Annotated in this window: 52 protein-coding genes, 1 pseudogene and 1 riboswitch (1 of these 54 only partly in view); of the genes and pseudogenes, 17 read left to right on the top strand and 36 right to left on the bottom strand. The window is 71.1% G+C overall.

Translation table 11 applies throughout. The features are described 5' to 3' along the window. Positions 1-86: the final stretch of an ImmA/IrrE family metallo-endopeptidase gene (locus ACFQPS_RS14310; protein ID WP_377359899.1), read on the top strand. 1,228 nt of this gene lie to the left of the window's left edge; 86 of the gene's 1,314 nt are visible here — the last part of the coding sequence; its start codon lies beyond the left edge, outside the window; it ends in the stop codon at positions 84-86. A gap of 252 nt (positions 87-338) precedes the next feature. Here ACFQPS_RS14310 and ACFQPS_RS14305 read toward each other — a convergent pair whose 3' ends face one another. Further along, positions 339-2,045: a long-chain-fatty-acid--CoA ligase gene (locus tag ACFQPS_RS14305; protein ID WP_377359898.1), complete on the bottom strand. Its 1,707-nt coding sequence runs from the start codon at positions 2,043-2,045 to the stop codon at positions 339-341. Between the two features lie 350 nt (positions 2,046-2,395). Between ACFQPS_RS14305 and ACFQPS_RS14300 the strand changes: the two genes are divergently transcribed. Continuing rightward, positions 2,396-2,914, top strand: a complete 519-nt coding sequence (locus ACFQPS_RS14300; protein ID WP_377359897.1) for a cold-shock protein — start codon at positions 2,396-2,398, stop codon at positions 2,912-2,914. Positions 2,915-3,006: 92 nt separating this feature from the next. On the opposite strand, the gene mnhG is transcribed toward ACFQPS_RS14300, so the two are convergent. The 9 genes from mnhG to ACFQPS_RS14255 all read right to left on the bottom strand — a co-directional run bounded on the left by mnhG (position 3,007) and on the right by ACFQPS_RS14255 (position 15,508). Continuing rightward, the gene (mnhG, locus tag ACFQPS_RS14295) at positions 3,007-3,507 is read right to left on the bottom strand and encodes a monovalent cation/H(+) antiporter subunit G (RefSeq protein WP_377359896.1); all 501 of its coding nucleotides are present in this window, start codon (positions 3,505-3,507) and stop codon (positions 3,007-3,009) included. Further along, positions 3,494-3,880, bottom strand: coding sequence for an MrpF/PhaF family protein (locus ACFQPS_RS14290; RefSeq protein ID WP_377359895.1), 387 nt, complete (start codon positions 3,878-3,880; stop codon positions 3,494-3,496). Before ACFQPS_RS14290 ends, mnhG begins: the two co-directional genes overlap by 14 nt. Beyond that, positions 3,877-4,350: a Na+/H+ antiporter subunit E gene (locus tag ACFQPS_RS14285; RefSeq protein ID WP_377359894.1), complete on the bottom strand. Its 474-nt coding sequence runs from the start codon at positions 4,348-4,350 to the stop codon at positions 3,877-3,879. Before ACFQPS_RS14285 ends, ACFQPS_RS14290 begins: the two co-directional genes overlap by 4 nt. Continuing rightward, positions 4,347-5,876: a Na+/H+ antiporter subunit D gene (locus tag ACFQPS_RS14280; RefSeq protein WP_377359893.1), complete on the bottom strand. Its 1,530-nt coding sequence runs from the start codon at positions 5,874-5,876 to the stop codon at positions 4,347-4,349. Before ACFQPS_RS14280 ends, ACFQPS_RS14285 begins: the two co-directional genes overlap by 4 nt. Beyond that, positions 5,876-6,286: a Na+/H+ antiporter subunit C gene (locus tag ACFQPS_RS14275; RefSeq protein WP_377359892.1), complete on the bottom strand. Its 411-nt coding sequence runs from the start codon at positions 6,284-6,286 to the stop codon at positions 5,876-5,878. The genes ACFQPS_RS14280 and ACFQPS_RS14275 overlap by 1 nt, the downstream gene beginning before the upstream one ends. Before the next feature lie 3 nt (positions 6,287-6,289). Then, positions 6,290-6,721 (bottom strand): Na+/H+ antiporter subunit B, encoded by a 432-nt coding sequence (locus ACFQPS_RS14270; protein WP_377359891.1) that lies wholly within the window; start codon positions 6,719-6,721, stop codon positions 6,290-6,292. Further along, entirely contained in the window at positions 6,718-9,135 is a 2,418-nt protein-coding gene (locus tag ACFQPS_RS14265) for a putative monovalent cation/H+ antiporter subunit A (protein ID WP_377359890.1), read from the bottom strand. The genes ACFQPS_RS14270 and ACFQPS_RS14265 overlap by 4 nt, the downstream gene beginning before the upstream one ends. Before the next feature lie 389 nt (positions 9,136-9,524). Further along, a complete protein-coding gene (locus ACFQPS_RS14260; RefSeq protein ID WP_377359889.1) occupies positions 9,525-10,514 on the bottom strand; it encodes a calcium/sodium antiporter in 990 nt (329 codons plus the stop codon). 152 nt (positions 10,515-10,666) lie between these two features. Next, complete coding sequence (locus ACFQPS_RS14255; RefSeq protein ID WP_377359888.1) at positions 10,667-15,508, bottom strand: alpha-2-macroglobulin family protein; 4,842 nt, start codon at positions 15,506-15,508, stop codon at positions 10,667-10,669. Between the two features lie 275 nt (positions 15,509-15,783). On the opposite strand from ACFQPS_RS14255, the gene ACFQPS_RS14250 reads away from it, so the two are divergent. After that, positions 15,784-17,214, top strand: a complete 1,431-nt coding sequence (locus ACFQPS_RS14250; RefSeq protein ID WP_377359887.1) for a hypothetical protein — start codon at positions 15,784-15,786, stop codon at positions 17,212-17,214. On the opposite strand, the gene ACFQPS_RS14245 is transcribed toward ACFQPS_RS14250, so the two are convergent. After that, positions 17,189-18,352, bottom strand: a complete 1,164-nt coding sequence (locus tag ACFQPS_RS14245; RefSeq protein WP_377359886.1) for an aminotransferase — start codon at positions 18,350-18,352, stop codon at positions 17,189-17,191. The two genes, ACFQPS_RS14250 and ACFQPS_RS14245, sit on opposite strands and share 26 nt — an antisense overlap. 257 nt (positions 18,353-18,609) lie before the next feature. Between ACFQPS_RS14245 and ACFQPS_RS14240 the strand changes: the two genes are divergently transcribed. After that, positions 18,610-19,143, top strand: coding sequence for a MarR family winged helix-turn-helix transcriptional regulator (locus ACFQPS_RS14240; protein WP_377359885.1), 534 nt, complete (start codon positions 18,610-18,612; stop codon positions 19,141-19,143). Continuing rightward, positions 19,140-20,138 (top strand): DMT family transporter, encoded by a 999-nt coding sequence (locus ACFQPS_RS14235; RefSeq protein ID WP_377359884.1) that lies wholly within the window; start codon positions 19,140-19,142, stop codon positions 20,136-20,138. The genes ACFQPS_RS14240 and ACFQPS_RS14235 overlap by 4 nt, the downstream gene beginning before the upstream one ends. A gap of 189 nt (positions 20,139-20,327) precedes the next feature. Here ACFQPS_RS14235 and gcvPB read toward each other — a convergent pair whose 3' ends face one another. From gcvPB to ACFQPS_RS14210, 5 genes are all read right to left on the bottom strand, one after another. Continuing rightward, positions 20,328-21,893: an aminomethyl-transferring glycine dehydrogenase subunit GcvPB gene (gcvPB, locus tag ACFQPS_RS14230; protein ID WP_377359986.1), complete on the bottom strand. Its 1,566-nt coding sequence runs from the start codon at positions 21,891-21,893 to the stop codon at positions 20,328-20,330. A 2-nt stretch (positions 21,894-21,895) separates the two neighbouring features. Then, on the bottom strand, positions 21,896-23,245 hold the full coding sequence (gcvPA, locus tag ACFQPS_RS14225; RefSeq protein ID WP_377359883.1) for an aminomethyl-transferring glycine dehydrogenase subunit GcvPA: 1,350 nt from the start codon (positions 23,243-23,245) through the stop codon (positions 21,896-21,898). After that, on the bottom strand, positions 23,245-23,613 hold the full coding sequence (gcvH, locus tag ACFQPS_RS14220) for a glycine cleavage system protein GcvH (protein WP_377359882.1): 369 nt from the start codon (positions 23,611-23,613) through the stop codon (positions 23,245-23,247). Before gcvH ends, gcvPA begins: the two co-directional genes overlap by 1 nt. Before the next feature lie 118 nt (positions 23,614-23,731). Continuing rightward, complete coding sequence (gene gcvT, locus ACFQPS_RS14215; protein WP_377359881.1) at positions 23,732-24,886, bottom strand: glycine cleavage system aminomethyltransferase GcvT; 1,155 nt, start codon at positions 24,884-24,886, stop codon at positions 23,732-23,734. Between the two features lie 170 nt (positions 24,887-25,056). Continuing rightward, positions 25,057-25,163: riboswitch (glycine riboswitch) on the bottom strand. A gap of 184 nt (positions 25,164-25,347) precedes the next feature. After that, the gene (locus tag ACFQPS_RS14210) at positions 25,348-25,917 is read right to left on the bottom strand and encodes a hypothetical protein (protein ID WP_377359880.1); all 570 of its coding nucleotides are present in this window, start codon (positions 25,915-25,917) and stop codon (positions 25,348-25,350) included. 177 nt (positions 25,918-26,094) lie between these two features. On the opposite strand from ACFQPS_RS14210, the gene ispH reads away from it, so the two are divergent. Beyond that, positions 26,095-27,063, top strand: a complete 969-nt coding sequence (ispH, locus tag ACFQPS_RS14205) for a 4-hydroxy-3-methylbut-2-enyl diphosphate reductase (RefSeq protein ID WP_377359879.1) — start codon at positions 26,095-26,097, stop codon at positions 27,061-27,063. Between the two features lie 110 nt (positions 27,064-27,173). Here ispH and ACFQPS_RS14200 read toward each other — a convergent pair whose 3' ends face one another. Genes ACFQPS_RS14200 through ACFQPS_RS14190 form a run of 3 tightly spaced genes read right to left on the bottom strand, consistent with a single transcriptional unit; the run spans position 27,174 to position 28,406 of the window. Beyond that, complete coding sequence (locus ACFQPS_RS14200; RefSeq protein WP_377359878.1) at positions 27,174-27,482, bottom strand: PspC domain-containing protein; 309 nt, start codon at positions 27,480-27,482, stop codon at positions 27,174-27,176. Positions 27,483-27,522: 40 nt separating this feature from the next. Beyond that, positions 27,523-28,188 (bottom strand): PspA/IM30 family protein, encoded by a 666-nt coding sequence (locus tag ACFQPS_RS14195; RefSeq protein ID WP_377359877.1) that lies wholly within the window; start codon positions 28,186-28,188, stop codon positions 27,523-27,525. Positions 28,189-28,238: 50 nt separating this feature from the next. After that, positions 28,239-28,406, bottom strand: a complete 168-nt coding sequence (locus tag ACFQPS_RS14190; RefSeq protein WP_377359876.1) for a hypothetical protein — start codon at positions 28,404-28,406, stop codon at positions 28,239-28,241. 321 nt (positions 28,407-28,727) lie between these two features. Here ACFQPS_RS14190 and ACFQPS_RS14185 point away from each other — a divergent pair, with 321 nt between their 5' ends. Continuing rightward, the gene (locus tag ACFQPS_RS14185) at positions 28,728-29,708 is read left to right on the top strand and encodes a homoserine kinase (RefSeq protein WP_377359985.1); all 981 of its coding nucleotides are present in this window, start codon (positions 28,728-28,730) and stop codon (positions 29,706-29,708) included. Beyond that, a complete protein-coding gene (gene rnhA / locus ACFQPS_RS14180; protein ID WP_377359875.1) occupies positions 29,705-30,166 on the top strand; it encodes a ribonuclease HI in 462 nt (153 codons plus the stop codon). Before ACFQPS_RS14185 ends, rnhA begins: the two co-directional genes overlap by 4 nt. Positions 30,167-30,229: 63 nt before the next feature. Here rnhA and ACFQPS_RS14175 read toward each other — a convergent pair whose 3' ends face one another. Next, on the bottom strand, positions 30,230-30,712 hold the full coding sequence (locus ACFQPS_RS14175; protein WP_377359874.1) for a peroxiredoxin: 483 nt from the start codon (positions 30,710-30,712) through the stop codon (positions 30,230-30,232). Between the two features lie 319 nt (positions 30,713-31,031). On the opposite strand from ACFQPS_RS14175, the gene ACFQPS_RS14170 reads away from it, so the two are divergent. Next, on the top strand, positions 31,032-31,604 hold the full coding sequence (locus ACFQPS_RS14170; RefSeq protein ID WP_377359873.1) for a YqgE/AlgH family protein: 573 nt from the start codon (positions 31,032-31,034) through the stop codon (positions 31,602-31,604). Between the two features lie 19 nt (positions 31,605-31,623). On the opposite strand, the gene ACFQPS_RS14165 is transcribed toward ACFQPS_RS14170, so the two are convergent. The 3 genes from ACFQPS_RS14165 to thrC all read right to left on the bottom strand — a co-directional run bounded on the left by ACFQPS_RS14165 (position 31,624) and on the right by thrC (position 34,990). Next, a complete protein-coding gene (locus tag ACFQPS_RS14165) occupies positions 31,624-32,238 on the bottom strand; it encodes a GNAT family N-acetyltransferase (RefSeq protein WP_377359872.1) in 615 nt (204 codons plus the stop codon). Further along, entirely contained in the window at positions 32,235-33,494 is a 1,260-nt protein-coding gene (locus ACFQPS_RS14160) for a M16 family metallopeptidase (RefSeq protein ID WP_377359871.1), read from the bottom strand. Before ACFQPS_RS14160 ends, ACFQPS_RS14165 begins: the two co-directional genes overlap by 4 nt. Before the next feature lie 80 nt (positions 33,495-33,574). Next, positions 33,575-34,990: a threonine synthase gene (gene thrC / locus ACFQPS_RS14155; RefSeq protein ID WP_377359870.1), complete on the bottom strand. Its 1,416-nt coding sequence runs from the start codon at positions 34,988-34,990 to the stop codon at positions 33,575-33,577. 213 nt (positions 34,991-35,203) lie between these two features. On the opposite strand from thrC, the gene ACFQPS_RS14150 reads away from it, so the two are divergent. The 3 genes from ACFQPS_RS14150 (at position 35,204) to ACFQPS_RS14140 (ending at position 37,152) form a co-directional block, all read left to right on the top strand. Next, a complete protein-coding gene (locus tag ACFQPS_RS14150) occupies positions 35,204-35,782 on the top strand; it encodes a hypothetical protein (protein ID WP_377359869.1) in 579 nt (192 codons plus the stop codon). A 241-nt stretch (positions 35,783-36,023) separates the two neighbouring features. Then, positions 36,024-36,626 (top strand): hypothetical protein, encoded by a 603-nt coding sequence (locus tag ACFQPS_RS14145; RefSeq protein ID WP_377359868.1) that lies wholly within the window; start codon positions 36,024-36,026, stop codon positions 36,624-36,626. After that, positions 36,613-37,152 (top strand): hypothetical protein, encoded by a 540-nt coding sequence (locus ACFQPS_RS14140; RefSeq protein WP_377359867.1) that lies wholly within the window; start codon positions 36,613-36,615, stop codon positions 37,150-37,152. The genes ACFQPS_RS14145 and ACFQPS_RS14140 overlap by 14 nt, the downstream gene beginning before the upstream one ends. Before the next feature lie 24 nt (positions 37,153-37,176). Here the strand turns inward: ACFQPS_RS14140 and ACFQPS_RS14135 are convergent, their stop codons facing one another. The 8 genes from ACFQPS_RS14135 to coxB form a co-directional block, all read right to left on the bottom strand. Further along, positions 37,177-37,941, bottom strand: a complete 765-nt coding sequence (locus ACFQPS_RS14135; protein ID WP_377359866.1) for an SURF1 family protein — start codon at positions 37,939-37,941, stop codon at positions 37,177-37,179. Positions 37,942-37,964: 23 nt separating this feature from the next. After that, positions 37,965-38,366 carry a DUF983 domain-containing protein gene (locus tag ACFQPS_RS14130; RefSeq protein ID WP_377359865.1) on the bottom strand — a complete coding sequence of 134 codons (402 nt, stop codon included), beginning with the start codon at positions 38,364-38,366 and terminating at the stop codon, positions 37,965-37,967. Further along, on the bottom strand, positions 38,344-39,216 hold the full coding sequence (locus ACFQPS_RS14125) for a cytochrome c oxidase subunit 3 (RefSeq protein ID WP_377359864.1): 873 nt from the start codon (positions 39,214-39,216) through the stop codon (positions 38,344-38,346). Before ACFQPS_RS14125 ends, ACFQPS_RS14130 begins: the two co-directional genes overlap by 23 nt. After that, entirely contained in the window at positions 39,209-39,856 is a 648-nt protein-coding gene (locus ACFQPS_RS14120) for a cytochrome c oxidase assembly protein (protein WP_377359863.1), read from the bottom strand. Before ACFQPS_RS14120 ends, ACFQPS_RS14125 begins: the two co-directional genes overlap by 8 nt. Continuing rightward, the gene (locus ACFQPS_RS14115) at positions 39,853-40,041 is read right to left on the bottom strand and encodes a hypothetical protein (protein WP_377359862.1); all 189 of its coding nucleotides are present in this window, start codon (positions 40,039-40,041) and stop codon (positions 39,853-39,855) included. The genes ACFQPS_RS14120 and ACFQPS_RS14115 overlap by 4 nt, the downstream gene beginning before the upstream one ends. 14 nt (positions 40,042-40,055) lie before the next feature. Then, the gene (cyoE, locus tag ACFQPS_RS14110) at positions 40,056-40,964 is read right to left on the bottom strand and encodes a heme o synthase (RefSeq protein ID WP_377359861.1); all 909 of its coding nucleotides are present in this window, start codon (positions 40,962-40,964) and stop codon (positions 40,056-40,058) included. Between the two features lie 108 nt (positions 40,965-41,072). Beyond that, a complete protein-coding gene (gene ctaD / locus ACFQPS_RS14105; RefSeq protein WP_377359860.1) occupies positions 41,073-42,680 on the bottom strand; it encodes a cytochrome c oxidase subunit I in 1,608 nt (535 codons plus the stop codon). A gap of 27 nt (positions 42,681-42,707) precedes the next feature. Beyond that, positions 42,708-43,568 carry a cytochrome c oxidase subunit II gene (coxB, locus tag ACFQPS_RS14100; protein ID WP_377359859.1) on the bottom strand — a complete coding sequence of 287 codons (861 nt, stop codon included), beginning with the start codon at positions 43,566-43,568 and terminating at the stop codon, positions 42,708-42,710. 429 nt (positions 43,569-43,997) lie between these two features. On the opposite strand from coxB, the gene tldD reads away from it, so the two are divergent. After that, on the top strand, positions 43,998-45,434 hold the full coding sequence (gene tldD, locus ACFQPS_RS14095) for a metalloprotease TldD (protein WP_377359858.1): 1,437 nt from the start codon (positions 43,998-44,000) through the stop codon (positions 45,432-45,434). A 20-nt stretch (positions 45,435-45,454) separates the two neighbouring features. On the opposite strand, the gene ACFQPS_RS14090 is transcribed toward tldD, so the two are convergent. From ACFQPS_RS14090 to ACFQPS_RS14080, 3 genes are all read right to left on the bottom strand, one after another. Further along, positions 45,455-46,822: a glutamate--cysteine ligase gene (locus tag ACFQPS_RS14090; protein WP_377359857.1), complete on the bottom strand. Its 1,368-nt coding sequence runs from the start codon at positions 46,820-46,822 to the stop codon at positions 45,455-45,457. 85 nt (positions 46,823-46,907) lie between these two features. Further along, positions 46,908-47,690 carry a 16S rRNA (uracil(1498)-N(3))-methyltransferase gene (locus ACFQPS_RS14085; protein WP_377359856.1) on the bottom strand — a complete coding sequence of 261 codons (783 nt, stop codon included), beginning with the start codon at positions 47,688-47,690 and terminating at the stop codon, positions 46,908-46,910. Continuing rightward, on the bottom strand, positions 47,687-48,850 hold the full coding sequence (locus tag ACFQPS_RS14080) for an MFS transporter (protein WP_377359855.1): 1,164 nt from the start codon (positions 48,848-48,850) through the stop codon (positions 47,687-47,689). The genes ACFQPS_RS14085 and ACFQPS_RS14080 overlap by 4 nt, the downstream gene beginning before the upstream one ends. Positions 48,851-49,092: 242 nt before the next feature. Here ACFQPS_RS14080 and ubiA point away from each other — a divergent pair, with 242 nt between their 5' ends. Beyond that, on the top strand, positions 49,093-50,157 hold the full coding sequence (gene ubiA / locus ACFQPS_RS14075) for a 4-hydroxybenzoate octaprenyltransferase (protein WP_377359854.1): 1,065 nt from the start codon (positions 49,093-49,095) through the stop codon (positions 50,155-50,157). Positions 50,158-50,232: 75 nt separating this feature from the next. On the opposite strand, the gene ACFQPS_RS14070 is transcribed toward ubiA, so the two are convergent. Beyond that, the gene (locus ACFQPS_RS14070) at positions 50,233-50,673 is read right to left on the bottom strand and encodes a VOC family protein (RefSeq protein ID WP_377359853.1); all 441 of its coding nucleotides are present in this window, start codon (positions 50,671-50,673) and stop codon (positions 50,233-50,235) included. A gap of 152 nt (positions 50,674-50,825) precedes the next feature. Here ACFQPS_RS14070 and ACFQPS_RS14065 point away from each other — a divergent pair, with 152 nt between their 5' ends. The 3 genes from ACFQPS_RS14065 (at position 50,826) to ACFQPS_RS14055 (ending at position 54,284) form a co-directional block, all read left to right on the top strand. Continuing rightward, the gene (locus ACFQPS_RS14065) at positions 50,826-51,485 is read left to right on the top strand and encodes a class I SAM-dependent methyltransferase (RefSeq protein WP_377359852.1); all 660 of its coding nucleotides are present in this window, start codon (positions 50,826-50,828) and stop codon (positions 51,483-51,485) included. Between the two features lie 79 nt (positions 51,486-51,564). Beyond that, entirely contained in the window at positions 51,565-53,076 is a 1,512-nt protein-coding gene (locus tag ACFQPS_RS14060) for a UbiD family decarboxylase (RefSeq protein WP_377359851.1), read from the top strand. Between the two features lie 95 nt (positions 53,077-53,171). Continuing rightward, a complete protein-coding gene (locus ACFQPS_RS14055; RefSeq protein WP_377359850.1) occupies positions 53,172-54,284 on the top strand; it encodes an AAA family ATPase in 1,113 nt (370 codons plus the stop codon). Positions 54,285-54,293: 9 nt separating this feature from the next. Here ACFQPS_RS14055 and ACFQPS_RS14050 read toward each other — a convergent pair. Beyond that, positions 54,294-54,399, bottom strand: a pseudogene (locus tag ACFQPS_RS14050) (IS5/IS1182 family transposase); the annotation flags it as partial.

Here is a 54,399-nt window from a genome sequence, read left to right as displayed (position 1 = left end):
GCGTGTCCCCCATGGTCATTAACCGGTTGCTGAAGAATAACCGCGTGATCGACCGTGATCCCTTTGATTATCTTGACGTTGCCTGATGACCATCCCCCGCAAGAAGCTGATTGAAGTGTCCATCCCGCTGGAGGCGATTAACGCCGCGCCGGCGCGGGAGAAGTCGATACGGCATGTGACGTGCTCCCCAGCGTGTGTCCGGTCAGAACTGGAATCCTCTGTTTTCATGCTCCGTGGTTGATGGGATCGCAACTGGGCCGCTCCCCCCTCATCCCCAACAAAAAACCCGCGGGAGGGCTTCTCCCGCGGGTTCTCGTCGTCCGGCAGGGGCGCCGGCGTCAGCCGGCGGCCTTGCCCTGGGCTTCCAGTTCGTCCAGCAGCGCCTTGCGGGAGAGCTTGCCGATCATGGTCTTGGGCAGTTCCTCGCGGAATTCCACCTGCTTCGGCATCTCGATGGGGCTGAGCTTGTCCTTGAGGAACGCCTTCAGCTCCTCCGGCGTCATCTTCTGCCCCTCGCCCAGGCGGATATAGGCCTTCACGGTCTGGCCGCGGTAGGGGTCGGGCACGCCCAGGACGATGCACTCGTGCACCGCCGGGTGCAGATAGATCGCCTCCTCCACGTTGCGCGGATAGACGTTGTAGCCGCCGGCCAGGATCATGTCCTTGATGCGGTCCACGATGTAGGTGTAGCCGCGCTCGTCCATGTAGCCGACATCGCCGGTGTGCAGGCGGCCGTCGACGATGGTGTTCGCCGTCTCATCCGGGCGCTTCCAGTAGCCCTTCATCACCTGCGGGCCGCGGATGCAGACCTCGCCCCGCTCGCCAAGGGCCACGGGCCGGGAGCGGTCCTCCAGGCTCATGATCTCGATGATGGTGCCGGGCAGCGGCATGCCGATGGAGCCGGGGACGCTGGCGTCGGGCGGGTTGATGGTGGCGACGGGCGAGCTTTCGGAGAGGCCGTAGCCCTCCACCAGCTTGCAGCCCGCGATCTCCTCGAACTTCGCCTTCACCTCCACGGGCAGCGGCGCGCCGCCGGAGTTGCACAGCTTGATCGAGGAGAGGTCGTACTTCTCGCGGTGCTTGTGGTTGTTGATCGCCGTGTAGATCGTCGGCACCGCGGGGAACAGGGTGGGCTTCTTCCTGTCGATCGTCTCCAGCACCTGGTCCAGATCGAAGCGCGGCAGCAGGATGATCTCCCCCCCCTTGTAGATGGTGAGGTTCATCACGCAGGTCATGGCGAAGACATGGAACAGCGGCAGCACGCCCAGCATGCGCTCCGCCCCGTCCACGGCCTCCGGGAACCACAGCGCCGCCTGCACCGTGTTGGCGTAGATGTTGGCGTGCGTCAGCATCGCCCCCTTCGGCACGCCGGTGGTGCCGCCGGTGTACTGGAGGACGGCCACGTCCTCCACCGGGTCGATGGCGACGGGGGTGAAGCGCCCGTCGTTGGCCGTCAGCGCGCGGAAGCGGACATGGTGCGCATCGTGCGGGATCAGGGCCAGATCCTGGCGGCGGACGACGGGGAACAGCCAGTTCTTCGGGAACGGCAGGACATCCGCCATGGGGCAGACGACGATCGTCTCCAGCCGCGTCTCCACCAGCATGCGCGCCAGCTTGGTGTAGGTCGCCTTGACGTCCAGCGTCACCATGATGGTGGTTTCGCTGTCGTCGATCTGCTTGGCGATCTCGCGCTCGGCATAGAGCGGGTTGAAGTTGACGACCGTGCCCCCGGCCTTCAGCACGCCGAAATAGGCGATCACGAAATAGGGGGTGTTGGGCAGGAACAGGCCGACGCTGCGGCCCTTGCGCACGCCCAGGCCCTGGAGCCCCTTGGCGAAGCGGTCGACCAGCGCGGAAACCTGACGGTAGGTGTAGCGCTTGCCCAGGAATTCGAGGAAGGGCTTGTCGCCGAAGCGGGCGACGGCGGTGTCGAACAGCTCGATCAGCGACCGCTTGGGGATGTCGGCATGCCAGTCGACCCCCTGGGGATAGTGGCGTTCCCACACATGTTCGGTCTGCTGCACGCTGGCGGCCGCGTCGGCCATCTTGGTCACTCCCGCTCCCGGAACTGCCGCTTCCTTCAGGACGGCGGCTTGGTTCCTATATCTGCAAGTCCGCTAACCATCTCAAGAAAATACTGCCCCCCCTCACCGGATGGACAGTTCCGTCCGCAGGATGGTGCAGCGCACAATCCGACCCCCGCAGGGGGTAGAGAAGGCCAAGGGATGCGCAGTCCAGCCCGGAACGGGCCAAGGTGCCGCGCGGGGTAGCCCCCCGCGCCCTGCTGCAAAAACGTAGTGGCGGCGGAAGCTCCTCTGTGCAACTATTTGGTCCAGGCAACCGGAACCGCACCCTGCGGGGCGGCGGTCCGCAGGACTGGCAAGGGTCGACTCGCTTGTCGCACTACGACTATCCCTCCCCCTCCGGACTGGACGGTCCGCCCGTCCGGGCCACCGTCAAATGGTTCAACGGCGTCAAGGGCTTCGGGTTCGTCGCCCCGTCCGATGGAACGCCGGACGCCTTCCTGCACGCCTCGGTGCTGAGCCGCGTCGGCCTGTCCGATCTGGCCGAGGGGGCGGAGGTGATGGTCGTCATCGGCCCCGGCCCGAAGGGACCCCAGGTCATCCGGCTGGTGGACGTGATCGGCGGCGCCCCCCGGCGGGAGCGCCCGGCCCCGTCCCGCGCCGCCCCCGGCGGCCCCGAGGTCGAGCTGGAGGGATCGGTCAAATGGTTCAAGGACGACAAGGGCTTCGGCTTCGTCACCACCGATGACGGCGGCAAGGACGTGTTCGTCCACAAGAGCATCCTGCGCCGCGCCGGGCTGGAAAGCCTGCAATCCGGTGAGCGCGTGCTGATGCGCGTGACCGAGGCACCGAAGGGCCGCGAAGCCACCTGGATCCAGCTTCTGGACTGACAGAGTCCTCTGACGGGCCCGCCCGGCACGGCTGCCGGGGCCTGCCGGCATGTCTCTGCCTGCGGCGGGCCCGCTTCAGCCTGCGGCCCGCGTCAGCCTGCGGAGTTCCCGAGCGGGCTCTCCGGCAGGCCGCCCGGCCGTGCGGTGTCGGACCGGGCAAGCTCCGTCCCGGTGGGGGCCTGCGCTGCGGCGGGGGCCTGTGCCGCCCCGTCCGGCACGGCCGTGGCCCCGGGCGGGGTGCCCGCCTTGGGCGGGATCAGGCGCCCGCGCATCTCGTCCAGCACCGTGCCCTCCCAGAGCGTGATGCCGTAGACATAGGCGGCACGGCCGATCATGTGCGACGCCACGGGCGCTGTCACCACCAGGAAGGCGATGGCGGCCACGGCCCGGGCGGCGACGGAGACCTCCGCGAAGTAGAGGGCGACCGCCAGCAGGATCATCCCCGCCCCCAGCGTCCCCGCCTTGGAGGAGGCGTGCATCCGGATCAGCACGTCCTGCAACCGCACGATCCCCAGGGCCGCTACGAAGCAGAAGAAGGCGCCACCCAGCACCAGAAGGCCGGCGACGGCCTGCACGATCTCATGCGCGGTCATGCGACGCCCCCTTCCCCTCCGGCTGCGGATCGGCCGCGGCGGGACCGCCGCTGCCCGGGCGCAGACGGCCGCCGAGCTGCTCGACGAAGCGGGCATAGGCGACGGTGCCGAAGAAGGCCACCAGCGCCAGGGCGATGGCGGCGTCCACGAACACGGCCTTGCCGTCCCAGAGCGCATAGAGCGCGATGAAGGCCACCGCCAGCAGCCCGAACAGGTCCAGCGCCACGATGCGGTCGGGCAGCGTCGGGCCGCGCAGCAGCCGCACGACGCAGAGCACGAAGGAGACCAGCATCACCAGCATGCCCAGATCCACGCAGAGGGCGAGGAACGGCGTCATGGTGCCGATGCCGGGGGGCATGAGGTCCAGGTTCATCGCATGAACTCCAGGATGCGGCGCTCCATCGTGTCCTTGGTCTCCTGCTTCAGGCGCTCGGGATCGTCCACGAACATGGCGTGGATGTAGAGCGTGCGCCGGTCGGGGGAGACGTCCAGGCTGAGCGTGCCGGGCGTCAGCGTGATGCAGCAGGCCACCAGCGTGATCTCGGCGTCGGTGCGGGCGTCCAGCGGCATGGCGATGACGCCGGGCCGCGCCCCGATGCCGGGCGACAGCACCGCCTTCGCCACGCGGATGCTGGACAGCCACAGCTCCTTGAGGAACCAGAAGAAGAAGCCCACCCCGCCCCACAGGCGGCGGAAGAAACCGTCGTTCGGGAACATCGGCCGGGCGATGTACAGCACCAGATGGCCCAGCGTCAGCCCGACCAGCAGCCCCGTCAGGCTGAAATCGCCGTTCACCGCCATCCACGCGATGGCGAGCAGGATGTTCAGCAGCAGCAGCGTCATGGCAGCGCCTCCGCCGTCGCGGGCAGCCCCCGCCCCAGGACGGCGCGGATGTAGGGCTCGGGATGCATCAGTTCCGCGGCGGCATCGCGGGCCAGGGCCATCACCGGCTCGGCGAACAGGCCGATGGCGACGGTCAGGCCGGACAGCAGCACCAGCGGCGCCACCAGCGCGAAACGGCCGCCGGGCGACAGCGACGCGGTGCCGGCGGCCGCTCCCGCCGGGTGCGGCTTCCAGAACAGCTCGGCCCAGATGCGGCCGACCAGCCACATGGTCAGCAGGCTGACCACCAGGGAAACCGCGACGATGACATAGGCCTCACGCTCCAGGCCGGCCTCCAGCAGGACCAGCTTGGACCAGAAGCCGGACAGCGGCGGAAAGCCCGCGAGCGAGGCCAGCGGCACGAACATCACCACCGCCAGCAGCGGCGCCGCCTTGAACAACCCGCCCATGGCCGGCAGTTCGTGGCTGCCGGTCAGCCGCCGAGCCAGCCCGGCCCCCAGGAACAGGTTGGTCTTCACCACGATGTCGTGGACCAGATAGAAGACGGCGCCGGCGATAGCCAGGGGCGTATAGAGCGCCAGCCCCATCACCATGTAGCCGATATGCGCCACCACCTGCCAGGAGAAGGCCCGGCGCAGGTCCGACACCGCCAGCGACCCCAGCACCCCCGCCACCATGGTCAGGCCGGCGATCCACAGCATCAGCCCGTGGGTGTAGCCGACATCGCCGACGAAGATCAGGGTGAAGGTGCGCAGCAGGGCGTAGACGCCGACCTTGGTCAGCAGCCCGGCGAAGATCGCCTGCACCGCCACGGCCGGGGTGTGGTAGCTGGCCGGCAGCCAGAAGAACAGCGGGAACACCGCCGCCTTCATGCCGAAGGCGATGATGAACAGCACCGCCACCGTGGTGACCGTTCCCGGCGCCTCCACCGTGCGCAGGCGCAGGGCGAGGTCCGCCATGTTCAGGGTGCCGGTCATGCCGTAGAGCAGCGCCACCGCCATCAGGAAGGCGGCCGTGGCGATCAGGTTCAGCAGGGCGTACTTGACGGCGCCGTCGATCTGGTCGCGGCGCCCGCCCAGGGCCAGCAGCATGAAGCTGCTGATGAGCATCACCTCGAACCAGACATAGAGATTGAACAGGTCGCCCGTGACGAAGGAGCCGCAGACGCCAACCATCAGAACCTGGAAGACCGGATGAAAGCCGTTGCGCTCCCGCACCGGGTCGATGTCCCCCAGGGCATAGACGGCGGCGGCCACGGCCATGACCGAGGCCACCAGCACCATCACCGCGGCCAGCCGGTCGGCCACCAGGGTGATGCCGAAGGGGGCCGGCCAGTTGCTCATCTGCGCGACGGTGATGCCGTGCTCCGCCACCTGCCCCAGCAGAAGGGCGGCGCAGATCGCCAGCAGCACGGACCCGGTGAGGGAGACGGCGCGCTGCGCCTTCACCCGGCCCCAGAGCAGGCCGCACAGGGCCGCCGTCGTCAGCGGCACCAGGATGGGGGAAACGACAAGCCAGGCGACCATCACGCCGCCTCCCGCCTGCGGGCGTCGGCCATCTCACCGGCATCGGCGGCGGGTCCCGCTTCCGGGGGTTCGGCCACACGCATGCCGTCGCTGTCCAGCGTCCCCAGTTCCTGATAGGCGCGGTAGACCAGCGCCAACGCGAAGGACAGCAGGCCGAAGCCGATCACGATGGCCGTCAGGATCAGGGCCTGCGGCAGCGGATTGGAATAGGGCTCGGCCAGGACCTTGGCCTCCGGCCCGATCAGGGGCGGCAGGCCCAGCGACAGCCCGCCGACCGTGAGGATCACGAGGTTCACCGCGTTCGACAGCAGGATCACGCCGAACACGGCGCGCAGGACGTTGCGGGACAGCAGCAGATAGACGCTGCCGGCGACCAGGATGCCGATGACGAAGGCCATCACCACTTCCATGGCTTACTGCTCCTCCATCAGGGCCTGGACCATGGCGACGATGGCGCCGACCACGACCAGGAAGACGCCGACGTCGAACAGCACCGGGGTGCCGATGGCGAACGCCTTCTCCCCCGTCTCCGTGTAGGTCACGTACCAGGCCCCGGTCATGAAAGGCAGCGGCCCACCCGCCTTGAACAGCGCGAACAGGCCCGATCCGACGGCGAGCGCCAGCCCCGCCGCCAGCACCTTGCGCGGGTCCGCGACCAGGATGCGGCGCATCTCCTTGGCGCCGAAGGCCAGCCCGTGCAGCGCCACGGCCACCGCCGCGATCAGCCCGCCGATGAAGCCGCCGCCGGGTTCGTTGTGGCCGCGCCACAGGATGAACAGGGCGAAGACCAGCATCAGGGCGATCAGCATGCGGGTCGCCGTCTGGAGGATGAGGGAGTGGATCATCGCGGCTCTCCGGCGCTGTCCAGGGCGGGGCGGGGTCCGGCCAGGGACCGGTCGGGCGGGCCGTCAGGGGGGGCGTCCGGCAGCGTGGCGTCCCCGGCGTCCGGGTCCGGCCGGCCGATGCGGGCCTTCAGCAGCGCATAGACGCCCAGCCCCGCCACCGCCACCACGCTGATCTCGCCCAGCGTGTCGAAGGCACGGAAGTCCACCAGGATGACGTTCACGACGTTGCGGCCGAAGCCCTCAAGATAGCTCTTCTCCGCGAAGAAGCGGGTGAGGTCCAGCTCATAGGGCACCGACACCACCGCCAGCACGATGGCCGTCGTGACGGCGCCGACGGCCACGGCGACCACGGCGTTGCGGGCGCGCTCACCGGCTGTCCCGTCCTCGGCCCGCCGGAAGGAGGGCAGCTTCGCCAGCACCAGCACGATGATGATGACGGTCAGCGTCTCCACCATGAGCTGGGTGATGCCCACGTCGGGGGCGCCGTAGACCAGGAAGAACATGGCGATGGAGAGCCCCACCACCGACAGGGAGACGATCGCCCCCAGGCGCGAGCGGGCCAGGATCGTGCCGACCGTGCCGACCACCATCAGCCCGGCCATGAAGAGGCCGAGATAGGCGATCTCCGGCGGCAGGGCCGGGAACCGCAGCCCGTCGCGCAGCAGCAGCGTGGCGCCGGGCAGGATGGCGAGCGTCAGGAAGGATGCCAGCATGTAGTCGCGCAGCCGGCCGGTCTGGAGCCGCCGGGTCGTCGCCTCCGCCAGCGCCTGGAGGCCGGCCAGGATGTGGTCCCAGGCGGCGTCCACATTGATCCGGCTGACCCGGGCCAGGGCCGCCAGCGCGCGCTTGACCGGCGCCAGCCCGAGGAACAGCCCGAAGCCCAGGGCGATGGTCAGGGCCGAGAGGCCGAGCGCGGGGCTGAATCCGTGCCAGAGATAGAGGTCGAACGGCACCGGCCGGCCGGCCACGGCGACAGCCACGGCGCCGAGCAGCCCCTCGCCCAGCCCCGTCTGCGGGATGGCGCCGAGACCGAACACGAGCCCCAGGACCGCCAGCACCACCGGGCCGAGCCAGAGCGCCGGCCCGCCCTCATGCGCCCCGGCCGCCAGAGCGGAGGGCGCGCCGGTGAAGGGCTTCCAGAAGACAAGCCCGGCCGCGCCCAGCATGGTGGCGTTGGCGAGCACCATGCCGGCGATCACCAGCAGGCCCAGCCCGCCCGCCTCCAGCATGCCCGAATACATGAATTCCTTGCCGATGAAGCCGAAGAAAGGCGGCAGCCCGGCCATGGAAAGGGCGGCAAGGGCGATGGCGACGCCGGTCACCTTCATGCTGGACCACAGCCCCGACAGCTCGCTCAGGTCGCGCCCGCCGGCCCCATGATCGACGGAGCCCGCGCCCATGAAGAGGGAGCCCTTGTAGAGGCTGTGCGCCAGCAGGAAGGCGGCATAGGCCTTGATCGCGTATTCCGTCCCCAGCCCGACCAGCATGGTCAGGGTGCCCAGCGCCATCAGTGTCGTGTAGGCCAGCACCCGCTTGAGGTCGGTGGAGCGCAAGGCCATCAGCCCGCCCCAGAGCGCGGTCACGGTGCCGAACCCGGCCAGGGTCAGCATCCAGACCTCGGTCCCGCCCAGGGTCGGGTTCAGCCGCGCCAGCAGATAGACGCCGGCCTTCACCATGGTGGCGGAGTGCAGGTAGGCGCTGACCGGGGTCGGCGCGTCCATGGCGTTGGGCAGCCAGAAATGAAACGGCACCTGCGCCGACTTGGTGAAGGCGCCGACCAGGACCAGCACCAGGATCGGCAGATAGAGCGCATGCGCCCGCAGGTCCACCCCGGACGCCTCGATCCCCGACAGGGTCCAGGTGCCGCCGGCCATGCCCAGCAGCACCAGCCCGGCCAGCAGCGCCAGCCCGCCGGTGGCGGTGACCAGCAGCGCCTGCACCGCCGAGCGGCGCGAGCGCGCATCTTCGTGGTTGAAGCCGATCAGCAGGAAGGAGGTGATGCTGGTCATCTCCCAGAAGACGAACAGCGTCACCACGTCGTCGGCCAGGACCAGCCCCAGCATCGACGCCATGAAGGCGATGATGAACAGGTAGAAGCGGCCGAGCTGCGGGTGGCCCTCCAGATAGCCGCCGGCATAGATCACGACCAGCGTGCCGATCCCCAGGATCAGCAGGGCGAACAGCAGCGACAGCCCGTCCAGGCGGAAGGCCAGCTCGACCCCCAGGGAGGGCACCCAGGGCACGGCCTGGAGCACCACCTCCCCCGCGCCCACGGCGGGAAGGAAACTGGCGAACCAGAGGGTGACAGCGGCGGGAACGGCGGCCAGCAGCCAGTGGGAGATCCCGGGAAGGACGCGATGCACCGTGGGCGCGATCGCCGCCAGCAGGAAGATCACCAGCACCGCTGTCAGCATCAGCCCTTGTCCCCTGTCCCGTCACGCCCGCCCGTGCCCCGGCCGGGTCCCCTGTCATGGTCCACCGTTGCGGCCGGCCAATGGAAAGCCGGACCGGCACCCGGAGGGCGACCGGCGGCGTCCTTTCACCTTGATCCGGCTGCCGCGGGGCACAACCCGCGGCCGGTGGGTCCGGCGCGCGGCAATACGGACCTGTCCCGCACCGCCCCGTGCCTGGTTGTCGCCTATATGGGGGTGGCGCGCTCCGGATCAACCCAAATCCAGAGCCGAAGAACGTCACTAATGACGGAATAATCCCTGTTGCCTCCCTGTCGGGATCGACAGGGCATCTGAACCTGCCCTTCCCGAAGACACGCGGGTCGCCGGCCTCACCTCGGCGGCGGGTCCCCTCATCCGGCAGCGGGGGCGGCCAGACCGATGGCACCGCGCAGGAACGGACTGGTCTGGACCCCGAGATAGGCGGCATAGAGGGCCAGCATGACCAGCCCCTCCCAGCGCTTGATCCGCGACGAGGTCACGGCGAACAGGATCAGCAGCAGCGTCACCGCCACCATCACCCAGGTGTCGAAGGCCGCGATCTGCGGCGGGGCCGGGATCGGCTTCACCAGCGCGGTCACACCCAGGATGCCGAAGACGTTGTAGATGTTGGAGCCGATGATGTTGCCGAAGGCCAGTTCGGGCTGCCGGCGCAGCGCCGCCATCACCGAGGTCACCAGTTCCGGCAGCGAGGTGCCGACGGCCACCAGGGTCAGCCCGATCACCTCGTCGGAGACACCGACCCTCTCGGCCAGCACGATGGCGCCGCCGACCAGCAGATCGGCACCGAACACGATCGCCGCCAGCCCGCCCAGCGCCATCGCCACCGCCGGCAGCAGGCCCGTGGCCGGGATGGTCGCGGCGCCGTCGGCGTGCTGGGCGTGGCCGGTCGCCGCGATCTCCACCTGCTCGGTGCGGTAGGCCCAGTAGAGGTAGCCGGCCAGCAGCAGCACGAAGACGCCGCCGACGATGCGGTCGAACGATCCGATCAGGCAGAAGGCGGTGGCGAGCAGGGCCGCAGCGACCGCCACGAAGCCATCCCGGCGCAGGGCACCCCGGTCCACCGGCAGCGGGATGATGACCGCCGACAGGCCCAGGATCAGCAGGATGTTGGCGATGTTGGAGCCGACCACGTTGCCGACGGCGATGCCGCTGGACCCCTGAAGCGCGGCCTGCACGCTGGCCATCAGCTCCGGGGTCGAGGTGCCGAATCCGACCAGGGTCAGACCGATGAGAAGGGGGGAGACCCCCAGCCGCTTCGCCACGGCCACGGCGCCGCGCACAAGGAATTCGCCACCGGCCAGGAGCAGGGCCAGGCCGGCCAGAATGGAGAGATAGATCATGTCCGCGGTCTTCCGTCCGGTAATTGCCGGCCACGGAAGACCGCGGCCGACGCATAGATTGGGCGGGCGTGCGGAATTCCAAGACCGCACGATTCCCGCCCTGCCGCGGGATTACCCCCGGCAGGGCAGGAACCGTCGTTTCCGGGCAGGGATCAGCCGCGGCCCGCCTGGATGGTGACGGTTCCCGGCGCGGTGCGCGCGAAGCGGTCCGGATCGGCCTGGTCCTCGACCCGGGCCGGCGGCAGGGCATAGCGGCCCGGCACCGAGGCGCGGACGAGATAGACCAGCCTGAAGCTGCCGTCGGCGGGCAGCGGGTCCAGGGCGGCGGTGAAGCGCCCCTCCTGGAACTCGGCCTGCGCCGTCTCCGACAGGGTGCCGATCCAGGACAGATCGCCCAACTGGCTGCTGCCGGCCAGACGCAGCGTCTCCCCCGCGAAGCCGGCCGGCAGCGTGTCCACCACCTGCACCGGACCTGTCACCGGCTGGGTCGCGCGGCCTTCCAGCACGACGGCCAGCAGATCTCCCGGGCGCAGCTTGGCCAGATCGACCGGCCGGCCGCGCCGGTCCAGGATGGTGCGGGTCAGCGTGAACCCGTTCGCCGCCGCCTCGGGCTCCCCGGCGGGAAGTCCCACGGCCGTCAGCGAGCGGTGCAGCGGTCGCTCGCCCGTGTTCTGCACGGTGAGGCTCCCGCTGCCGGGGGGCAGCCGGCGCAGCAGGGGCCGTTCGCGCTGTTCGGCCGTGCCGTCCACGCTGACGCTGAAGCCGCCGGAGCGGGCCGCCAGCTCCCGGGCCGCCAGGATCAGCCATGCCCGCTCCTGCGCGCTGGTCCGGCCGGGATCGCGCAGCAGGCCGCGCACGGACGCCACCTCCGCCGCCAGCCGCTCGGGATCGGCGCCGCCGGCCGCCAGCAGCGCCAGCGCCCCGGCACGGTCGCGCAGGTCGCTGCCATAGTCGCGCAGGGGCACCGGCGTGGCGCGGGCCCCCTCCAGGTCGAGCTGGGCGAAGGCCGCCGCCGCCCGCTCGCCGTCCCCCAGCAGGGCGAAGGCGCCGGCCACCTGGGCCCGGGCCAGCCGGGTCGGCAGCTTGGCGAAGTGCGTCTCATAGAAGTAGCGCACGGGCGCCGCATCGATGACCTTCGCCCGCGCCGCGGCATAGAGGGCGTAGGCGCGGCCGGGCAGGTCCGCCTCGTCCACCCAGGCATTGCCGATGGTGCGGACCAGCCAGTCCAGACCGCGGCGGTAGCCCGCCTCCGGCACGGCGTAACCGGCCTCCCGCGCGCGGGTCAGCACATCCAGGATGAAGGCCGTCAGCCAGGGATCGGCCGGTCCGTCCTGGGTCCACTGGGCATAGGCGCCGTCGCCGCGCTGGCGCATCACCAGCCGGTCGATCAGGCCGCCGACCCGATCCTTCAGGGCTTCATCCGACAGCAGGCCAAGCTCCCGCACCTCGGCATCGCCGACGAGCAGAGGCAGCAGCCGCGCGGCCATCTGCTCGGCCGAGCCGTTGCCGCGGGGATCGACGGTCAGCAGCAGCGCCGCCAGATCGAGATCGTCCCACGGCCCGACGCCCAGCACGACGGTGGCCCCGTCGGGCAGCAGCCCCTCGGCGACCTGCGGCGTGGCCGTGACGCTGCCACCGGGCGGAAGCTCGCCGGACAGGGTGCGCGCCACCGGCCCGCGGACCGGACGCACGACGACCGGAACCGTCCGCGAAAGCGCGAACCCCTCCGGGCCGGTGACGGTCAGGGTCAGCGCCCCCTCCCCCGCCGCTGTCGCGGTCAGGGTGCGGTTGGCGGCGACGCGGCGACCGCGCTGCACCGACTTGAACTCGATGGTGCCGTTGTCGATGGCGATCGGCCCCTCGGCCGCGAGGTTCGCCGTGTAGGCGCCGCGCGGACCGGCCACGTTCTCCAGGCTGAGACGCAGGGACACGGCGTCGCCGACGGCGAGCACGCCGGGCAGCTCGAAATCGGTGACCACGGGATCGCGCACCTCCAGCCCCGCCTCGCCGCGGCCGAGCTTGTCGGCGCTCCAGGCGATGGCGGTCAGGCGCAGCGACGCCTCCGCCTCCGGCAGCCGCACCGGCACCTCGGCCCGGCCGTCGGCCCCGACCGTGACGATCCCGGAATAGAGGGTCACGGGAGCATCGGAGGCCGGGGTGGCCTGCGGCGCCGGCCGGGCCACCGGACGCCCCTCGTCCGCAAGGGCAGGATCGGTGCCGGCCGCCATCTCCAGCAGGCGGCCGTAGACGTCGCGGATCTGCACGGTCAGCCGCCGCTTGCCCAGGAACCAAGCGGCCGGGTCGGGGCTCGCGGCCGTGCCGGCGGCGACCAGCGAGCGGTCGGCGCCGAACAGAACCAGTTGCGCCGGCTGGCCGGGGGCGAGCCCCGTCACGCTGACCGGCACCGTGAGCGGAGCGCCGGGACGGGCCTGCTCCGGCGGCGCGATCTCCACCCCCAGGGTCCGCGGGGCCGGGTCCAGCCCGACCCAGGCGACCCCGACCGCGCGGCGCGGCAGGGTCCGGCGGCCGGGATCGGCCGGCGCGAACGCGGTGGCGAGGATATAGGCGCCCGACGTCAGATCGGGGGCGAGCGGCAGGTCGAGGAAGGCGCCCTCGGCGCCGACGGCCCGGGTCACGGTATGGCGGACATTGCGGTCCGCGACCGTCACCAGCACGGTCGAGTCGTAAGGCGGGCGCACGAAGACGCGGGCGGTGCCGCCGGGCTGGTGCAGCGGCTCCATCACCGCGAGATCGACCGCGTCGGGCATGTCGCCCAGCTTGGCGCTGACCCACCAGCCGGCGGAGAAGCGGACGGAGGACGCCGTGCCGCTGACCGGGTCGAACACCTCAAGCCGGTAGCGGCCGGCCTTCACCTGCTCCTCGATCACGCCCGGCCGGTCGGCCTCCACGTCCAGGGTGCCGCCGGTCAGCCGGCGGTCCTTCACCGTGGCGCGGTAGTCCCAGCGGCCGTCGGCCTCGTACCACTGGTAATCGTAGTCCTCCTCGTACAGCTCCCAGGACAGGTCCTCGCGGGCGAGGCGCTGGCCGTCGGGGGCCAGGGCCACGATGTCGAAGGACACGGTCGCCCCCTCCGGCACGGCATCGCCGGCGAAGCTGGGACGGATACCCAGGGCGAAGGCGCGGTTGTCTACCGGCAGCACCAGCTCGCGCACGGCCGGACGGCCGCCGGTGTCGTAGACCGTGGCGCGCAGCACCGCCTCCAGCGGCCGGCTGGTCTCCGGCAGCGGGGTGAGGTCCAGGGCGGCGCTGGCGCCGCCGTCGCCGCGGGTGACGAAGCCCGGCAGGGCGCGGCGCTGCGGCTCCAGATCCTCCTGCGCCAGCCCGAACCGGAACTCCTCATAGCCCGGATAGGGCTTGGCGGCGGGGCGGAGGGTCAGCGCCAGCTCGCCCGGCAGGCCGGAAGCCGCACCGGAACCGGGCAGCCGCGCCCGCATGTAGAGGGTCGCCTTGCCGTCCGCGGCGATGCGGCGGCGGTCGGCGTTGAGGGAAAGGTCGAGCCGGGCCGGCGCCACCTCGCCGACCTGGAACTCGGCGCGGCCGATGGCGGGGCCGTCGGGCCGCTCGTGCGCGGTCAGGCTCCAGCGGCCGGCGGGGGCGGTGGCCGGCAGGTCGAGGTCGGCGGAATAGCCGCCCTCGCCGCCGTCGTTCAGGGCCAGCCGGGCGGTTTCCAGCCCGTCCGGGCGGGACAGGCGCAGGGTCAGCGACCGGCCGGTCACGGCGCGGGCGTCGGGATCGCGCAGCAGGGCCGTCAGATGCACGGTGGCTCCCGGCCGGTAGGCCGTCCGGTCGGTCGCCAGCCAGACGTCCAGCGGTCCGGGTTCGGCCCGGCCGCCGGCGCCACGGGTGCCCAGCTCCACAGCCGGGGTGCCGAAGTCCAGCAGGGAGAAGTCGCCGCCCTGGGCGGTGGCGAACAGGGCCTGCGGCGCCTTCTCCCCGTCGGTCAGCAGCGCGGGGTCGAAGCGCGCCAGACCGTCGGGGCCGGTGACGGCCCGGCCCAGCTCCTGGTTGCCGCGGGCGACCAGACGCAGTTCCACCCCCGGCAGCGGATCGGCCGTGCCGAGGCTGCGGGCGAAGACGAACAGGCCGTTGCCGGCACGGAAGCTGGTCAGCCCGATGTCGGAGACGACGAACCACTGGGTCGCGCGCAGGTCCCAGGCGCTGACCGGCAGGGCCGCGTTCTCCGCCACCGCGACATAGACGCCCGGCGGCAGCGCGCCGAGCACCTGGTCGATGGGGAACGGGGTGACGACCGTGCGGTTCGGCGTGTTGCCGACCGTCATCTCCCCCTTCCAGACCACCTCCGCCTTCTCGTCCAGCAGGATGCCGACGTCGAAGTCGGTCAGGCTCTGGTTCATGCGCCCCCAGTAGATGCGCTCCACCAGGGCGCGGTCGTTGATCCGCATGACCTGCAACCGGGCGCGTTCCACGTTCACCGTGCGCAGCGGCAGCCCGTCCCCGCCGACGCGCGGCAGGATGTAGCCCTGGCCGCGGAAGGTCAGCGTCGGCTTGCGGTCGGCGACCGAGACCTCGCGCGTCACCGGCTCCGCCAGGGCTTCCGTGCCGTCGGCGGTCGGCAGCCCGGCCCCCAGGGTGACGGTGAAGCGCTGGCCGTGGCCCAGCCCCTCCAGGCAGAGGTCGCGGTCGCGCGCCACCACCGTGTAGTCGGCGGCCGGGGCGACATTGACGAACCTGCCCAGGTCGGGGGCGCTGCGCCGCGGCCGGGGCAGATCCCGGTTGAAGCGGAAGCAGACCTGCGGCCGGTCGCGCTCGGCCGCCACCTCCACGCCGGTGATGCCGAAGGCCGCCGGGACGGCCGGCTTCGATTCGACCTTCGGCCCGGCGACCGGGGCCGGGGTCGGGGCCGGGCGTCCGGCGGGGCCCGGGCCGGAAATCTGGGCCGCCGCCCCGCCCGCTGTCAGGCAGGCGGCAATCAGGAGGGCGGCGAGGGAGAGACGCGGCGAAGGGCGCTTCATGGGCGTGGCGGACAGGATGGGGTCTCGTCGGGGCGGGGAACCGGGGGATGGGACAGGCACATGGCGGACAACGCACGGTCGGACGGTCAGGACCGACCGTGCGGGGCGGACGGGACGCACCGGCCTGAACGGAACTGTAGGCTGGGGCGACACTTCCTTATAGGGCATACTGATGAACGATCCTGGCTTGGCTATTTGCGCCTCCGCAACGCAGCATGCAAGCGCTGCCCCGGCTTTGCCCAGAGATCGCCATGACCAGTCCGGAGGCTGAGGGGATGAGCGACCGTCCCGATCCCACCCCCGCCCCCGGCCCGCAAGGGCACAGGCCGGCGGAGCTGCCGCTGCCCCTGCGCCTCGGTCTGCTGGCGCTGGCGCTGGGGGCGTTGCTGCATCCCGCCCTCTGGAACGGCTTCCCGGTCGTCTTCTTCGATACCGGCGGTTACCTGATGCGGGCCCTGGAACTGGAGCTGGAGCCGGGCCGCTCCCTCTTCTACGGGCTGTTCCTCCAGGCCGCCTCGCTGCGCTGGCTCAGCCTCTGGGGGCCGGTGCTGGTCCATGGGCTGCTGGTATTGTGGCTGCTGCGGCTGACCCTGCGGACCCTGCACCTGCCCTTCGGCGCCGCCACGCTGGCGGGAACGGCCGCACTGCTGGCGGGGCTGACGGCCCTGCCCTGGTTCACGGCCCAGCTCATGCCCGACGTGCTGGTGCCGGTGGCGGTGCTCTGCCTCTGGCTGCTGGGATTCCGCTGGAACCGGCTGGGACCGTGGGAGCGGGCCGGGATCGCCGGAATCGGGCTGCTCGCCCTGCTCTCCCACATGTCCACCATGGCGCTCGGGCTGGGGCTGGCGGTCGGCATGGCGCTCCTGGCGCCGCTGGCCCGCGGGGGCGACCCCCTGGACCGGCCGCGGCCGGGGCCGCCGGCGCTGCTGGTGGCGGCCAGCCTGCTGCTGATGCCGCTGCTGCATCTGGGACTGGTGGGTCAGGCCACCTATACGCCGGGCGGCCCCGTCTTCGTCTTCGGCCGGCTGGTGCAGGACGGGATCGTGCAGCGGCTGCTGGACGACCGCTGCCCGCAGGACCCGGACGCCTACGCCCTGTGCCCCTGGCAGGCGGATCTGCCGACGACGGCGAACGACTTCATCTGGCACCGCGACTCGCCCTTCCGCCGGATCGGCTGGTGGGGCGGCGCCGATGCCGAGCTGGCGCGCATGGTGCGCGACGCGGTCGCCGCCTATCCCGGGGAGGTGGCGCTGACGGCGCTGCGTGCGACGGCGGCCCAGCTCGGCAAGGTCGCCACCGGCGACGGGCTGGACGAGTGGCAGGATTTCACCCGCTGGACCTTCCGCCGGCACCTGCCGGAGCATCTCCCCGGCTTCGCCGCGGCCCGGCAGCAGCGGCAGGAACCGATCGGCGAGCTGTTCGTGGGGCTGAACCTGGTCCACCGGCCGGTGGCCTGGCTGTCGCTGGCGGGCACGGCCGGCGTGCTGGCCTGGGCGCTGGCGACGCGGCGGCGGCATCTGGCCGGCTTCGCCGCCCTGGTGCTGCTGGCCCTGCTGGGCAACGCCTTCATCAGCGGCGCCCTGTCCAACCCGCACGACCGCTATCAGAGCCGCATGGTCTGGCTGAGCGTGCTGGCGGTGCTGGCGGGTGTGCTGGAGTGGTGGCACGCCCGCGACGGGATCAGGTCCGCCCCAGCCAGCCCCTGAGCCGGGCCACCGCCTCGTCCAGCACCGCATCCTGCTTGCAGAAGCAGAAGCGGATCAGGTGGCGCGGCGGCTCCTGCTCGAAGAAGGCGCTGACCGGGATGGCGGCGACACCGGCCTCCACCGTCATGCGGCGGCAGAAGGCGGCATCGTCCTCCCCCCCGGCGAGCGGCCGGATGTCGGCCGTGACGAAATAGGTGCCCTGGGCCGGCAGCACCCCGAAGCCGCAGGATGCGAGCCCGGCGGAGAGGCGGTCGCGCTTGCGCTGCATCTCCGCCGCCAGCCCGTCGAAATAGGAGTCCGGCCCGCCGAGACCGCAGGCCACCGCGTGCTGGAGGTTGGGCGGGGTGGTGAAGGTCAGGAACTGGTGCGCCTTTGCCACCGGCCGCAGCAATGCCGGCGCTGCCGTGACATAGCCGACCTTCCAGCCGGTCAGGGAGAAGGTCTTGCCGGCGGAGCCGATGCGCAGGGTGCGCTCGCGCATGCCCGGCAGCGCCATCAGCGGCAGGTGGCGGCGCCCGTCGAACACCAGATGCTCATAGACCTCGTCGCAGACGGCGATGGCGTCGTGCGCCACCAGCCTCTCCGCCAGCACGGCCAGTTCCTCCGCCGACCAGACCTTGGCCGCCGGGTTCAGCGGGTTGTTGAGCAGGACCAGCTTGGTGCGCGGCCCGAAGGCGGCGGCCAGATCCTCCCGCGTGAACGTCCAGTCCGGCGCGCGCAACGGCACGAAGCGCGGCACCGCCCCGGCCCGCCGGATGATCGGAACGTAGCTGTCGTACAAGGGTTCGAACAGCACCGCCTCGTCGCCCGGCTCCAGCAGGCCGAACAGGCAGGCGGCCAGCGCCTCCGTGGCGCCGGAGGTGACCATCACCTCCTGGCGCCAGTCCACCTCCAGCCCGTAGAAGCGGGCGGCGTGCGCGGCCACGGCCTGACGCAGGGCCGGCAGACCCATCATCGGCGGGTACTGGTTCCAGCCCTCGGCAAGGTAGCGCTGCGCCTCCGCCACCACCTCCGGCGGGCCGCCGCCATCGGGAAAGCCCTGGCCGAGATTGACGGCGCGGTGCTCCTCCGCCAGCCGGGACATCACCTCGAAGATCGTGGTGCCGTAGGAGGACAGCACCGCATTCCCCGCCTTCATCCACCCGTTTCCTTATCCAAGCGCTACCGGCCTCAAGGCTGCCCCCGCCCCACCCTGCCGTCAACGCCCGCGGGCAGGGTGCGCGACGCGGACCGGTCATCCGGCCCTTGCCCGCCACGGCCATCGGTTTCCGGAACACTACCGGCGGCAGACCGCCTTTTCCCGGTGCCGGAGGGGCGGCATTCCCCCGTTCGTCCACAAGCGACTGTCAGACGGACACCCTTGAAATATGTATTCGGTCTGAATATATAAAGGTCATGACTCACGACCCCCTGCCCAACCGCCTCGCCGCCCTGGCGCTGGCTCTTGCCGATGCCCAGATCGCCGCTGCACGGGCGGCGACGGGATTGAGTGCCAGTGCCTGTGCCGCGCTGACCACCATAGACCAGTATCCAGGGGAGAGTATCGGCGCCCTGGCCCGGATACTGGACCTGACCCATTCCGTGACTGTCCGGCTGGTGGATCAGTTGGCAGCGGACGGGTTACTGACCAAGGCGGCGGGCGCGGTGGATCGCCGGGCCGTCAGCCTCGCCCTGACCACGGCCGGGCGGGCGACGGCGAACCGCATCCGCGATGCCCGGGCCACCACCGTCGCCCGGGCACTGACCCCTCTGGACACGGCGGCACGCCGGGACCTGACACGCTTGGCGGACCTGCTGCTGGCGGCCATCACCACCGGTCGGGACCAGGCCGACCACCTGTGCCGCCTTTGCGATGAAGGAGCCTGCGGCGGAAGTGCCTGCCCGGTGGAATGCCGGGCGGTCGCCCTGGAACAGGGGAGTGCGCCATGACATCCGGGGGCCCGACGCTGCCGGGCGCCATCCCGGAAGCGATGGCGCCCCCCTTGCCGGTGGAAGGCCCCCGGCCGGTGCCCCTGCCGCTGGCGGTGGGGGCAATGGTGCTGTCCGCCGCCTGCTGGGGACTGGCGACGGTACTGGCCAAGGATGTGCTGGCGGTGATGCCGCCCTTCCCGCTGCTGGCCATCCAGTTGACGGCCAGCGTCCTCTTCCTGTGGCTGGCGGTGGCCGTCACCCGGGCGCAGGTGCCGCCCCAGCCGGTCGCGGGCCGGGCAGCGGCGACAGGGCTGCTGGAGCCCGGGCTCGCCTATGGGCTGGGCGTGCCGGGCCTGGCCCTGACCAGTGCCACCAATGCCAGCATCATCGGCGCGGTGGAGCCGGTGCTGATCGTGCTGGTGGCCTGGGTTCTGCTGGGAAGCCGACCGGACGGACGGCTGGTGGTCGCCGTGCTGGTGGCCACGCTGGGAGTGGCGCTGGTCTCCCTCACCGGGCTGGGGAAGTCGGGTGGCGGGCATGTGGGCGGGGATGCGCTGGTGCTGCTGGGCACCCTGTTCGCGGCTCTCTATGCCGTGCTGTCCAGCCGCACGGTCCTGCATGTGGCCCCGCTTTCCCTGGCCGCCTTGCAGCAGAGCGCCGGACTGGCCGCGGCCCTGGTCCTGCTGGCCGCCTCGGCGGGATTACAGGGGCTCGCCCCCGGCCCGGACGCCTGGTGGTCCGGCATCGCCGATCCCCGGATCGTGGCCGATCCGCGGGTCCTGGCGGTGGCCGCCCTGTCCGGGGTGGTGCAATACGCCCTTCCCTTCTGGTTCTATCTGATCGGAATCCGGGGCCTGCCCGTTGCGGTGGCGGGGCTGTTCCTGACCCTGATTCCGGTCTTCGGCGTCGGCGGCGCGGTGCTGTTCCTGGGGGAAGGTTTCGCTCTCTTGCAGGCTCTGGGGGCGGTGCTGACCATCGGGGCTCTGGTCACGGTGGCGCGGCGGACCGGGTGAGCCACCGGGTGAGCCCCGGCCGTCCGATCCGCCGCCTGTTCCGCACCCTCCAGACGCCGGGCCGGGGCGGACAGGCCGCGCGCCGCGGCCCTCCGCTTGCACCGGATCGACCATCGCGCCCTCCCGCCGGTGAGTGCGGGCGGCAGAAGCCGGGCGGCCTCCGGCAGCGGACCGGAGGCCGCCGCGGGCCTACTCCGCCGCGGCCTGGGCCACCGGGGCCGGCCGGGTCCAGCGCAGCACCGGCTTCCGCGCGGCCGCCGTCTCGTCCAGACGACGGCGCGGGGTCAGCCGCGGGGCGCCGTGGAAATACTCCTCGTCGCCCGTCTTCGCCCGCTCGGCCAGCGCCCGCAGGGTGCCGATGAACTGGTCCAGCGTCTGCTTCGACTCCGTCTCCGTCGGCTCGATCAGCAGCGCCCCCTGGACGACCAGCGGGAAGTACATGGTCATCGGGTGGAAGCCCTCGTCGATCAGCGCCTTGGCGAAGTCGAGCGGGGTGATGCCCGTGCCCTTCAGGAAGCGGTCGTCGAACAGGGCCTCGTGCATGCACGGCCCCTCGAAGGAGGCGCTCATCACGTCCTTCAGGCTGGCCAGCACGTAGTTGGCGTTCAGCACCGCGTCGGACGCCGCCTGCCGCAGCCCGTCGGCCCCGTGCGAGAGCATGTAGGCCAGGGCCCGCACGAACATGCCCATCTGGCCGTGGAAGCCCTTCATGCGGCCGAAGGGGCTGCCCTCCGCCTCGCCGGCATGCTCGACCAGCCGGAAGCCGTCCGCGCCGTGGACGACATAGGGCAGCGGCGCGAAGGGCGCCAGCGCCGCCGACAGCACCACCGGCCCAGACCCCGGCCCGCCGCCGCCGTGCGGCGTGCTGAAGGTCTTGTGCAGGTTGATGTGCATGGCGTCCACGCCCAGGTCGGCGGGGCGCACCCGGCCGACGATGGCGTTGTAGTTGGCGCCGTCGCAGTAGAAGTAGCCGCCGGCCGCATGCACGGCGTCGGCGATCTCCCGGATCTGCGGCTCGAACAGGCCGCAGGTGTTCGGGTTGGTCAGCATGATGGCGGCGACGTCGGGCCCGAGCTTGGCCTTCACCGCCTCGACGCTGACCCGGCCGTCATCCTCCGCCGGGATGGAGTCCACGGCGAAGCCGCAGAAGGCCGCCGTCGCCGGGTTGGTGCCGTGCGCCGATTCCGGCACCAGCACGCGCCGGCGGTGCGCCTCGCCGCGCGCCGCCAGCGCCGCACGGATCGCCATCAGGCCGCACAGCTCGCCATGCGCGCCGGCGGCGGGGCTCATCGCCACGGCCGGCATGCCGGTCAGGGTCTTCAGCCAGTGCGCCAGCAGGTCGATCAGCTCCAGCGCCCCTTGCACGGTGGAGACCGGCTGGAGCGGATGGATGTCGGAGAAGCCCGGCAGGCGGGCCATCTTCTCGTTCAGCCGCGGGTTGTGCTTCATGGTGCACGACCCCAGCGGATACATGGTGGTGTCGATGCCGAAGTTCTTCTGGCTCAGCCGGGTGTAGTGGCGCACCACCTCCGGCTCCGACACGGACGGCAGGGCGAGGTTCCCGCGCGGGCGGACCTTGCCCAGGCGCAGCGCCGCCGTCGGCGGCTCGGGCAGGTCCACGCCGCAGACGCCGGGATTGTCCAGCTCGAACAGGAGCGGCTCCTCCTGCATCAGCGCCCGGTTGCCGGTGTGGGTCTGCGCCACCTCCGACGCCGAGGGAACGTGCGGGGTGGTCGGACGGCCCTGGCTGTTCATGCTCATCGCAGCACCTCCTGAAGCCCGTGGACCAGCGCGTCCATGTCGGCCTCGGTGTTGGTCTCGGTCGCCGCCACCAGCAGCAGGGTCTCCAGCCCGGCTTCACCGGGATAGAGACGGGAGACGGGAACGCCCGCCAGAATGCGGCGCTGCGCCAGCGCTTCCACCACCGGGGCGGCCGGCCGCGGCAGGCGCAGGGTGAACTCGTTGAAGAAGGCGCCGTTCAGCACCTCCACTCCCGGCACCGCCGCCAGCCTGTCGGACAGCGCCACCGCCTTGGCGTGGTTCAGCCGGGCCAGCCGGGCGAAGCCCTCGCCGCCCAGCAGCGCCATGTGGATGGTGAAGGCCAGCGCGCAGAGCCCGCTGTTGGTGCAGATGTTGGAGGTCGCCTTCTCGCGCCGGATGTGCTGCTCGCGGGTGGACAGCGTCAGCACGAAGCCGCGCTTGCCCTCCGCGTCCACCGTCTGGCCGCAGAGGCGGCCGGGCATCTGGCGGACGAACTTCTCCCGCGTGGCGAACAGGCCGACATAGGGGCCGCCGAAGTTCAGCGGGTTGCCGATCGACTGGCCCTCGCAGACCACGATGTCGGCGCCCATCTCGCCCGGCGGGGTCAGCAGGCCCAGGCTCACCACCTCGGTGACGACGGCGATCAGCAGCGCCCCCTTGGCGTGGCAGGCGGCCGCCAGCTCCGACAGGTCGCGCGGATGGCCGAACAGCGACGGCGTCTGCACGACGACGCAGGCCGTGGCATCATCCACCAGCGGCAGCAGGTCCTCCACGTCCGTCGGGTCGGGCGCCTGAGCCGCGATCTCCATGCCCAGCACGCCGCAGGTGGTCGCCACCACCTCACGGTAGTGCGGATGCAGGCCGCCGGAGAGCACCGCCTTGCTGCGGCGGGTCAGGCGGGTGGCCATCAGCACCGCCTCCGCCGTGCCGGTGGCGCCGTCGTACATGGAGGCGTTCGCCACCTCCATGCCGGTGATCTCCGCGACCTGGGTCTGGAACTCGTACAGGTACTGCAACGTCCCCTGCGCGACCTCCGGCTGGTACGGCGTGTAGGAAGTCAGGAACTCCCCGCGCAGCAGCATCTGGTCCACGGAGGCCGGGACATGGTGGCGGTAGGCCCCCGCCCCCAGGAAGCTGGGGACGGAGCCCGCCGTCAGGTTCTTCGCCGCCATGCCGGAGAGCAGGCGGTCCACCTCAAGCTCGCCCATGTGCAGGGGCAGGCCGTCGATGGGCGCCCGCAGCCGCGCCGCCGCGGGCACGTCGCGGAACAGCGCGTCCACGTCCGGCACGCCGATGCGCGCCAGCATGGCCTGGCGGTCGGCCTCCGTCAGGGGCAGGTAACGCATCAGAGCGCCTCGACGTAGGCGGAGTAGGCGGCCTCGTCCAGCAGCCCGTCGAGCTGGGCCGGATCGGTCAGCTTCATCCGGAAGAACCAGCCATCGCCCATCGGGTCGGTGTTGACCAGGGCCGGGTTGTCGGTCAGGCGGGTGTTGCCCTCGGTCACGGTGCCGTCGGCCGGAGCATAGACCTCGGAGGCGGCCTTCACCGACTCGACGACGGCGGCATCCTTGCCCTGCTCCAGCGCGCGGCCGGCCTCGGGCACCTCGACGAAGACAACGTCGCCCAGCGCCTGCTGCGCATAGTCGGTGATGCCGACCGTGGCGATCCCGTCCTGCACGCGCACCCACTCGTGATCCTTGGTGAACCTGATCATTGCCTGTCCCCTGATTGTGCCGCGCCCGCCAACCGCGGCGGCGCGGCGCCGTCCTCGTCAATACCGGGAAACCGGGATCGCGTGAGGGGCATCGCGCCCGCCCGCGGCCCCGGTCCCGTCAACCCCTGTAGTAGCGGTGCGGAACGAACGGCAGTGCCGCCACCTTCGCCGGCAGCGCCTTGCCGCGGACCATCAGGCTCACCGGCGTGCCGACCGCGGCGTGCGCCGCGGCCACGTAGCCCATGGCGACCGGGCCGTTCACGCTGGGGCCGAAGCCGCCGCTGGTGATGCTGCCGATGACGGCGCCGTCGGCGCCCTGGATCTCGGTATGCTCGCGCGCCGGGGCGCGACCCTCGGGCAGGATGCCGACCCGCTTGCGGACCGCACCTTCGCGGAACTGGCGCTGCAACAGGGCGGCGCCGGGGAAGCCCCCCTCCTCGCGCCGGCGCTTGGCGACGGCCCAGGTCAGCGCCGCCTCGACGGGCGTCGTGGTCGTGTCGATGTCGTGGCCGTAGAGGCAGAGCCCCGCCTCCAGCCGCAGCGAGTCGCGCGCGCCCAGGCCGATCGGGGCGACCTCCGGCTCGGCCAGCAGCAGCCGGGCCAGCGCCTCGGCATCGGCGCCGGCGACGCCGATCTCGTAGCCGTCCTCGCCGGTGTAGCCGGAGCGGGAAATGCGGACCGGGATGCCCCGGATGTCCGCCGTGATCGCCGACATGAAGGCCATGGTCGCGGCGGCCGGCACATGGCGCGCCAGCACCGCGGCCGCGGCCGGCCCCTGGAGCGCCAGCAGGCCGGCATCGTCGCCCAGATACTCGACCGCGATGCCCGGCAGCCCGGCGCGCAGATGCGCGAGGTCGGCCTGCTTGCAGGCGGCGTTGACGACGAGGAACAGCTCATCCGGGCCGACCCGGGTGACCATCAGGTCGTCCAGGATCCCGCCCTGGTCGTTGGTGAACAGGGTGTAGCGGATGTGCCCCTCGGCCAGGCCCAGGATGTCGCCCGGCACCAGCGACTCCAGCGCCTTGGCGGGATCGTCGCCGCGCAGCCGCACCTGGCCCATGTGGGAGACGTCGAACAGGCCCGCGCCGGCGCGGGTGTGCAGATGCTCCTTCAGCACCCCGGCGGGGTACTGCACCGGCATGTCGTAGCCTGCGAAGGGCACCATGCGGGCGCCCAGCTCCACATGCAGGGCATGCAGGGGCGTGCGCAGCAACGGCTCGGTCTGATCGCTCAAAGCAGGGTCTCCCGGCAGAGTCGCGACCGCGCGGGCCATCCCGCACAGCCAGCCCCCCTCTGTCACGGCCCCTGAGAGATTCACCGGAAGGGCGTCCGCGCCCGGGCCGGAGCCACGGACCGCGTCGTTCCCAGGGCCGGTTCGCACCGGCTGCCGGTTTACTCCGTCGGTGGGCGGATCCTGTCGGCCCCGCCACTTTCCAGATGCGCTTTTCCCCCGCGGTCCTTCTGCCTGAGAGTTTCCGGGGGCGGTTGCTCCTTCGGCGTCGCCCGCCGGGACATCCTGTCCCAGGGACGATCTCTCCCGCGAGGGGTCGTCAGCGTGTGGGGCTAAACTAGCGGCCGGCTGCCGAAAGTCAATTGCAGGAAAGGCGTGCCGCCCCCGGCGTGAACCGCCGGAAAAGGGGGGCCGCGGAAGGGAACGGGGGCGGCGGAACCGCCCCCTCTCCAGGCCGCACAGGCCCAGACCCGCAGGCCGGGCCGCGCAGGACCGGCCCCCGCTCAGCGGCCCTGGTTGACCTGCCGGTTCGTCTCCACCTGCTCCGGCGGGAGCTGGAAGCCGACCAGCACCTCGTAATAGCGGGCGTCCACCGTCTTCGGGGCGGGGATGAACTGCTCCGTCTCCTCCCCCACGGCGCCGGAACCGCCGGCCATCAGGATGGTCGTGGAGAAGACCTGCTTGGCGATCACGTTGCGCTGCGGGTCGGTGACGGCGACGAAGTACTCCACCGGCACCGTGCCGCCGAACCCGTCCGCCGCCCTGGCGCTGATGGTGAAGCTGGTGCCGATGGTGACGCCGTCGTCGCTGTACTCGCAGATCGCGTCGGGCGGGTTGATGACGGCGGTGGCAAGGGCCGCCCCGTCCGCGCCCGGGACCCGGTAGGTGCCGGCGTCGCGCAGCACGCCGACGTTCGGACAGCCCGGACGGAAGCCCTTGGCGCTCTCGCAGCCGGCCAGACCGGCCAGCGCCACGGCGGCCAGGAGCCCGCGCGCGATCACGGCGCGCCCGTGCGGCCGGGCGGCGGCTTTCCTGGGCGGATTTCCTGTATTATGGTCGTCGCGCGTGGTCATCGGACGGGGGCTCACCGGAGAAACAGGGTGTGGTACCGCGGTCGGCCCGCGGCTCCGCGACAATAGTGAACCCGCCGGACCGGCACAAGCCCACGACCCGTCCGGGTCCCGACCCGGACCCGAGACCCGAGATCCAAGACCCGAGATCACTGCCCGCAGCTTCTGGAAACAGCCCCCGTGACTGCCGTGACGCACAGCTCCGACAAGCCCGCCCTGCACATCCTGCTGGCCGCCCCGCGCGGCTTCTGCGCCGGCGTCGACCGGGCCATCCAGATCGTGGAGGTGGCGTTGCAGAAATTCGGCGCCCCCGTCTATGTCCGGCACGAGATCGTCCACAACCGTTTCGTGGTGGAGGGGCTGGAGCGCAAGGGCGCCATCTTCGTCAAGGAACTGGACGAGGTGCCCGACGACCGCCCGGTGGTGTTCTCCGCCCACGGCGTGCCGAAGGCGATCCCGGCCGAGGCGCAGCGGCGCGACATGATCTATGTGGACGCCACCTGCCCGCTCGTCTCCAAGGTCCACCGCGAGGCCGAGCGGCACCACGAATCCGGCCTCCAGATCGTCCTGATCGGGCACGCCGGCCATCCGGAGGTGATCGGCACCATGGGCCAGCTCCCGACCGGCTCGGTCGTGCTGGTGGAGACGGCGGAGGATGCCGAGCGGCTGCAACCGGCGGACCCGGACAATCTGGCCTTCGTCACCCAGACGACGCTCTCGGTGGACGATACGGCCGGCATCGTCGAGGTGCTGCGCCGCCGCTTCCCCAACATCGCCGGGCCGAAGAAGGAGGATATCTGCTACGCCACCACCAACCGGCAGGGCGCCGTCAAGGCCATCGCCGGCCGGGCCGACGCGATCCTGGTGGTGGGGGCGCCGAACTCCTCCAACTCGGTGCGGCTGGTGGAGGTGGCGAAGGTGCAGGGCTGCACCCGCGCCATGCTGGTGCAGCGGGCGGAGCAGATCGACTGGTCGCTGCTGGAGGGGGTCGCCACCCTGGGCATCACGGCGGGCGCCTCCGCCCCCGAGGTGCTGGTCGAGGAGATGATCGAGGCCCTGCGCGGGCGCTACCATGTCACCATCGAGGAGGTGGTGACGGCGACCGAGGGCGTGACCTTCAAGCTGCCGAAGGTGCTGGCGGCGGAGTAGGCGGAAACCCCGCCCGGACGCGGGGTCCGGGCAGGGTCCGGGCTGCGGCGGCCCGCCCGCCGCCGCGGGCGGTCCCGGAGGGCGTGGAGGCCGCCCGGGACCGGTCGGGGTCAGCGCCAGCCGCGATGGCCGGAACGGTCCTCGGCGGGCCCGCCAAGGTCATCGCCGTAGCGGCGCACGAAGTCCTCGTAACGGTCGTAGGGACGGTTGCCCAGCAGCAGGGCAGCCAGCAGGTAGGCGACCAGGGCCGGGCCGGTCCAGAGCAGCAGCAGCAGGATGGCCGCGGCCCGCACGGCCCAGGCCTTGATGCCGAGCCACCAGGCGATGCCGGCGCAGACGCCGAAGATCAGGCCGTTGGCGGGGTCCTTGCAGATGCGGCGGCTGCGGGCACTGCGGGCGATGTGGTCGAAGGTGGTCACGTCTCTCTCCAATCGGTTCGCGGGCGGGGAACGGTCGGGGTCAGCGGGCGGCGACACGGGCGCGGAGCGACTCCAGTTCGCGGTTCACCCGCTCCGCGGCCTCCAGTTCGTCGATCTCGGCGGCGAGGCCGCGGGGCTTGCGGCCGTAGCCGGCCACCTCGCCGCGGGCCTCCAGCTCGTCCAGGTGACGATCGAGCTGGTCCGCGGCGGCCATCGCCTCCTCGATCCGGCCGTCATAGAGCCGGGTCCGGACCCGCAGCCGGTCCACCGCGCTGCGGTGGCGGGCGGCCAGGGAGCGGCGCTTGCCGTGCGCCTCGGCCAGCTTCGCCTCCAGCCTGGCGGCATCCTCCGACAGCTTGGCGATGGCGGTCTCGATGGCGTCCAGCTCGGCCTTGGCCGGTGCCGCGGCGCGGGACACCCGGTCCTTGGCCAGCAGGGCGGCCCGGGCCAGATCCTCGCGGCGGTGGCTCAGGGCCAGCTCGGCCCGGCGGTCCCACTCCAGGACCTCGAACTCGGCCTCGCGCCACTTCGCGGCGGCCTCGGCGCGCTCGGCGATCAGCCGGACCGTGCCGGCGCGCACATCGGTGAGGGTGTCCTCCATCTCCCGGATCGCCTGGGCGAGGGTCAGTTCCGGGTCCTCCGCCCGGTCCAGGATGGACGTCAGATTGGATTCGACGACATTGCCGAGGCGGGTGAAGAGGCCCATGGTTCTTTCCGTCGGTTCGGGGTTTCAGGGGGTCGGCGGCGCGGCGCGCGTCAGAAGAGCTGCGTCAGGCACAGGATCATGACGGCGGCCGAGGCCAGCGCGGGGATCACATCGACGCCGGGGACGAATTCCCGCAGCGTGTCGGCCCAGGAGGCGGTCGCCGTGCCGGCGGTGTCGCGGCTGCGGCGCGCCTTGGCGAGGTACGTGACGTCGGTCATGGCGGTCTCCATCGGGATCGGTTGCGTTCGGGTCTGTCTCATCGGCCTTCGCGGCCACGTCGCCAGTATCGCAACCCGCGTGCCAACTTTTGCCCTCTCCACAAGCCTTTGATTTCATTGAAAACTTACGGACGGCGCGGCAGCAACGCCCGCAGATCGCCGGATTTCCGCCACTCGATGGCGGCGAACGCCATTTTCTGGTGGAACCGGCGAAGCATTCTCCACCACCGCCCTTGAGCCCCCTGCGCCATCGGCAGGATGCGGCCGGAACGGGCCGCCGGTGCCGTTGACCGGGGGGAGGAAACCGGCTACCCGATGGCCATGGCCGTCTATACCGAAGTCTCCGACGAGGACCTGCGCAGCTTCATCGCCCAGTACGATCTGGGCGCGGTGGTGTCGTGCAAGGGCATCGCGGAGGGGGTGGAGAACAGCAATTACCTGCTGGTGACGGAGACCGGCCCCTTCATCCTGACCCTCTACGAGAAGCGGGTGGACCCGGCCGACCTGCCCTTCTTCCTGGGGCTGATGGAGCATCTGTCGGCCCGCGGTGTGACCTGCCCCCTGCCCGTGCGCGGGCGCGACGGGGAGGCGCTGCGCAGCCTGTGCGGCCGGCCGGCGGTGATCGTCACCTTCCTGGCCGGCATGTGGCCGCGGCGCATCCTGCCCGAGCACTGCGCCGCCCTGGGCGAGGGGCTGGCGCGGCTTCACCTGGCCGGGGCGGATTTTCCGCTGCGCCGGGCCAACGCCCTGTCGCTGGACGGCTGGCGCACGCTGCACGCGGCGACGCACGGGCGGGCGGACGCGGTGAAGCCCGGCCTTGCCGCGGCGCTGGCGGCGGAACTGGCGGAGCTGGAGCGGTGCTGGCCGGCGGACCTGCCCTGCGGCGTTATCCATGCCGACCTGTTCCCGGACAATGTCTTCTTCCGCGACGGCGCGCTGTCCGGCCTGATCGACTTCTATTTCGCCTGCAACGACATCCTGGCCTACGACGTGGCGGTCTGCCTGAACGCCTGGTGCTTCGAGGCGGACGGCTCGTTCAACGTGACGAAGGCGCGGCTGATGCTGGCCAGCTACATGAAGGTGCGTCCGCTGTCGGCGGCGGAGCTGGAGGCGCTGCCGCTGCTGGCGCGGGGCAGTGCCCTGCGCTTCCTGCTGACCCGGCTCTATGACTGGCTGAACACGCCGGCGGGGGCGCTGGTGAAGCGCAAGGACCCGCTGGAATACCTGCACAAGCTGCGCTTCCACCAGCAGGTCCGCGGCATCGGCGAATACGGGCTCACGCTCCCGGCGGGGGCGGCATGAGCGCCGACACGCTGGTGGTGGACATCTACACCGACGGGGCGTGCAGCGGCAATCCGGGCCCGGGCGGCTGGGGCGCCATCCTGCGCTGGAAGGGCACCGAGAAGGAACTGAAGGGCGGCGAGCGCCTGACCACCAACAACCGGATGGAGCTGATGGCCGCCATCCAGGCGCTGGATGCGCTGAAGCGGCCGGTGACCGTGCGGCTGCACACCGACAGCCAGTACGTCAAGAACGGCATCACCACCTGGATTCACGGCTGGAAGAAGAACGGCTGGAAGACCGCCGGCCGCGACCCGGTGAAGAACGCCGACCTCTGGCAGCGGCTGGACGAGCTGGTCGGCCGCCACACGGTAGAGTTCCACTGGGTCAAGGGCCATGCCGGCCACCCGGAGAACGAACGCGCCGACCAGCTCGCCCGCGAGGGCATGCGCGACACCCTCGCCGCCCCCGCAGCCTGAGGCTCCCGCCGCCGAGAAGACCCGGCCGGCGCCCGGGCGGCGCCGGCGGCCTGCCTCTCCGGCTCAGAGCAGCTTCAGCACCGCCTCGGCGGAGGAGACCTCGAAGGCGCCGGGCTTCTCCACGTTCAGGGCCGTGACCACCCCGTCCTCCGCGACCAGGGCGAAGCGCTGGCAGCGCAGGCCGAGATTGTAGGCCGTGCCGTCCATCTCCAGCCCCAGCGCACGGGTCAGGGTGCCGTTGCCGTCCGGCAGCATCAGGATGCGGCCGTTGACATTGTTCGCCTTGGCCCAGGCATGCATGACGAAGGGATCGTTGACCGCCATGCAGACGATCTGGTCCACGCCCTTGGCCCGGATCGCATCGGCCTGTTCGACGAAGCCGGGCAGGTGCTTGGCCGAGCAGGTGGGGGTGAAGGCGCCCGGCACGGCGAACAGCACCACCTTCCTGCCGGCGAAGATCTCGTCGGTGCCGATCTCCTGCATGCCGGACTCGGTCAGGTGCTTCAGCGTCACCGACGGAATCCGGTCGCCGACCTTGATGCTCATCCTCATTCTCCCGGGTGGCTGGACAAGGGACGCTCCCCCCGTGGTTCTAGGGCGGGCGGGCCGGTCCGGCAAGGGCGGGCGACGGCGGGAGGCCGGGCAACCTTTCCCGTCGGCACGGGTTTTCCCAAGGGACCCGCCGCTACCACGGACGGCCACCGCGGAAGGGGGACGGACCCGCCGTCCTGTGGTACTGTGCTCCGGTCCGGTCCCCGGGAGCCGCCGGGGACCAGCGTAGGCAGGCTGCCGGCGCAAGCGGGCAGCCTGAGCAAGGAGCTGTCCGTTCCACGACCGCCTCCCGCGATCCGACGAGCGTGCGACCATGAAGCATTCGGAGATTCCCCGTTTCCTGACGGGACAACTGCTGATCGCCATGCCGCAGATGCCGGACCCGCGTTTCGCCCGCACGGTCATCTATGTCTGCGCCCACACGGCGGACGGGGCGATGGGGCTGGTGATCAACCGCCTGTTCGGCGGCATCGGCTTCGCCGACCTGCTGGAGCAGCTCGACATCGAGGCCGAGTGCTCGCTCGACCATTTGAGCGTGCATTACGGCGGTCCGGTGGAGGGCGGGCGCGGTTTCGTCCTGCACAGCACGGACTATGCGCGCGAAGCCACCATGATGGTGGACGACGACGTGGCCCTGACCGCCACGGTGGACATCCTGCGCGCCATCGCCGAGGGCCGGGGTCCGAAGCATGCCCTGCTGGCGCTGGGCTATGCCGGCTGGGGGGCCGGGCAGCTCGACGCAGAGATGCAGAACAACGGCTGGCTGCACGCCCCGGCGGACCCGGATCTGCTGTTCGACGGCGACCTGGAGACGAAGTGGGAACGCGCGATCGCCAAGCTGGGCGTCTCGCTCTCCATGCTTTCCGCCGACGCCGGCCACGCCTGAGCGGGCGCCGGCGGCCCGGCTAGCCGCGCCAGTCGTCGCGCAGGATGCCGAACAGGACGTGGTCGGCCCATCTGCCGTCGATGCGGAGATAGCCGCGGGCATAACCCTCGCGGGAGAAGCCCACCTTCTCCAGCACCCCCTGGCTGGGGATGTTGCTGGGCAGGCAGGCGGCCTCCACCCGGTGCAGGCCGAGCTGGCCGAAGGCGAAACCCAGCACCAGCCGCGCCGCCTCACTGGTGTAGCCGCGCCGGGCATAGGGGCGGCCGACCCAGTAGCCCATGGTGCCCATCTGGGCCACGCCGCGGCGGACATTGGACAGGCCGATGCCGCCGACCAGGGCCTCCGTGCCGCGCTCGAAGACAAGGAAGCTGTAGCCCTCGTCCTCCCGCCATTCCACCGCCTGCCGCCGCACCCGGCGCAGGAAGGCCGGGCGGGTCAGGGCGTCGGGCGGCCAGGTCGGCTCCCACGGTGTCAGGAACTCGCGGCTGGCCTCCCGCAGTTCCGCCCAGTCGCGCCAGTCACGGGCCTGCGGCGGGCGAATGAACACCGCCTCCCCGTCCAGCCGGATCGCGGGGGGGCTGAGGAAGCCCGCCTGGAACAGGCGCAGCGGCACGGGCGGCAGCCGTGATGTCACGCGAGCCGCGCCGCGAGCCGCTCATACGGCTCCAGCCTCCCGATCGGCCCCAGCGCGGCCAGGACGGGCTGGCTGCCGAAGATGCGCGCCGCCACCCGGCGCAGCGCGTCGGCATCCACCGCGTCCACCCTGGCGATGATCTCCTCCGGCGGCACCGGCCGGTCGAAGACGAGCAGCGCGTGGGCAAGCTGTTCCGCCCGGTTCGTCGTGCTCTCCAGCGACATGAGCTGGCTCGCCTTGAGCTGCGCCCGGGCGCGGGTGACCTCCTCCGGCGACAGCCCGTCGGCGATGGAGCGCACCTGGTCGCAGACCACCGGCACCAGCTCCTCCGTCCGCTCCGGGCCGGTGCCGGCATAGATGCCGAAGACGCCGGCGTCGGTCATCGGCCAGGCGAAACTGTGGACGCTGTAGACCAGCCCGCGCTTCTCCCGCACCTCCTGGAACAGGCGGGAGGACATGCCCCCGCCCAGCAGGGTGGAGAGCACCTGGCTGGCGTAGTAGTCCGGGTCCGGCAGCGGCACCCCGGCGAAGCCCAGCAGGATGTGGAGCTGCTCCAGGTCGCGGTCCTCGCGGAAGTCGCCGCCGTTCCAGTCCACCCGGACCGCGCTCTGCGCCGTCCCGGCCGGCAAGTTACCGAACAGGCGGGCGACAAGCTCGACGACGCGGTCGTGCTCCACGTTGCCGGCGGCGGCCACCACCATGTTGGCGGCCGTGTAGTTCGCCGCGACATAGCCGGTCAGCGCCTCGCGCGGGAGCGCCGCCACCACCTCGGCCGTGCCCAGGATGGGCCGGCCCAGCGCCTGCCCGCGGAAGGCGGTGGCAAGCCAGTGGTCGTAGATGATGTCGTCGGGCGTGTCCTCGGCCTGACCGATCTCCTGGATGACGACCTGACGCTCCTTGTCCAGATCGGCGGGATCGAAGCGCGAATGCTGGATCATGTCGGCCAGCAGGTCGAGCGCCAGCGCCACGTCCTCCTTCAGCACCTTGGCGTAGTAGGTGGTGTGTTCGCGCCCGGTATAGGCATTGAGATGGCCGCCGACATCCTCGATCTCGGCACTGATGCGGAAGGCATCGCGCCGGTCGGTGCCCTTGAACAGCATATGCTCGACCAGATGGGCGACGCCGTTCGCCGCCTCCGGCTCGTGCCGGCTGCCGACGCCGATCCAGACGCCGACACTGGCCGTCTGCACGCCCGGCATCGGGTCGGTGGCGACCCGCAGCCCGTTCGGCAGCGTCGTGACCCTGACCCCGCTCATGGTGACCTTCGTCCTTCCGGCGCCGTCGCGGCCGGGTTTCCGTGCTGCCGGGTCCGGCCCGGTCCGTCTGCGCTGTGTGCTCACGCCGCCCCCGCCGTGACGCGGGAGCGCGCCCGCACGAAGTCCTGGAGCGTGCCGAGATCGTTCGGCAGGACGGTGACCCGTTCCTCCCGCTCGAACAGGTCCGCCAGATGCCGCGGCAGGCCGGGGCGCACGCCCGTGGCCTTCTCCACCGCGTCGGGAAACTTGGCCGGGTGGGCGCAGGCCAGCGACACGACCGGAACCGAGGGGTCGAGGTCGGCGGCCTGAGCCGCGGCGACGCCCACGGCCGTGTGCGGGTCGATCAGCAGGCCGCTGTCGCGGTGGACCCGCGCCATCGTCTCCAGCGTCGCCTCCTCGCCGCAGCGGTGGCCCTCGAACAGCTCCAGCGCGCGGGCGAGCTGGCCCTGCGAGACGTCGAAGCGGCCGCTGCGGCGGAACTCCGCCATGCTGGCGGCCACGGCGGCGCCGTCGCGGTCCATCAGATCGAACAGCAGCCGCTCGAAGTTGCTGGAGATCTGGATGTCCATGCTGGGGCTGATGGTCGGCACCACGGCGCGCGTCTGCATCGTGCCGCTGGCGAAGAAGCGGGCCAGGATGTCGTTGGCATTGCTGCCGACGATCAGCTTCGCCACCGGCACGCCCATGGCGCGGGCGGCATAGGCGGCATAGACATTGCCGAAATTGCCCGTGGGCACGGCGAAGGCGACCGGCCGGTCGGGCGCCCCCAGCGCCACCGCCGCCGCCACGTAATAGACGATCTGGGCCATGATCCGGGCCCAGTTGATGGAATTGACCGCCGAGAGGTGCAGCCCGTCGCGGAAGGCCGCATCGTTGAACATCGCCTTCACGGCGTCCTGGCAGTCGTCGAAGGTCCCTTGCAGGGCGACGTTGTGGACATTGGGCGAGAGCACCGTCGTCATCTGGCGGCGCTGCACGGCCGAGGTGCGGCCATGCGGGTGCAGGATCACGATATCCACCCGCTCGCGGTCGCGGCAGGCCTCGATGGCGGCGGAGCCGGTGTCGCCGGAGGTGGCGCCGACCACCGTCATGCGCTCCCCGCGCGCGGCCAGCACATGGTCGAACAGGCGGCCGAGCAGTTGCAGCGCCACGTCCTTGAAGGCCAGCGTCGGGCCGTGGAACAGCTCCATCAGCCAGGTGCGCTGGTCGAGCTGGACCAGCGGCGTCACCGCCCGGTGGGCGAAGACCGACGGCCCGTAGGCGTCGGCCAGCAGGCGGCGGAAGTCCGCCTCGGCGATGCGGCCGCCCAGGAAGGGCAGCATCACCGCCGCGGCAACCTCGTCATAGGGCCGGCCGCGCAAGGCACGCAGAGCATCCGGCCCCAGCGCCGGCCAGGCGTCGGGGACATAGAGGCCGCCGTCCCGCGCCAGCCCCGCCAGCAGAACCTCGTCGAACGGGAGGGCGGGGGCCCGTCCCCGCGTGCTGATGTACTTCACCCCGACCTACCTCTCCATCGCCGGCACTCCTGGCCCCGCGCCGCATCCTTCGGAACGGCGGGCCGGCAGGGCGGCTACACTAGCGAGCGTGCCCGTCCCGGCGCAAGCGCCCGACACGGACCCGACCCCTGCCCCCAGGACAGGGGTCGGCCTGCGAACAAAGGATGTCACCGCGGCGTTGTCCCCGCACCGTCCGACCCCAGCGAGGACCGCATGCCCGACGCCCCCACCCCCGCCGTTCCGGCGCCTCCCGCCCTGTCGCTGGAGGAGTGCCAGCACCTGACCTCCGCCTTCCTCACCGGCACCATGTTCCGCGCCCTGCATGCCGTGGAGTATGCCGTGCCCGAGTGGGGCGACGGGCCGGGGCCGGAGCCCCTGTCCGCCGCGGCGCGGGCCGGGGTGGCGCTGCGCCATGTTCCGGGCGCATCGGACGCCGAGTACCGTATCGCCGCCTTCGGCGACACGCTGCGCATGCGCCTCCAGCTCAATGTCTGGCGCTTCGTCATCGTCTACACCGTGCCGGCCCACGATCTGGCGGACGCGCCGGGCATCGCCCCCCGTTTCGAGCGCTGGCAGACCGGGGCCGGGCATGCCGGCTGGACGATCGGCTGGCGCGATGCCGCCGATCCCTGGGACCACGACCGCCGGCTGGTGGAGACCTACTGCTACGCCATGCTGCCCCGGGACTTCCTGGTCGATCCCATGGCCCAGCTCTACTGGCGCACGGACATCGTGCAGATGACCCGCGCCTTCATGCTGGAGGCGCGGCGCATGGGCGTGCGCTTGGCATAGAAACCTTGATGATTGATGAAGATTCTTTGTCGCACGGCATATTCCTGTCCACATTTCCGGGGAAGCCGCTATCCTGATGGCGTTCGGCCACCCTGGGTTCCCCCGGCGGACAGGAGATGTCCCGGGGGCTGCACCGATGGGCCGGTCGGTTAACCCCTGGTTGACACCCTCTCCGCCTCGCGTTGACGGCTCCGCCCTCCCCGCTTCCGGTCCACCGCCCCCGCGCTGTCCAGGACGCACCATGACCTACGGAAACGCCATCCTGGTGGGGTCGCTGCTCGGTGTGGCCGGCTGGCTGTTCGCCTTCTTCCTGGGCAAGCTGATCGAGGTCTCCATCGACGGCCGCGACGACCTGAAGGCGGCGCAGGAGCGCATCCCGCGGCTGGCGCAGATGGAGATCCGCTTCGAACTGCGCCGGGCCGAGGTGCAGGCGGGCATCGCCAGGGTCACGACGGAGGTCGCGGGCCTGCGCCGGCAGCGCTATCTGCTGGAGCGCGAGCTGGCCGAGGCGCACCGGGAGGCGGAGGCGCCCATCCGCATCGTCGGCCGCGAGAGCGCCGCCAACCTCCGCTTCCGCGCCTGGGTGGTGAACCGGCAGGTCCAGGCGTCGCAGATGGAGGGCAAGCCACACCCCACCCTGGACGCGGAATGGGCGACGCCGCAGGTGGTGGAGGTCTGGGCGGAGACCCTGACCGAGGCGCGCCGGGAGATCCAGCGCCTCTACCCCCTGCCCCTGGGCTTTGCCATCCTGAACATGCGGCTGGAGCGGCCGGACGAGGGCGGCGATCCCGACGGGGCGGCGGCCGGAACGCCGGAGGACGATCTGCGCAATGCCGTCGCCTGAGTTCCTGTTCGCGCTGCTGATCGCCGTCACCGGCCTCGCCTTCTCCGGCGAGCGGGCCCTGTACCGCGTGCGTGAGGCGCAGCGCCGCTACCGCGTGGCGATGACGAAGAAGTCCCAGTATGTCGGCCGGGTCCGGAAGGCGGCCCGGGAGACGCTGGGCCTCAAGCGGGAGCTGCGCCAGCTCGATCTGGCGCGGGCCGACCTGCTGAAGTCCTGCCGCAGGCTGGAACAGGACATCAAGGCGGCGTCCCGCCCGGAAAACCGGGTCTTCGTGCTGGACGAACGGCGGATGCCACAGGACCAGGCCTGGATCGCCACGGTGAAGGCCGCGGCGGAGGCCGCCCCCGGCCGGCAGCTCCAGGCCTGGGAGGGCGCCCGCCGCTTCCTGGTCTGGGGCGTGGATGCGGAGGTGGCGCGGACGAAGGTGACCAAGCGCTATCCGGCCCCCGAGGGCTTCACCCTCACCACCCTGGTGCCCCGCCCGAAACGGACCGCCCCCGCCAGCCCGGACGCCACCCCCGTCTGACCGCTCCCATCCGACCGGCCCCCTTCAGGCCGGATGCGGCCGCCGCCGGCGCAGCAGGGAGCCAGCGTACATGGCGGCGAGAGTCGCCGCCAGCCCGTACCAGGTGACGACATAGGAGAGGTGGTTGTTGCGCAGGGCGACCACCGTCTGTCCGCCCACCGGCAGCACGCCCGCATCGGGTCCGGCCGCCGCCTCCACCACCAGCGGCGCGAGTCCGCCCGCCCCCGTCGCCGCTTCCATGGCCGGCAGGTCGATCCAGAACCAGTAATTCTCCTCCGGCCGGTTCTCCGGCTGCATCCAGCCCCGCGGCGGCGGCACCCGGGCGACGCCGGCCAGGGTGACCGTGCCGGCCGGCAGCCCGTCGGCCCGGTCCGCCGGATCGCGCCGGTCGGCCGGGATCCAGCCGCGGTCCACCAGCACGGTCCCCTGCCCGTCCGCCCGCACGAAGGGCGTCAGGACATGCAGGCCGGGCTGACCGCCCCGCACCCGGGGGCCGAGGTAAAGCTCCTGGGCATGCTCGAAGCGTCCGGTCAGCAGCACCGGCCGGTAGTCCCAGTCCTGCGGATCGGGCGCCGGACTGCGACCGGCCCCGTCAGGCCAGACCGGCAGCGGGACCGGCGCCGCCGCCATGCGCGTCTCGATCCGGTCGATCAGCGCCGCCTTCCAGGCCAGCCGCTGCATCTGCCAGGTCCCCAGCCCGACCAGGACGGCGATGCCGAGCAGCACCAGCACCGCCCCGGCCACGGTCTTGGCCCGCCCCGGCGGACGGCCGGGGGTCGGGGCAGGCATGGCGGCGCTTGACCCTGCGGCGCTCATCCGCCGTCTCCCCCGCCGCGCTCGAAGTCGGAGCGGCGGTAGCGGTACTGCAAGGCCAGGACATAGGCCTTGGCCGGGCGCAGCATGCCCAGCGTCAGCCCCAGCACGACCGCACTCCACAGGATGGTGTGGACCCAGAGCGGCCAGTCCACGCTCATCGCCACCCAGAGCGCCAGCGGCACCACCGCGAAGCCCAGGATGAAGATCAGGAAGACGGCCGGGCCGTCGCCGCTGTCATTGCAGGCCAGTTCCAGGCCGCAGACGGGGCAGCGCTCGACGATGGAGAGGAAGCCCTTGAACAGCCGCCCCCGGCCGCAGCGCGGACAGGTGCAGCCCAGGCCCGCCCGCAGCGGGGAAACCGCGGCGGGCGCCCCGTCAGTGCGCGGCGTACTGTCCACCAGCCCCCCACCAGTAGATGGACACGAACAGGAACAGCCAGACCACGTCCACGAAATGCCAGTACCAGGCGGCGGCCTCCAGGCCGAAATGGCTCTGCGGGGTGAAGTGCCCGCGGGAGGCCCGGAACCAGCAGACGGCCAGGAAGATGGTGCCGATCAGGACATGGAAGCCGTGGAAGCCGGTGGCCATGTAGAAGGTGGACGAATAGATGTTGTCGGCGAAGCCGAAGCTGGCGTGGCTGTACTCGTAGAGCTGGAACATGGTGAACAGCGCGCCCAGTGCCACGGTGATGCCCAGCGCCTTCACCGCCTGCGCCTGCTTGCCCTCGACGATGGCGTGGTGCGCCCAGGTGACAGTGCTGCCCGACAGCAGCAGGATCACCGTCATCATCAGCGGCAGGTCGAACGGGTTGATCGGCTCGATGCCGGCCGGCGGCCACTGGCCGCCCGTGGCTTCGGTCCGCGCCACCTGCATCGGCTCGCCGGCATAGAGGCTGGCGTCGAAGAAGGCCCAGAAGAATGCGACGAAGAACATCACCTCCGACGCGATGAACAGCGCCATGCCGTAGCGCAGCCCGATCTTGACGACCGGCGTGTGCGCCCGCTGCACGACGGACTCCCGCACCACGTCGCGCCACCAGCCGGCCATGACGCCCAGCACGGCCAGGAAGCCGGCCGCCAGCACCCCCCAGCCATGGTCGTGCATGTAGAGGACGGCCCCCGTGGCCAGCAGGCCGGCCGCGAAGGCGCCCAGCAGCGGCCACGGGCTGGGATCCACAAGATGGTAGGGCTGCTTGACCCCTTCGGCTGCGGCCCCGGCCGGGGCGGCGTGGACCTTGACGTCAGCCATGTCTCTCTTCCCTCGCCTTATCGTTCGACGGTAGCGTCCGGTCGCCGGCCGGCCGGGCCGCCGCCTGGGTCCGTCCGGGGGATGGTGCGGCGGAAGCGGCCGTGTCCGGCTGGTCCACCGCCTTGAAGAAGGTGTAGGACAGGGTGATCGTGTGGACGTCGGCCATGCCGGGATCGTCCGCGATCGCCGGGTCCACATAGAAGTAGACCGGCATGTCGATCTCCTGCCCCGGCTCCAGCCGCTGTTCGGTGAAGCAGAAGCACTGGATCTTGTTGAAGTAGATGCCCGCCTTGTCCGGCGTGACATTGTAGGTGGCGGTGCCGACGACGGGCACCGCGCCGTCGTTGCGGGCGTGGAAGGTGGTCAGGGCCGGTTCCCCGACGCGCACCTCGGTGGTGTTGACCGCCGGGCGGAAGCCCCAGGGCAGGGACCGGTTGACGTCAGCGTTGAAGCGGATGGTCATCGTCCGGTCCAGCACGCGGCCGGCCGGCCCCTGCGCCACCTGGGGCGTGCCGCCGAAGCCGGTGACGCGGCAGAACAGGTCGTAGAGCGGCACCGCGGCGAAGGACAGGCCGACCATGCCCGCGACGACGCCGCCCAGCGCCGCGGCCATGACGCGGTTGCGGCGGGCGGGGCTCATGGGAAGCCCCCGCCCTGCATCCGCACGATGGCGACGGCATAGACCAGCCCCACCAGCGCCAGCAGCGCCACCAGCATGGCGCGGTTCTTGCCCCGCTGGCGCCGGCGCATCTCGTCGGCGTCGGCGGTCGGGTCCGTCGCGCCCTCGTCCGTGCGGTCGGTCCGGGTCGTGTGCTCGGCGTTCATGCCGGGTCTCCCGCTCAGGCCACCAGCCGCTCGGCGATCAGCACGCCGAACAGCACGAAGAGATAGAGGATGGAGAAGCCGAACATCCGCTTGGCCGGCTTCATGTCCGTCGCGTCCGCCCGTAGCACGCGGACGGCGCACAGCACGAACAACAGGCCCAGCACCACGGATGTCGCCAGATAGGCTGTCCCGGCGATGCCGACGAACCAGGGCGCCGTCGCCAGCGGCAGCAGGATCAGCGTGTAGGCCAGCATCTGCCGCTTCGTCTCCCGCGCGCCGGCGACGACCGGCAGCATGGGCACGCCCGCCTTCTCGTAATCGGCGCTGGCGAACAGCGACAGCGCCCAGAAATGCGGCGGCGTCCAGAAGAAGATGATGGCGAACAGGATCACGCTGGCCAGCGTCACGTCGCCCGTCACCGCCGCCCAGCCGATCATCGGCGGGAAGGCGCCGGCGGCCCCGCCGATCACGATGTTCTGGGGCGTCCGCCGCTTCAGCCAGATCGTGTAGACGAAGACATAGAAGGCCGAAGCCAGGGCCAGCAGCGCCGCCGCGACCCAGTTCACCGCCAGCCCCAGCAGCAGCACCGGCGCCACCGAGAGGACGACGCCGAAGGCCAGCGCCTCGTCCGGGTTCACCCGGCCCTGCGGGATCGGCCGCAGCGCGGTGCGCTTCATCACCGCGTCGATGTCGCGGTCGTACCACATGTTGATGGCGCCCGACGCCCCGGCGCCGACCGTGATGCAGAGCACCGCCGCCAGCGCCAGCACCGGATGCAGCCCGCCCGGCGCGGCCGCCATCCCGGCGATGGCCGAGTAGACGACCAGGATCATCACCCGGGGCTTCAGCAGCGCCATGTAGTCGCCGACGCTGGCGGTGCCGCCCACGGCCCCGCCATGCAGCTCGATCGTGGTATCCGTCATCTTCCGTGCCTTCCCAACCCTACGGTCTCTGCGTCCGGGGCTTCTGATGTCCCCGGATCGTTCCCGGGGTCCGGTCGCCCGGACCCCGGACGCGGCGCACCGCCGCGGCTACTTCAGCCGCGGCAGCGTCTCGAACTGGTGGAACGGCGGCGGGCTGGACAGGGTCCATTCCAGCGTCGTCCCGCCGGTGTTCCAGTAGTCGCCCTCCACACGGCGGCCAGCCAGCAGGGTGTAGACCGCCATCACGCAGAAGAAGATCGTGGACGCAAAGGCGATGTAGGCGCCGTAGGAGGAGACGGCGTTCCAGAAGGCGTAGGCTTCCGGGTAGTCGGGAATGCGCCGCGGCATGCCCTGAAGCCCCAGGAAGTGCTGCGGGAAGAACAGCAGGTTCACGCCGACGAAGGTCGTGAAGAAGTGCAGCTTGCCGGCCCATTCGGGATGCTGCCGGCCGCTCATCTTGCCGATCCAGTAGTAGTAGCCGGCGAAGATGGCGAACACCGCCCCCAGGCTGAGCACGTAGTGGAAGTGCGCCACCACGTAATAGGTGTCGTGCAGGGCGATATCCATGCCGGCATTGGACAGGACCACGCCCGTGACGCCGCCCAGCGTGAACAGGAAGATGAAGCCCACCGCCCACAGCATGGGCGTGCGGAACTCGATGGAGCCGCCCCACATGGTGGCGATCCAGGAGAAGATCTTGATGCCCGTCGGCACGGCGATGATCATCGTCGCCGCGGTGAAATAGGCCTTCGTGTCCACGTCCAGGCCGACGGTGAACATGTGGTGGGCCCAGACGACGAAGCCGACCACGCCGATCGCCACCATGGCGTAGGCCATGCCGAGATAGCCGAAGATCGGCTTGCGGCTGAAGGTGGAGACGATGTGGCTGACGATGCCGAAAGCCGGCAGGATCATGATGTAGACTTCGGGGTGGCCGAAGAACCAGAACAGGTGCTGGAACAGCACCGGGTCGCCGCCGCCGGCCGGCTCGAAGAAGTGGGTGCCGAAGTTGCGGTCGGTCAGCAGCATGGTGATGGCGCCGCCCAGCACCGGCACGGCCAGCAGCAGCAGGCACGCCGTCACCAGCATCGCCCAGGCGAACAGCGGCATCTTGTGCAGCGTCATGCCCGGCGCGCGCATGTTGAAGATCGTCGTGATGAAGTTGATCGCCCCCAGAATGGAACTGGCTCCGGCCAGGTGCAGGGCGAAGATCGCCATGTCCACCGAGGGGCCGTCATGCCCGGTGCCGCCGGAGAGCGGCGGGTAGATCGTCCAGCCTGTCCCCGCCCCCGGCGGCACGAAGGCCGAGCCGAGCAGCAGCAGGAAGGCGGGGACCAGCAGCCAGAAGCTGATGTTGTTCAGACGCGGGAACGCCATGTCCGGCGCCCCCACCATGATCGGCAGGAACCAGTTGCCGAAGCCGCCGATCAGCGCCGGCATGACGACGAAGAACACCATGATCAGGCCGTGGGCCGTGATCAGCACGTTCCACATCTGGCCGTCGGCCACGATGGTCATGCCGGGGCTCTGCAACTCCATCCGCATGATGACGGAGAACATCCCGCCGATCAGCCCGGCGATGACGGAGAAAACCAGATAGAGCGTGCCGATGTCCTTGTGGTTGGTGGAGAACAGCCAGCGCCGGACGAAGCCCGGCCGGTGGTCATGGTGATCGTCGTGATCGTCGCGGGCCTGCGCCCCCGTCACTGCACCCATGGTCTCTTACCCTCTCCTGCGGGAGCCTTATCGGTCAGCAGGTTCTTCCGCGAGCTGCCGTGGCTCCCCTTCGTTCCTGTTCAGGGCGACTGTCTTCTCCGCCACCCAGGCGTCGAACCGCTCCTTCGACACGGCCTCCACCGCGATGGGCATGAAGCCGTGATTGGTGCCGCAGATCTCCGAGCACTGGCCGTAGAACACGCCCTCGGCATCGGCCCGGAACCAGGTCTCGTTCAGGCGGCCGGGAACGGCGTCCTTCTTGATCCCCAGGGACGGGATGGCCCAGGAGTGGATGACATCGCTGGCCGTGACCAGGACGCGGACATTGGCCCCCACCGGCACGACCAGCCGGTTGTCCACCTCCAGCAGCCGCAGCTTGGGGTCCGGCACCTCGTCCTCGCTCAGCATGAAGCTGTCGAAGGCGATGTTGCCGTGGTCGGGGTATTCGTAGGACCAGTACCACTGGCGGCCGGTGACCTTCACGGTCATGTCCGCCTCCGGCGTCCTGTCCATGAAGTAGAGGAGCTGGAAGGACGGGATGGCGATGACCACCAGGATCACCACCGGGATCACCGTCCACGCCACCTCCAGCAGGGTGTTGTGGCTGGTCCTGGACGGGACCGGGTTCTTCGAGGCGCGGAAGCGCCACATCACGTAGACCAGCAGCGCCAGCACCAGCAGGGTGATGGCGGTGATGATGATCAGCAGCAGGTCGTGGAAGCTTTCGAGCTGCTGCTTGACCGGGGAGGCCGCCTGTTGCAGGCCGAGCCCGCCCGGCTGCGGCGCCCCGATCATGGGCGCCTCCTGCTGCGCCAGCGCCGTCCAGGCGCCGACGGCAAGGGTCGTGAGAAGGGCCGACAGGGCGGCGCCGATCTTGCGTGCGGACATCCCTACCACTCTCTTATCGTTGCCGGGGATTGGCTCCCCTTCGCTTGCCGGTCCGGCCGGTCGCCGGTGCGCACCGTTCCGACCGGAGAACCGGCGTCACGGCATCGCCCCCCGGGCGGGGCTGCGGCGGACGTTACAGGCTCATCCGTCGCCGGCACAATATGCTCGCTCCCGGAATAGTTCGGTCACATCATTTTGGACCATAGACCCGTCCCTATTCGAGGTAAAGCCGCTCCGGCCGGGGGTCCGGCCGCTGTCCGCATGCAAAATCGCCACGTCCGCTGCAAACGCCCCGGGACGCCGGGCCGGGCGGGGGCCGGGCGGGAGCACGGCATCTTGCCCCGTGCGCCCCGGATCGCCATTGTCAGGACAGGGGGCGCTCCACAGGGGGCGCTCCCGCCCCGCACTGCCGCCTGGAGTCCGACGCCGATGTCCACCCTCGCCCAGACCGACGAGCTGTTCTTCACCCGGGCCGGGCTGGACCTGGCGCGCACGGCGGACATCGTGGCCGATGCGCTGCACGGTGCGGACGACGGGGAGCTGTTCCTGGAATACGCCCAGTCGGAGGGCTTCGTCTGGGATGACGGCAAGCTGAAGAGCGCCAGCTTCGACACCTCGCAGGGCTTCGGCCTGCGCGCGGTGGCCGGAGAGGCGACCGGCTACGCCCATGCCTCCACCCTGTCGGAGGACGCGATCCGCCGGGCCGCGGGCACCGTGCGCGCCGTCCATGCCGGCCACGGCGGCACCTATGCCGAACCGCCAGCCGGCACCAACCGGGCGCTCTATGCCAGCGACAATCCCCTGGGGCTGGTGCCGTTCGAGGCGAAGGTGAAGCTGCTGGAGGCGGTGGACGCTTATGCCCGCGCCAGGGACCCGCGGGTGCGGCAGGTCTCCTGCTCGCTGTCGGGGGAATGGCAGGCGGTGCAGATCATCCGGGCCGACGGGCACCGCGTCTCCGACATCCGGCCGCTGGTGCGGCTGAACGTGTCGGTGGTGGTGGCCGACGGCGACCGCATGGAATCGGGCAGCCACGGCTCCGGCGGGCGGCGCACCTACGAGCGATTCCTGGAGCCCGAGGTCTGGCAGGCGCATGTGGACGAGGCGCTGCGCAACGCCCTGACCAACCTCTCCGCCATCGACGCCCCGGCCGGCGAGATGCCGGTGGTGCTCGGCCCCGGCTGGTGCGGGGTGATGCTGCACGAGGCCATCGGCCACGGGCTGGAGGGCGACTTCAACCGCAAGAAGACCTCCGCCTTCTCCGGCCTGATGGGCCAGCGCGTGGCCGCCCCGGGCGTCACCGTCGTGGACGACGGCACGCTGGAGGGGCTGCGGGGCTCCCTGACGGTGGACGACGAGGGCACGCCGACAAGCTGCACCACCCTGATCGAGGACGGCATCCTGGTCGGCTACATGCAGGACCGGCTGAACGCCCGTCTGATGGGCGTGAAGCCCACCGGCAACGGCCGCCGCCAGGGCTTCGCCCACATGCCGATGCCGCGCATGACGAACACCGTCATGCGCTCCGGCGGGCAGACGAAGGAGGAGATCCTCGCCAGCGTGAAGCGCGGCCTCTACGCCGTGAACTTCGGCGGCGGACAGGTGGACATCGTGTCCGGCAAGTTCGTCTTCTCGGCCAGCGAAGCCTACCTGATCGAGGACGGCCGGATCGGCCCGGCCGTGAAGGGCGCCACCCTGATCGGCAACGGTCCCGACGCCCTGACCAAGGTCACCATGATCGGCAACGACATGGCGATCGACCCCGGCGTCGGCACCTGCGGCAAGCAGGGCCAGGGCGTGCCGGTCGGCGTCGGCCAGCCGACCATGCGGATCGACGGTCTGACGGTGGGCGGCACCCGGGCGGCGTAAGCCCCCCGGCGCCCGGCGCCTCAGTACGCGTATTCCTCGTAGACCCGGTCGATGTTCCCGGCCCAGGGGCCTTCGAACTTGCGCAGCATCTCCACGGCGGGGGTGATGCCGCTCTCCGCCGTCTCGGCCAGGGTCTCCAGGAAGTGGCTCTCGTCGTCGCCCATGCCGGCCATGCGGGCGCGGGCACGCAGCCCCTCGCGGGCGATGGCCACGACCTGCTTCGCCACGGCCTGGAGGGTGCCGCCGCGGAAGGGCGTGTCCAGGCCCAGCCGCGGCACGTCGCGCCGGAGCGCCGCCCGCTCCTCCGCCGTCCAGCCCTTGCACAGGTCCCAGGCGGCGTCGAGCGCCGTGCCGTCGTAGAGCAGCCCGACCCAGAGCGCCGGCAGGGCGCAGAGCCGGCCCCAGGGGCCGCCGTCGGCCCCGCGCATCTCCAGGTAGCGCTTCAGCCGGACCTCGGGGAAGAGCGTCGTCAGGTGGTCGTTCCAGTCGGTGACCAGCGGCACTTCCCCCGGCAGGGCGGACAGCCGCCCGGCCAGGAAGTCGCGGAAGTCGAGGCCGGAGGCGTCCAGGTACTGCCCGTCGCGGTAGACGAAGTACATCGGCACCGAGAGCGCGTAATCGACGTAGCGCTCGAAGCCGAAGCCGTCCTCGAAGACGAAGGGCAGGTCGCCCGTGCGGTCCGGATCGGTGTCGGTCCAGATATGGCTGCGGTAGCTCTGGAAGCCGTTCGGGCGGCCTTCGGTGAAGGGGCTGTTGGCGAACAGCGCCGTCGCCACCGGCTGCAAGGCCAGCCCGACGCGGAACTTCTTCACCATGTCCGCTTCGGACGCGAAGTCCAGATTGACCTGCACCGTGGAGGTGCGGGTCATCATGTCGAGGCCCAGGGTCCCGCGCTTGGGCATGTAGGCCCGCATGATGCGGTAGCGGCCCTTGGGCATCCAGGGGATGTCCTCGCGCCGCCATTTCGGATTGAAGCCCAGCCCCAGCATGCCGATGCCCAGATCGGCCCCGATCGCCTTCACCTCGGTCAGGTGGTCCGTCACCTCGCCGCAGGTCTGGTGGATCGTCATCAGCGGCGCGCCCGACAGCTCGAACTGCCCGCCGGGCTCCAGGCTGACGCTGGCCTCGCCCTTGGACAGGGCGATGACGTTGTCGCCCTCCATCACCCGCTCCCAGCCATAACGGTCGGCCAGGGCGTTCAGGATGGCGCCGATCCCGTCCGGCCCGTCATAGGGCAGCGGCCGCTTGTCGGCGCGGCGGAAGGCGAATTTCTCGTGCTCGGTCCCGATCCGCCAGCGGTCGGCCGGTTTGCAGCCCGCCTCCAGGTGCTCGACGAGCTGCCGGCGGTCGGTGATGGGTTCGCCACGCGACTTCGGTGGGGCGGACATCGGACGGATTCCCTGAAGGATGCGAAGGGGCAAGGACGCTAAGGTGTCATAAGGCCGGCGACGGCATCGCCCGCCGGGCAGGCGGTCAGCCCCGGTCGTCGCGGAAGGGCGGGCGGGAATCCGCGCCCCCTTGCGACGTCCAGTCCCCGGCCAGGGCCTGCCACACGGCGAGCACCGCGAAGGCCGCCGTGTCGGCCCGGAGGACCCGGGGCCCCAGTCCGACGGGCACAACAAAAGGCAAGTGCATCAGCCCGTCAAGCTCCGCCCGGTCGAAGCCGCCTTCCGGCCCGAGAAGCCATGCCGCGGGCCGCCCCCGATGCGCTGTGACGGCCGACACGGCCGGCGCCGCCCGCCCCGATTCGGCGGCGACGAACAGGACACGCGCCGGGTCCCAGCCCTCCAGCGCCTTGAACAGCGGGCACGCTTCCCGCACCTCCGGCACGCTCAGCCGCTCGCACTGCTCCGCCGCCTCCACGGCGTTCGCGGCCAGCCGCTCAAGGTTGACCCGGCCCACGTCGGTGCGGCGGGTGAAGACGGGGTGCAGCACCGCCGCCCCCAGCTCCGTCGCCTTCTCGGCCACGGAATCGCTGCGGCCGCCCTTCAGCGGTGCGAACAGCAGCCAGGGCCCCTCCTCCCCGGTCTGTTCCCGCTCCCGCCGCAGGGCTGTCAGCGCGCCGCCCGACTTGCCGAGCTGCGCCACCTCCGCCAGCCATTCGCCGTCGCGGCCGTTGAAGGCCAGCACCCGCTCGCCCGGCTGCATGCGCAGGACCGAGCGGAGATAGTGGGCGCGCCCCCCCTCCAGCGGCACGGCCGCCCCGTCGGAGAGCGGTGCATCGACGAAGAGGCGGGTGCGGGGACGGTCGGTCATCGGAGGGTCCTGGCCCGGCGGGTGAGAAGGGTGAGCATGAGCGCCACGCAGGTCACCCCGCCGGCGGTGGCGAAGGTGGCCGCCGGACCGGCCGTCGTCCACAGCACGCCGGCGCCCAGGCTGGCCAGCAGCAGCGCAAGGCCGGTCACCAGGTTGAAGACGCCGAACGCGGTGCCGCGCCGGTCGGCCGGTGCGGCATCGGCCACCAGGGCGGCCAGGATGCCCTGGGTAAGCCCCAGATGCAGGCCCCACAGCACCGTGCCCGCCACGACCGACAGGGTGCCGGATGCCAGCGCCAGCACGGCATGGGCGGCGGCCAGCAGGACGAATCCGGCGATCAGCAGCGTCTCCCGCCCCAGCCGGTCGGACAGCCGCCCGGCCGGATAGGCGGAGAGCGCGAAGGCCACGTTCATGCAGGCATAGACCAGCGGCACGGATGCCGCGGCGACGCCCACATCCTCCGCCCGCAGCAGCAGGAACGCCTCGCCGAAGCGGCCCAGCAGCAGGAACCCGGCCGCCCCGACCGCCAGCCAGAAGGGCCGGCCCAGCCGTGCGAGCCCGGCCCGGGTCAGGGGGAAGCCGCCGTCGGCGGGACGTTCGACGGCCGGCTCGCGCACGCCGATGGCGAGCAGCCCCACCGACAGCAGCGCCGGCAGCACCGCGACGGCGAAGACCAGCCGGATGTCGCCGGTCAGGGCCATCAGGCCGGCGGCCACCAGCGGCCCCAGGATGGCGCCCACCGTGTCCAGGCTCTGGCGCAGGCCGAAGGCGGCACCGCGCTGGCCGGGAGCGACCATGTCGGCCATCAGCGCGTCGCGCGGGGCGCCGCGGATGCCCTTGCCCACCCGGTCCATGAAGCGGGCGCCCACCACCATGCCGACGCTGCCGGCCAGCGGGAACAGCGGCTTGGACAGGGCGGACAGGCCGTAGCCGAAGACCGCCAGCGCCTTGCGCTTGCCCAGCCAGTCGCTGAGCGTGCCGGAGAAGACCTTGACGACCTGGGAGGTGGCATCGGCCATGCCCTCGATCAGGCCCAGCACGAGCGCGCTGGCCCCCAGGCCGGAGACGAGGAAGACCGGCAGCAGGGCGAGGATCATCTCCGAGGAGACGTCCATGAACAGGCTGACCAGCCCCAGCATCCAGACGGCGCGCGGCAGCATCGGCGGCGCCGCGGGCGGCGGGACGGCAGCGGTCGGGGCGGGGGACGGCGGGGCCGGGTCGGGCGGAACGGGCGCGGGCATGATGCCGGGGAGCAAACCCCGCCACCCGCCGCCGGGTCAAGGGTCCCCGCGACCGCGGAGGGCTGCTCCCGGCCCGGGGCAGCGACCGGCTTCTACCCGGGGGCCTGATCGTGTAGCATCCGCGCCGCATCCCGTTCCCGAACGCCAGACTGTTGCCGACCATGGTGGACACCCTTGAGGGCCGGAACGATCCCGGCCATGCCGATCCCGGCCACACCGACATCCGCGTCGGAAACTGGGTGGACCGATGGCTGCCGGCGGCGTGGCGTCCCTATGCGCGGCTGGCGCGGCTGGACCGGCCGATCGGCACCTGGCTGCTGCTGTTCCCGGGCTGGTGGGCCATCGCCATGGCGGCCCCGCCGGGCCACTGGCCCGACCTCTGGCTGATGACGCTGTTCGCCGTCGGCGCCGTCGTCATGCGCGGGGCCGGCTGCACCGTCAACGACCTGCTGGACCGTGACCTGGATGCGCGGGTGGAGCGGACGCGGGTGCGCCCGATCCCCAGCGGCGATGTCACCGTGGCCCAGGCGGTGGGCTTCCTGGTGTTCCAGCTCCTGCTCGGTTTCCTGGTGCTGATCCAGTTGAACTGGCTGTCGATCTGGCTGGGGGTGGCGTCGCTGGCGCTGGTCGGCGCCTACCCGCTGATGAAGCGGATCACCTGGTGGCCGCAGGCCTTCCTGGGCCTGACCTTCAACTGGGGCGCCATCATGGGCTGGACCGCCGTGCGCGGCAGCCTGGACTGGCCCCCTCTGGTGCTCTACGCCGGCGGCATCCTGTGGACGCTCGGCTACGACACGATCTACGCCCACCAGGACAAGGAGGACGATGCCCGCGTCGGCATCAAGTCCACCGCCCGGCTGTTCGGGGCGGCCAGCAAGCGGTACGTCAGCCTGTTCCTTGCCGGCGCCTTCGTGCTCTGGTGCGCGGCCCTGCTGCCGCTCGGCCACGGGGCGGCGATGACCGTGCCGCTGCTGGCCACGGCGGCGCTGCTGGTCGTGCAGGTGCGGAGCTGGGACCCGGACGACCCGGCCGACAGCCTTGCCGCCTTCAAGGCCACCCGGTTCGTGGGCTGGGCGCTCCTGATCGGCATCGTCGCCGGCATCGCCGCCCAGCCGCGGGAGATCGCGGTCACGGGCGGCGGCGGTGGCGGCGGCATCGATGACGGCTACCGCCACGGCTATCCCCGCCCGCAGCCGCCCTACCAGTTGATCAATGAGATCCGCTAGGCCGATTCCGCCCGGCAGCCCGGACGGACGGACAGGACCGGCCCCGGCCGGTACCCGCCCGCCGTCCCGTGCGACTCAGGCGCCGTCGGGGGTGGCGAAGGTGATCAGGCTGATGGTGGCCCCGGTGGGGTCACTGATGACGGCGATGCGGCCCACCCCGGCCGCGGCGAAGGGCGGCACGCAGACCTTGCCGCCCAGGTCCGCCACCTTGGCGCAGCTCGCATCCACGTCCGCGACGCTGACATAGGTCATCCAGTGCGGCGGGATGCCGTCCCAGGTCGAGCCGTCCATCTTCATCATGCCGCCCACGTCCTTGCCGCCGTGGCTGATGATCGTGTAGAGGCCGTGCTCCCCCATGTCGACCTCGCGGAAGCTCCAGCCCAGCAGCTCGCCGAAGAAGGTCCGGGCCTTCGCCGGACTGGGGGTCATCAGTTCCTGCCAGACGAAGCTGCCGAGGGGCGGCAAGGCCGGCGTCTCTGCGGTTGTCTCGGCGGACGGGTCTGTGGTCGTCGTCATGGGTCCCTCCCTCCTGATGAGCACCGCCGCACACGCTGCGGCGGCGCGTTCCGGAATCTCGCACAACCGGCCTTTCCTGTCCCATGAACTTCAAGGGAGGGTACGGTCCCCGGCCCCTCCCGCGGCGGGCGGCGGCGCCCTATGATGGTGCCATGACGATCCCGCCCGCCGACCGCCCCGCCTTCATCCGCGCCCATACGGCCATCGCCAGCCCGCCGCTGCTGCCGGAGCTGCGGCTGCATCTGGCGACGGAGATCACGCCGCTCTGGCTGGCGACGGAGGCGTGGCTGGAGCGCACCGGCCTGCCGCCGCCCTTCTGGGCCTTCGCCTGGGCCGGCGGGCAGGCCCTGGCCCGGCATGTGCTGGACCGGCCGGAGACGGTGCGCGGCCGCCGGGTGCTGGACTTCGCCACCGGCTCGGGGCTGGTCGCCCTGGCGGCGGCGAAGGCCGGGGCGGCCTCCGTGACGGCGGCGGAGATCGACCCCTTCGCCCTGGAGGCGCTGGCGCTCAACGCCGCGCTGAACGGGCTGGCGGTGGAGGGGAGGTGTGCGGACCTGATCGGCCGGCCGCTGCCCGGCGTGGACGTGCTGCTGGCCGGCGACATCTGCTACGAACGCCCCTTCGCCGAGCGGGCGATGGCGTGGTTCCGCAGCCTGAGCGCGGCCGGGACGACGGTGCTGCTGGGCGATCCCGGCCGCTCCTACCTGCCCGGCGAGGGGCTGGAGGCGGTGGCGAGCTATGCCGTCCCGACGACGCGGGAGCTGGAGGACCGCGAGGTGCGGGAGACGACCGTGTGGCGTGTCGCCGCTTGACCTTCGCCCGCGTTCCCCGATCTTCTGGGGACCCTTGCCGAACCCCGGCGCCCCGCCCGGTTGCCAACCCGGTGACATGATGCCTTTTTCCTCCCTGCGCGACTTCATCGCCAAGCTTGAGCAGACGGGCCGGCTGGTCCGGGTCAAGGAACCCGTCTCCACCGTGCTGGAGATGACGGAGATCCACACCCGCCTGCTGGCCGAGGGCGGCCCCGCCGTGCTGTTCGAGAACCCGGTCCGGGCCGACGGCACGCGCAGCGAGATGCCGGTGCTGATCAACCTGTTCGGCACGGTGGAGCGGGTCGCCTGGGGCATGGACCGGGAGCCGCACGAGCTGCGGCAGGTGGGCGAGACGCTGGCCTTCCTGAAGCAGCCGGAGCCGCCGCGCGGCCTGCGCGAGGCGTTCGACCTGCTGCCGCTGGCCAAGCAGGTGCTGGCGATGCGGCCCGGCAGCGTCAGCCGCGCCCCCTGCCAGGAGGTGGTGCTGACCGGCGACGAGGTGGATCTCGGCCGGCTGCCCGTGCAGTCCTGCTGGCCGGGCGAGCCGGCACCGCTGATCACCTGGCCGCTGATCGTCACCAAGGGCCCCAGCGACGCGCGCGAGGACAACTACAATCTCGGCATCTACCGGATGCAGGTGCTGGGCCGGAACAAGACCATCATGCGCTGGCTGAAGCACCGCGGCGGCGCGCAGCACCACCAGCGCTGGAAGGGCGCGGGCCGGCGCGAGCCGCTGCCGGCCGCGGCCGTGCTGGGCGCCGACCCCGGCACCATCCTGGCCGCCGTGACGCCGGTGCCGGACACGCTCTCCGAATACCAGTTCGCCGGCCTGCTGCGCGGTCGCAAGGTCGATCTGGTGGAGTGCAGGACGGTGCCGCTGAAGGTTCCGGCGACGGCGGAGATCGTGCTGGAAGGCCATGTCAGCCTGGACGAGTGCGCCGACGAAGGGCCCTACGGCGACCATACCGGCTACTACAACAGCGTGGAGAAGTTCCCGGTCTTCACCGTCAGCGCCATCACCATGCGGCGCGACCCGATCTACCTCTCCACCTTCACCGGCCGTCCGCCGGACGAGCCCAGCGTGCTGGGCGAGGCGCTGAACGAGGTGTTCATCCCGCTGTTGCAGCAGAAGTTCCCGGAGATCGTGGATTTCTGGCTGCCGCCGGAGGGATGCAGCTACCGCATCGCCGTGGTCAGCATGAAGAAGGCCTATCCGGGCCACGCCAAGCGCGTGATGATGGGCGTGTGGTCCTTCCTGCGCCAGTTCATGTACACGAAGTGGGTCATCGTCGTGGACCACGACGTGAACGCGCGGGACTGGAAGGACGTGATGTGGGCCATCTCCACCAAGATGGACCCGGCCCGCGACATCACCGTGATCGAGGGCACGCCGATCGACTATCTGGACTTCGCCAGCCCCGAAAGCGGCCTGGGCGGCAAGATCGGCCTGGACGCCACCGACAAACTGCCCCCCGAAACGCACCGCGAATGGGGCCAGGTCCTGCGCATGGACCAGACCGTGGTGGACCGGGTGACGGACCTCTGGGGCAAACTGGGCCTGCCGGGGAGCGGCAAGCCGATCTGGAAGTAGGGAGCAGGTGACGGTTCCAAGAGGGTTCTGGTAACGTTTACCGGCAGTCCCCATTGGACTGCCGGACAATCCTCATACCGACTGACCAGACCGACATGGCCCGCGCCGACCTCCTCGTCTCCCTCGTCCGCGCCGGAGCCTCCGGCGACCGAGACACGCTCCGGTCGACGGTCGAGGCATTGGTCGCTGACGAGCGGGCCAAGAGCCATCATACCTTAGCGGATCGGCTTCACCGGGCGCTGAGTTCGGTTTCCGTGACCCCGCCACCTTTGGCGACATCGCAGGGTGCAACCGGCCAAGGGCGGGATGCGATCCTTGAGTTGGAGCCCCGCCTCCGGCTGGACGAACTCATGTTGCCCTTGCCCGTACGGGTCAGCGGCGAACAGTTGATCGAAGAACACGCGCGGGCCGGAGTGTTGCGCGCGCACGGGATGGAACCCCGCCACCGGGTTCTTCTCTCCGGTCCGCCTGGGAACGGCAAGACATCCTTTGCGGAGGCGATCGCCGAGTCGCTGGCACTTCCGTACTTCATCGTCCGGTACGACAGCCTGATCGGCAGTTACCTGGGCGAGACCAACACGAGACTTCGCAAACTCTTTGACTACGTACGTACACAGCCCTGCGTCCTTTTCTTCGATGAATTCGATGCTCTGGGCAAAGAGCGGGGCGACACCCATGAGACGGGTGAAATCAAGCGTGTGGTCTCGTTCCTGCTGACCCAGCTTGATCATCTGCCGAGCTATGTTGTCGTGATAGCGGCGACAAATCATGCCGAACTGTTGGACCGCGCGGTCTGGCGCCGGTTCCAGATGCGCTTGGGCTTTCCCGCCCCGGACAAGACCCAGCGGGCAGCATTCATTGAGCGGTTGCTCGGACAGTGGCCGGAGAAGCCCAGAATGTCGCCGGCAGCGTTGGCGGCAAAGCTCGGCGATGTGAGTTACGCGGAAACGCTGGAGTTCTTTCAGACGATACGTCGGCGACATATACTCGGTCTGGGTGCCACATCCGTGGATGAGGCCGTGAGAATCGAACTCGATCTTTGGGCTTCGCGCGTGACGCCGACCGGGACCGATGACAAGCGATCCGACAAAGCCGCTGCTGCGCCTCGACGTAAAGCGAAACGGGGAACGTCAGAAGACGAAGCAGGCCTTCCCGCCACCCCCGGCTCCCTTTTCGAGGGCGGAACAACGGACGAGGCTGGGGCCTAGGGCCGGGACTCATAACCAGTAACTGACGATGGCGGCGATCTGGACGGCGGCCAGGAAGTTGACGGCCAGCCGGTCGTAGCGGGTGGCGATGCGCCGGAAGTCCTTGAGCCGGTTG

The sequence above is a fragment of the Rhodocista pekingensis genome, from assembly GCF_042665545.1.
GTDB classification, from domain to species: Bacteria; Pseudomonadota; Alphaproteobacteria; order Azospirillales; family Azospirillaceae; genus Rhodocista; species Rhodocista pekingensis.
Note: the sequence above shows the minus strand (reverse complement) of the source record. Positions and strands in the feature narration are given on the sequence as shown.

Bases quoted from the DNA above. Each gene is read 5' to 3' on its own strand.
- ACFQPS_RS14290 (WP_377359895.1), bottom strand. From the start codon at position 3,880: ATGAACCTGGACCTCATGCCCCCCGGCATCGGCACCATGACGCCGTTC.
- ubiA (WP_377359854.1), top strand. From the start codon at position 49,093: ATGGTGGACACCCTTGAGGGCCGGAACGATCCCGGCCATGCCGATCCC.
- ACFQPS_RS14275 (WP_377359892.1), bottom strand. From the start codon at position 6,286: ATGGAAGTGGTGATGGCCTTCGTCATCGGCATCCTGGTCGCCGGCAGC.
- mnhG (WP_377359896.1), bottom strand. From the start codon at position 3,507: ATGACCGCGCATGAGATCGTGCAGGCCGTCGCCGGCCTTCTGGTGCTG.
- ACFQPS_RS14270 (WP_377359891.1), bottom strand. From the start codon at position 6,721: ATGATCCACTCCCTCATCCTCCAGACGGCGACCCGCATGCTGATCGCC.
- gcvH (WP_377359882.1), bottom strand. From the start codon at position 23,613: ATGATCAGGTTCACCAAGGATCACGAGTGGGTGCGCGTGCAGGACGGG.
- ACFQPS_RS14115 (WP_377359862.1), bottom strand. From the start codon at position 40,041: ATGAACGCCGAGCACACGACCCGGACCGACCGCACGGACGAGGGCGCG.
- ACFQPS_RS14090 (WP_377359857.1), bottom strand. From the start codon at position 46,822: ATGTCCGCCCCACCGAAGTCGCGTGGCGAACCCATCACCGACCGCCGG.
- ACFQPS_RS14280 (WP_377359893.1), bottom strand. From the start codon at position 5,876: ATGGTCGCCTGGCTTGTCGTTTCCCCCATCCTGGTGCCGCTGACGACG.
- ACFQPS_RS14150 (WP_377359869.1), top strand. From the start codon at position 35,204: ATGCCCGACGCCCCCACCCCCGCCGTTCCGGCGCCTCCCGCCCTGTCG.
- ACFQPS_RS14305 (WP_377359898.1), bottom strand. From the start codon at position 2,045: ATGGCCGACGCGGCCGCCAGCGTGCAGCAGACCGAACATGTGTGGGAA.
- ACFQPS_RS14120 (WP_377359863.1), bottom strand. From the start codon at position 39,856: ATGAGCCCCGCCCGCCGCAACCGCGTCATGGCCGCGGCGCTGGGCGGC.
- gcvPA (WP_377359883.1), bottom strand. From the start codon at position 23,245: ATGCGTTACCTGCCCCTGACGGAGGCCGACCGCCAGGCCATGCTGGCG.
- ACFQPS_RS14065 (WP_377359852.1), top strand. From the start codon at position 50,826: ATGACGATCCCGCCCGCCGACCGCCCCGCCTTCATCCGCGCCCATACG.
- ACFQPS_RS14235 (WP_377359884.1), top strand. From the start codon at position 19,140: ATGACATCCGGGGGCCCGACGCTGCCGGGCGCCATCCCGGAAGCGATG.
- tldD (WP_377359858.1), top strand. From the start codon at position 43,998: ATGTCCACCCTCGCCCAGACCGACGAGCTGTTCTTCACCCGGGCCGGG.
- ACFQPS_RS14080 (WP_377359855.1), bottom strand. From the start codon at position 48,850: ATGCTGCCGCGCGCCGTCTGGATGCTGGGGCTGGTCAGCCTGTTCATG.
- ACFQPS_RS14060 (WP_377359851.1), top strand. From the start codon at position 51,565: ATGCCTTTTTCCTCCCTGCGCGACTTCATCGCCAAGCTTGAGCAGACG.
- ACFQPS_RS14250 (WP_377359887.1), top strand. From the start codon at position 15,784: ATGAGCGACCGTCCCGATCCCACCCCCGCCCCCGGCCCGCAAGGGCAC.
- ACFQPS_RS14195 (WP_377359877.1), bottom strand. From the start codon at position 28,188: ATGGGCCTCTTCACCCGCCTCGGCAATGTCGTCGAATCCAATCTGACG.
- ACFQPS_RS14260 (WP_377359889.1), bottom strand. From the start codon at position 10,514: ATGATCTATCTCTCCATTCTGGCCGGCCTGGCCCTGCTCCTGGCCGGT.
- ACFQPS_RS14245 (WP_377359886.1), bottom strand. From the start codon at position 18,352: ATGAAGGCGGGGAATGCGGTGCTGTCCTCCTACGGCACCACGATCTTC.
- ACFQPS_RS14255 (WP_377359888.1), bottom strand. From the start codon at position 15,508: ATGAAGCGCCCTTCGCCGCGTCTCTCCCTCGCCGCCCTCCTGATTGCC.
- ACFQPS_RS14240 (WP_377359885.1), top strand. From the start codon at position 18,610: ATGACTCACGACCCCCTGCCCAACCGCCTCGCCGCCCTGGCGCTGGCT.
- ACFQPS_RS14265 (WP_377359890.1), bottom strand. From the start codon at position 9,135: ATGCTGACAGCGGTGCTGGTGATCTTCCTGCTGGCGGCGATCGCGCCC.
- ACFQPS_RS14140 (WP_377359867.1), top strand. From the start codon at position 36,613: ATGCCGTCGCCTGAGTTCCTGTTCGCGCTGCTGATCGCCGTCACCGGC.
- ACFQPS_RS14070 (WP_377359853.1), bottom strand. From the start codon at position 50,673: ATGACGACGACCACAGACCCGTCCGCCGAGACAACCGCAGAGACGCCG.
- ACFQPS_RS14210 (WP_377359880.1), bottom strand. From the start codon at position 25,917: ATGACCACGCGCGACGACCATAATACAGGAAATCCGCCCAGGAAAGCC.
- ACFQPS_RS14175 (WP_377359874.1), bottom strand. From the start codon at position 30,712: ATGAGCATCAAGGTCGGCGACCGGATTCCGTCGGTGACGCTGAAGCAC.
- gcvT (WP_377359881.1), bottom strand. From the start codon at position 24,886: ATGGCCCGCGCGGTCGCGACTCTGCCGGGAGACCCTGCTTTGAGCGAT.
- cyoE (WP_377359861.1), bottom strand. From the start codon at position 40,964: ATGACGGATACCACGATCGAGCTGCATGGCGGGGCCGTGGGCGGCACC.
- ACFQPS_RS14135 (WP_377359866.1), bottom strand. From the start codon at position 37,941: ATGCCTGCCCCGACCCCCGGCCGTCCGCCGGGGCGGGCCAAGACCGTG.
- coxB (WP_377359859.1), bottom strand. From the start codon at position 43,568: ATGTCCGCACGCAAGATCGGCGCCGCCCTGTCGGCCCTTCTCACGACC.
- ACFQPS_RS14125 (WP_377359864.1), bottom strand. From the start codon at position 39,216: ATGGCTGACGTCAAGGTCCACGCCGCCCCGGCCGGGGCCGCAGCCGAA.
- rnhA (WP_377359875.1), top strand. From the start codon at position 29,705: ATGAGCGCCGACACGCTGGTGGTGGACATCTACACCGACGGGGCGTGC.
- ACFQPS_RS14160 (WP_377359871.1), bottom strand. From the start codon at position 33,494: ATGAGCGGGGTCAGGGTCACGACGCTGCCGAACGGGCTGCGGGTCGCC.
- ACFQPS_RS14285 (WP_377359894.1), bottom strand. From the start codon at position 4,350: ATGACGCTGCTGCTGCTGAACATCCTGCTCGCCATCGCGTGGATGGCG.
- ACFQPS_RS14085 (WP_377359856.1), bottom strand. From the start codon at position 47,690: ATGACCGACCGTCCCCGCACCCGCCTCTTCGTCGATGCACCGCTCTCC.
- ctaD (WP_377359860.1), bottom strand. From the start codon at position 42,680: ATGGGTGCAGTGACGGGGGCGCAGGCCCGCGACGATCACGACGATCAC.
- ACFQPS_RS14055 (WP_377359850.1), top strand. From the start codon at position 53,172: ATGGCCCGCGCCGACCTCCTCGTCTCCCTCGTCCGCGCCGGAGCCTCC.
- ACFQPS_RS14190 (WP_377359876.1), bottom strand. From the start codon at position 28,406: ATGACCGACGTCACGTACCTCGCCAAGGCGCGCCGCAGCCGCGACACC.
- ACFQPS_RS14145 (WP_377359868.1), top strand. From the start codon at position 36,024: ATGACCTACGGAAACGCCATCCTGGTGGGGTCGCTGCTCGGTGTGGCC.
- ACFQPS_RS14170 (WP_377359873.1), top strand. From the start codon at position 31,032: ATGAAGCATTCGGAGATTCCCCGTTTCCTGACGGGACAACTGCTGATC.
- gcvPB (WP_377359986.1), bottom strand. From the start codon at position 21,893: ATGAACAGCCAGGGCCGTCCGACCACCCCGCACGTTCCCTCGGCGTCG.
- ACFQPS_RS14185 (WP_377359985.1), top strand. From the start codon at position 28,728: ATGGCCGTCTATACCGAAGTCTCCGACGAGGACCTGCGCAGCTTCATC.